Below are 57671 nucleotides of genomic sequence, written 5' to 3'. Positions count from 1 at the left end.
AAGCGAGAAACTTTCTGCGCAACTTTCGTCTTTAAAATCTCAGATCAATCCTCACTTCCTATTCAATACGTTAAATAGCATTTGCGTGACTGCCATAGACGAATCACCGGCAACGGCGGAAATGGTCCAAAAGTTATCTGAAATGATGCGTTATACCATGAAGGATACCCAAAACGATTTTGTTCCGCTGGAAGAAGAACTGCGCTATATCAATAACTATATTGACCTTCAAAAAGTACGGCTTGACAGCTCCATAAAATTAGATTTTTCCATTACAGGTGCCGTTACTGAGTATCAAATAGCACCAATGCTCCTAATTTCCTTTATCGAGAACGCGTTCAAACATGGCGTGAATGCGGAAGAAGACAGTAATATCAGGATCAGCATTGAGATCAAAGACGAAAATATCAACCTGTCCGTGAAGAATAACAAAGTAAAAGTCCAATCTGAAACTATGGAAAGTAATGGCCTTGGCATAGAAAATACAAGGCACAGATTGCAATTAATGTATCCTCAACGGCATGAGCTCAAAATCACTGATCATTTAAATGAATTTTGCGTCTCACTTCATATACAGTTAACATGATAAAAGCAATTGCAATAGATGACGAACCATTAGCGCTGAAGCTTATCAGTACCTATTGCGGCAAGTCGGATTTTATCCACCTGGAGAAAACATTTACCCGTCCCACGGAGGCACTTCAGTATTTGCGTGATCGTAAAATAGATCTCGTGTTTGTAGATATACAAATGCCTGCCATGACCGGAATTAACCTGGTAAAAGCCTTACCGAAGCAAATAATGGTCATATTTACAACGGCATTTACCAATTACGCGATAGAAAGCTACGAGTTGAACGCAGTCGATTACCTGCTGAAACCTATTAGTTTTTCCCGATTTGAAAAAGCGGTTCTCAAAGCAAAAGAGTTTTATCAGTACATGCTTAAGTCGAATCATGCCGAGGACAACTATATTTTTATCAGGGCCGACTATAGCCTCATCAAAATTTACCTTACGGATATTCTTTATATAGAAGGCCTTGCTGATTATATCAAAATATTTATTACAAACAGGAAGACGATTGTAGCGCGCATGACCATGAAAGATATGTGTGAGAAATTACCGGAAAAAGGTTTTAAAAGAGTGCACCGGAGTTTCATCATCCCATTACATCGTATCTTATCCGTTCGGAACAATACGGTTTATCTGCCCGAAAGAGAAGTGCCGATAGGGAAAACCTACACAGAGGACTTCAACCTGCATTATAAACCTTGATCAGCAAAGCACGCTTTTTGCCCCTATTTTTCTTGCTTTGATAATTTTCCATTCAGTCAAATGGGGTGATTTACAGTGAATATGCGCTTGCAGAATCGAGCCATAAGACGTACTTCGACGTTCTGATGTCATTCATCTCATTATTTTCTATGTTCAGCAATGTAATCTGATTTTTGTCCGGCGAAAACCAACAAAAACAGTTTATAGTATGATACTTAAAAAATATATCTTCTTCTGTGTAATCTGCCTGCTAACGATGTCCCAGGCAAGGGTACAAGCTCAAAAACTGTATACACTGACCGAATGCAAGGAAATAGCGCTCAAACAAAATCTTCAATTGAAGGCCGATACCTTAGACCTTGAAAAAACGAATGCCTCAATCAGGCAGGCATATAGTTCTTTGCTCCCCAATGTCAATATTAACGGTGCGTACCAGTATTCTCCACAGGTACAGGCTAATATTATCCCCGCAGAAACTTTTGGCGGTGCAGCGGGCACCTATACTGCGGCGCGTTTGGGTGTAGCTCAGACAAAGTATGCAACAGCTGAACTAACTCAATCATTATTTAATCCGTCCGCAGTTATTGCCTTAAAAGCCGCGAAAATTCTTGTTATAGGTAATCAATTGCAAATTCAAAGCAGCAAGGAAGACCTTATTTACAATGTGGCTGCTACCTACTACAATATTCAGTCCTTACTGGAGAAAGAAAAACTGACAAAATCAAGCTTGCAGAACACAGAAACATTGCTTCAAAATACCACAGAGCAATTTAAGGCGGGTTTAGTTACGCAGACAGACGTTGAACGCCTTACCGTAAATCGTGACAATACCAAAGCAAACCTTCAGGGAGTTCAAAACAATAAGGAAAAGTATTACAACCTCCTTAAAGTTCTCATGAACATGCCCTTGGAGCCAGCTATATCCATCGACACGTTGAATGACAAAGAAACGGTTACCATCCCTGTGACCGATTATGATCCAAGGTTGAAGATAAACTACTTACAGGTAATGCAGAATAAAAAAATTGCCGAGCTTGAGTACAAAAACATAAAATCGGGTTATCTGCCTACGATATCGCTATTCGCCAATTATTCTGAGTACGGCTACAACAGCGATGCTAATCCCTTCAAGAATATCAACGGTCAATTCTATCCAACATCCACTTTAGGGATCAGGTTCAAAATACCGATTTTCGATGGCTTCAACATCAAATATAAGGCGATACAAAAAAAGATAGATATCAGCAAACTGGATATACAAGCCAGGCAAACCCTGCAACAAAATGAAAGGGATGCAGCCGACGCCTCAGCTGATATAAGGAGCAACCGGATTACTTACGACAATCAAAGAAGGAGCCTCGCTTTGGCCCAAAAAGTCCTGACTGACATCAATCAGCAATATCAAAGCGGGCTGGTTAAAATGAGCGATGTAATCAATGCTACAAGTGATCTTCAAACCGCGCAAAATAACTATGTAACCGCCTTTATCAATCTCAAACAAGCTGAGATTAATCTCAAAAAGGCGCAGGGCACATTATTACCTTGACTGGCTTGTGATTAGAGGCAAAAACTAAGGTGTTTAAAATAAGAAAAAATGAAGAAATCAAACAAAATCATTGTTGCAGTTGTGATCGTAGCAGTACTTGTCGCGGCAATAGCTTTTAGGCTCATCAATAATAAAAAGGAAATAAAGGCAAAAGTTTACCAGCCCGACGTGAGCACGGCTGTCGCCGTCCAGGTTGATACGGTAAAGTCCGGTGAATTTGATTCGAATATCTCTTATACCGGATCTTTTAGTCCAAACCGGGAGGTGATCATTGGATCTGAAACATCCGGAAAGGTAATAGCCGCGGATATCAAAGAGGGAGCATCGTTAAAGTCAGGCCAGTTGATAGCGCAACTTGACGCGGGTCTTATTTCGGCACAGCTACAATCTGCACAAGCCAGTTATGACAGGGCAGTAAATACATTGAATCGTTATCAGCAAGCCCTTTCCGGTGTTACTCAATTACAGCTTGATAACGCAAAAACAGATGTCCTGACATCTAAAGCACAGATTGATCAACTGAAGAAACAAATCCGCCAATTTACAATTGTTGCACCCTTTAATGGCATAGTCACCAGTAAGGATTTTGATTTGGGAACGATCGTTTCGCCCGGTATGAAAATGGTGACACTGACGGATATCAGTTCTCTAAAACTGGAAATTAATGTCCCTGAAAAAAACATCTCACAATTCAAGTTGGGACAGACTGCAGATATAAATACTGATATCCGGCCAGGATCTTACTTAAAAGGAAAGGTGGAGGTAATTGGATCTAAAGCTGATGCATCGCACAACTTCGCGATAAAGATGCTCGTTCCCAATAGCGATTTGTCTTTAAAATCCGGAATGTATGGAACGGTCGTTATTCACAATAATGTTATATCTCAGGCGCTCACGATCCCTCGCTCAGCATTAATAGGCTCTTCATTAAAACCACAGGTTTACGTATTGGAAAACGGAATGGCGAAACTTCGTAATATACAAACGGGCGATGGCAACGAAACGCGGATCAAAGTCGTTAGCGGCCTAAAATCGGGTGAATTGGTTGCGGCAGGCGGCCTTGTTAACCTAACGAATGGAACAAAAGTGTCCATTGTAAAATAAACCCGCAAGCTGACTTGCATCCGCAACTGTACACAATAGCTAAAATGAAAAAAAGATGACATTAACCGAGATTTCAATAAAAAGACCATCACTGATCATTGTGATTTTTATGGTACTTATTTTAGGTGGCATATTCTGTTACACTAAGCTTAGCTATGAATTGCTCCCTGATATGAGCCAACCTACGCTCGTTGTAACGACGCAATACCCTGGAGCGGCGCCGGTCAACGTAGAGCAAAGCGTTTCAAAGAAAATGGAAGATGTCCTCAGCGGTGTGGATGGTATTAAATCAATATCATCACAGTCTATGGAAGGTAATTCCATTATCACTGCTGAGTTTAGTGTCGGAACCGATATTAATAGCAAAGAGCAGGAGGTACAAAGGAAAATCAACAACATTTTAAGTGGTCTTCCAACCGATGTAAAATCGCCCGGTATTTCGAAAGTTACGCCGAGTGATGCGCCAATTATGCAATTGGCCGCAACTTCAAAACTCAGCAACAGTGACTTTTATGATGTCATCAAAAACGAGATCAACCCGCAGTTGCAGCAAATTGCCGGTGTCGGCGAAATTAATCTGGTGGGGGGACAGGAAAGAGAAATACAGGTAAATGTCGTTAAGGATAAATTGGATTATTACGGAATTTCTATTCTCAATGTTACACAGGCTATCAATAACGCGAACGTAGAATTTCCTGCAGGTAAAGTAAAATCAGAAAGCACCGGACAAATGACAGTACGCCTTGCCGGCAAATTTACCTCAATTTCGCAATTGAATGATCTTACCGTTGCTTTGCCCGCATCCGGAAGCCCCGTAAAATTAAGCGATGTCGCCACAGTTGCCGATGTAACAAAAGAGCCGTCCTCGGTTTTCAGATACAATGGACAAACGGCAATCGGCCTGATGATTAAAAAGCAGGGCGACGCCAATGCTGTGGAGATCAGTAAACAGGTCAAAGCAAAGATCAGCGACATAGAGAAAAAATTCACGAACAGCGATATCAAGTTTATTATTGCAGACGATTCTGCCGATTACACACTTGACTCAGCGAACGGAGTAATGCACGACCTGATAATAGCCATTATCCTGGTTGCCGTTATTATGCTGTTGTTCCTGCATAGTTTGCGGGACTCGCTGATCGTATTGATCGCGATTCCCACTTCATTGATCTCTACTTTTATCGCAATGTATTTATTTGGTTTTTCCCTAAACCTGATGAGCTTGCTTGCACTGTCACTGGTAATCGGAATTTTAGTGGATGACAGTATTGTAATCCTGGAGAACATTCACCGGCATTTGCTCATGGGCAAAGACAAGCGGACAGCAGCACTTGACGGACGAAACGAGATTGGTTTTTCTGCCTTGGCGATAACTACGGTAGATGTGGTCGTATTTGGCCCGCTGTGTCTCATACAAAATACAATTGGGGATTTGCTCCGCCAGTATTCACTAACGATTGTGGTAGCAACGTTGATGAGTTTGTTTGTATGCTATACCCTTACCCCCTGGTTAGCCTCCCGTTTTGGAAAAATTACAGTACTGAATAACCAGAATCTTTTTCACAAACCGCTGGTATGGTTCGAGCAAATGCTGGGTGCATTGACAAAATGGTATGAGGGCGCACTTAAATGGTCTTTGAAACATAAACTGATAATGGCGGGTATCATCGTCGCACTTTTTGGTGTGGTAGCCGTGGTGATGAGCATGGGGGTAATTGGAAGCGAATTTGTTGCCGAGACCGACAAGGGACAATTCCGGCTTGCATTGGAATATGATAAGAGCCTGACCGTAAAACAAAACAACCTGCGTAGCATAGAAATTGAAAACTATTTACGGAAGCAACTGGACGTCGTGACGGTCTTCAGCAACGTTGCGGGAAGTAGCACTTCATCCCTGGTAGCTGGCGTAGGTTCTGACTATAAAACAGAACTAACAATTACCTTAATTGACAAAAAACAAAGATCTCCGTCTACGGAGCAACTGATGTTAGTGAAAAGTAAGGAAATATCCCGCCAGTTTCCCGGTGTAAAAGTAAAACCAAGTATGGTGAGCATGGTCAATGGCGGTGAACCGATCCAAATTGTTTTGAACGGAGAAAATAATGAACAATTGATGGCAGCGGCCACTGAGCTTAAGGAGCGCATTGCTGCGATGCCGGGCGCGATAAATACCAGTTTGAGCGTAGAAATCGGAAACCCGGAAGTCGAAGTCAATATCGATCGTGAAAAAATGGGTCAGTTGGGCCTAAATATATATAGCGTCGGTGTTACGCTGCAGAATGCATACGCCGGGAACAATGATGCTAAATACCGTGTTGGGAACAATGAATATGATATCAGGGTGAAATTTGATGATTTCGACAAACACGATGTAGAGGATGTGAAAAATATTTCGTTCATGAATAACTCAGGGCAGCCTATTAAGCTATCCCAATTTGCTGCAGTCGATCAAAGCAGCGGTCCGAGCGTACTGGAACGTAAGGACAGGCGTGCTTCGGTAACCGTAAAAAGTAATATTCTAGGCATAACATCAGGAGAATTTGTCGATAGGGTCAATCAATCACTTAAACAGAAACCATTGCCTGCTGGCATTGACCTGCGGTGGACCGGAGATGCTGAACGCCAGTCAGACTCTTTCGGTTCATTAGCAGGTGCTATTGTGGCAGCATTAATATTAATGTACCTGGTCATGGTTGCGCTGTACAATAACTTTATTTATCCTTTTGTGGTTTTATTTGCTATTCCGGTGGCTTTTGTTGGGGTATTCCTCGCACTGGCACTCACAAAATCATCGCTGAGCATTTTTGCGATACTGGGTATGATTATGCTTTTGGGACTGGTATCTAAAAATGCTATCCTGATTGTTGATTTTGCCAATCACCGTAAAGAACAAGGCGATAGTACCTGGACAGCATTGATCAGCGCAGGAACAACAAGGCTACGTCCTATATTGATGACTACACTCACCATGATTATAGGTATGATTCCTATCGCTACCAGCACTGCCGCTGGCAGTGAATGGAAAAATGGACTTGCATGGGTATTGATTGGCGGCCTGACGACGAGCTTATGTCTCACGGTTTTTATCGTGCCGATCGTTTACTACTGCGTGGATAGGATACGTGACAAATGGAGGGCAAAAAAACCTTCAAACGAAATCACAGCCAAAGTGTTCCCCAACTCCGGTAAATCTATAACACCACGACAATCGGCATTATAGATCGGAATGGTGCGCCACACTCCGTTGGAACTCACACTCGATGTTGTGTAATGTTTTGAAGTTAACAGGCCAATGATGACGAGAAAAAATAAGCACACAACACCTGATAGTTTATCCCATTTTTTGATGGGGCCTGGCAAAATATGGGATAATCTTGCATTCTGCTTTAAAGCAATGCTCAATTTTTTGAAAGCGCTCAGGGCATTACATTTTTGTGGGCCCTGTGTGTGTGTGGTTGGTTCCGCAGGTTATCAGCAAGATGCAAATCACAATGATAAATACGCAGAGGGAATCGGAGCAATTATTGCCAATATGGGGTTGACGACAATCACGAGCAACGGTTCAGGATTAATGGCCGCAGTTAACAAAGGCGCATACAATGCCGGCGGCTATAGTATAAGTTGTAACATACAGGACACTCATCAACAGCCCCACAATCCGTACCTGCACTTGGAAGTGAATATTCCTTATTTTTTTGTACGCAAAACCCTGTTGATAAAGTACTCATACGCTTGTATTGTTATGCCGGGTAGTTTAGATACATTGGATGAACTTTTTGAAGTGCTCAGCCTTATCAAAGCCGCAAAATTACAGCCCTTTCCGGTTATTGTATTTGGCAAAGAGTTTTATACACCCATTAGAAAGCAAATTGAGGCTATGCATACTGCCGGCACACTGGAAATAAGTGAACCGTCCCATCTTTTTTTTACGGACTCCCCCGATGAAGTTGAGTACATACTACAGGAATACGTAGTTAAGTCTATAAAGCTAAAAAAGATCTAACCGCATCTGCAGTTATTGAAAGACAAAAAAATCACACCAAATGTGTTAAAATGACTGTTAAACTAATAACTGCATATTTTAAGTTACAGTCAAATAGTGTATCAATTATACCAGGCATAAACATTTTCCAATAGGTATGGGGTCATTCTTCGCTGAATAATACCCCTTCTTCTCAATAAGTTTTGACTTGCCCGCTAACACATCATATTTGTCAAACTCAACACGATAAGCAATTATGAATAAAGTTATAAAAAGCCTGGTGATACTATTAATGTTTCCCAGCCTCGTATTCGCACAGGTCAAGTACACCGTAAGTGGAACAATCAAAGACAAGAAAAACGGTGAATTGCTTATAGGGGTTACCGTCAAAATAGCTGAAAAACCAGGCATTGGGACTTCAGCGAATGAATACGGTTTCTATTCCATAGCATTACCCAAAGGCAACTATACGATAATAGTAAGCTATGTCGGATATGAGGAACAGCGACAAGCTGTTCAGCTGGACAAAAACGTGAAACTTGATTTGTCACTCGAGCAGACTTCGGACAAAGGCACTAACTTAAAGGAAGTGGTGGTTTCTTCTGGTAAAAAGGACAAAAATCTTTCTACCGCTCAAATGGGTACTGAAACCCTAAACATCAAGAGTATAGAAAAGTTGCCGGTATTATTTGGTGAAAAGGATGTATTGAAAACGATTCAACTGTTGCCAGGGGTAAAAAGTAGTGGTGAAGGAAGCAGTGGATTCAGTGTGCGCGGCGGGGCAACGGATCAGAATTTGATTTTATTGGATGAAGCGCCTGTATACAACGCTTCGCATCTGCTTGGCTTTTTCAGCACGTTCAATAGCGATGCCTTAAAAGATGCCAGTCTCATCAAAGGCAACAGCCCTTCTCAGTATGGTGGGCGCCTTTCGTCTGTTATGGATATTAAGATGAAGGATGGAAACAATCAGGACTACAATGTCACAGGGGGCATCGGGCTTATCAGCAGCAGGTTGAGTGTTGAAGGTCCGATTCAGAAAGACAAGTCATCATTCATTATATCGGGAAGAAGAACCTATGCCGATTTATTCTTAAAGGCGAGTGACTCTTTCAAGGATAGTAAGCTATACTTTTACGACCTCAACGCAAAAGCAAATTACCAGATCAATGAAAACAATCGAATTTATCTGTCGGGTTACTTCGGACGTGATGTATTGGGATTCGGCAATACTTTCGGCACAGATTGGGGAAATACAACGGCCACGTTAAGGTGGAACAGCATTATCAATAGTCAATTATTTTCCAATACTTCGTTTATATACAGCAATTATGATTATAAACTGAATTTCAAAAGTGGTGGCAGTGATTTCGGCCTCAACTCCAAAATTCAGGACTGGAATCTAAAACAGGATTTTTCCTGGTTTGCAGGCAATAAACACGCTGTTCGGTTTGGTTTACAATCTATCTATCACACCATTACACCAAGCAGGGCCTCCGGTACCGCCACGAGCAGCTTCCCGAAAGACTCAAAGTACTCCTGGGAAAATGCGGTTTATATCAATGATGATTACAAAGCTACAGATAGATTGACTGTCAATTACGGGCTAAGGCTTTCCGGCTTTACCATATTGGGAGGCAATACCTATAATATTTATAACAATGGTGTGCTTACAGATAGCGTAGCTCTTGGCAAAGGTGCTTTTGGTAAAACATATTTAAACCTTGAACCGCGAATAACGGCTAATTATCGCATTAACGAATACAGCAGCCTAAAAGCAGGTTATTCCCGCAACACGCAAAACCTCCATTTATTAAGTAACAGTAGTAGCGGTAGTCCAACAGACCAATGGATAGGCAGCAGCTATACCGTAAAGCCGGAAATAGCTGATCAAATAAGCATTGGTTACAGCAGGAACTTCGCCGACAATAATTATGAGGTAAATGTAGAAGGCTATTACAAGAATATGCTCAATCAAATCGATTATAAAAACGGCGCAGAAATCACATTTGACGCTGGGAAAGATATCGAAAGTGAATTGCTTTTTGGTAAAGGAAGAGCTTACGGCCTGGAATTGATAGCGAAGAAAAAAAGCGGTAGACTAACGGGCTGGATTTCTTACACCTTGTCAAAAACAGAACGAAAGATTGATGGCATCAATAACAATCAATGGTATAATGCCAGGCTTGACAAAACGCATGATATTAGTGTTGTTGCTACCTATCAGTTTAATCCCAAATGGTCTTTATCCGGGCTATTCCTCTATAGCACCGGTAATGCGGTCACGTTCCCTACAGGCAAGTATGAACTAAACGGGCAAACCATATTCCAATACAGTAACCGCAATGCTGACCGTATGCCTGCATACCATCGCATGGATTTGAGTGCCACGTATGAACCAAATAAGTTAAAACGCCTCCATGGATCCTGGACATTTGGTGTCTACAATGTTTATGGGCGTCAAAATGCTTATACGATTACGTTTGAAGACAATACAGACAAGCCGGGTACCACCCGTGCCATACAAACATCGCTTTTCCGTTGGGTACCTAACATAACTTACAATTTCAAATTTTAATAATGAAACAATTCCTTTTTATAATCGCCTCACTTCTTCTTTTTGCCAGCTGCACAAAAGAGATACACCTAGATCTGGATAACAAGAGCGGTAACATTGTCATCGAAGGAAATGTTACAAACCAGCCAGGTCCGTACTATGTACGGATTACGAAATCGGTGGCCTTTACGGAGACAAACCAGTACCCACCAATTACTAACGCAATCGTAATAATTAGTGACAACACAGGGCAGATTGACACCTTGCGATATGTAGCGGATGGAAATTATAAAACAACCCGTCTCGTTTCCATGCCTGGTAGAACTTACAATTTACGCATACTGGCTCAAGGCCTGATTTACACCGCCAAAAGCACCATGCCACAAACGGTTGCATTGGATAGCTTGGTACAGCGCTCATTTTCAATCGGAGGCAAGGTTAACTATAATATCCTACCCATATTTACTGATCCGGCACCGCTGGGCAACCGCTATCTATTCATTCTGTCTGTAAATGCACGCAAAGACAAAACCCTCCAAGCGTTTTCGGATAATATAAACAATGGAGTAGTCAATCAAAGGGAGTTAATGACCCCTTCGGACGATGATAAGAAAGTGAACATTAATGATATGGTTCATATTGAAATGCAATGTATAGACCAGGATATCTATAGTTATTACACCGGTTTGATCCAGATTTCAGGCAGTAGCGGACCCGGCGGCAGCGTCACCCCGGCAAACCCGCCGAGCAATATCAGCAATGGTGCCTTAGGCTATTTTTCTGCGCATACATCCGTTATAAGAAACATCGTTATTAAATAATCAACAAAGGAAGCATTGTTTGGATTAAAGGTTTGAAAACGCTAAAGAAAGAGTAGTCAAATCAGCATATTGTGGGATACGCTTATTGATTTCGTAAATCACAATGATAGTCCAGAATTTTTTTTCGCTAAGTTAAATGATAAAATGGGCGGAACTTTTTACAAGTCGGTGTTTTTTGTAATTCTCCTGCTCAATTGTTTTACATTCGCCTTGAATGCACAGACTAATGATTCAATAAATAAGTCTACCGCTACCAAGATATTTTTAAGCCAGCCTAATTTCAGCACGTATAAGGACAATTTACTTGATAACCGGAACAACGCTTGGAGAGTCGCCATCTAAGAATAATTCAGATGCTAAATTTCAAATAAGCATGAAATATCGGTTGTCAAATAAACCAGTATTTGACAATATATATTGTTTTATCACTTATACTCAAAAGTCCTTTTGGGATATATATCGGGATTCGAGCCCATTTGACGACATCAACTTTAATCCGGGGCTTGGGTTGATAAAACCTTACATGAATAAAAAAGGAAGACTGGGTTATTATTCCTTAATAATAGAACACGAATCAAACGGGAAAGACAGTCTTGCTTCCAGGAGCTGGAATTTTGTGTCTTTTAATTGGTCTGCAGAGCTCAATCGTAAGCTGCTCATAGAAGCAAAATCTGTAATACCTTTCGGTTCAACATTAGACAATCCGGATCTTTTCAAATACATCGGTTATGGTGATTTAGGGTTTACGTATATATTCAAACCAAGGAGGCTTTACGCCAAGATCATCTTGAAAAAGGGCGCTTCCCGGGATTGGAAAGGCTCGGTGGAAACACAATTATTTTTTCGACCCTCAGAAACATCCAACCTATATCTGATGCTGCAGGGTTTTCATGGATATGGCGAAAATCTTTTGGAGTATAACAAGCAAGTCAGCAAAATGAGAATAGGTGTTGTAATTAAACCAAATTTTATGAATTTCTTTTGAATAAGACTTATTATCTAAGGCATTATTAAACATAAATAAAGTAGTATGAAGCCGGTAAACACTCCGACTCTGATTCGAATGCTCTGAACAAATGGTAATTCAAAGGCTCGACGTTGTGTTGAACATCGGGTAAAATGTGCACATTTAGCGCGCTCTGATGAAACCACTAAGCTGATTAGTTATGATGGACGATCTAAGGCCTCGGCTGCCTTTCATAAGGGGCGAAATTTTCATTGAGTTTCATTGCAATATATGTTTATTTAGAAACGCTTAAAATTATCATGTGTAAGGTTGTTAATCAATACGGTCATTAGGTTACTACGATCTATTACGTTAAATTTGGTTAAACCTTACACCCACACCTTTCATGCAAATACACTTCATTTGGATTAGTAACTTCAAATATTTTGAAGATAAAAGTATTAATCTGTCTGCCGAATATAAATTCCACATTGAAATTAACCACACCATTTTCGGGATAGAAGCGAACTTGCATATTGAAAAGAATGAAGATTTTATAGCTGATTTCTTTGAAAAGCCTAATGTAACGAATGTCACAGGCATTATTGGTAAAAATGGGGCAGGCAAATCTACAATATTGGAATACATCAAAGCGAAACTTCCTGAAGGACTGGAAGCCGGTTTCGCCGGTGATCTGGTGATCTATTCGATCGAAGAGCAACCCGGTCACCTCAAAAATTACATCACCTACCCTGAGAACTGGCAGTTGGAGATCACTGGCTTAAAGGATCATTTCATCGTTCAACCTTATTCGGATTCGGTTTTGGAAAGCCGTTCGATGAGAAGTGAAACAAAGCTCGGTGATGCGGACTATATCTATTACTCTTACATCCTGGACCTCAAGCAAGAAGCGACTGACTGGAAAGGACTATATAATTTATCTACTACCGCGCTGATCGAGGAAACGAGAAGAGCTGCGCTGGCGGAGATCAATGAAAACGAAAAGACCAATCAGTCGGCAACAGATCTGGAGTACTTAATCGGTAATGAACTTAGCAAGGCGGTGCAATTCCTGATCTCAGAATACAGGCACCTGCTTCCCTTTAACCGGCCCGATTCGTTATCGATGTTCATTGACCCCACGGACCTGGAGTATTTTAGTTACTCAACGGACCCAAAGTACCAGGATATCAAGGAACTCCTTAAAAAATTCGACAGTAAAATGCTGGTTGATAAAATGGAAGAAAACGATGAGCGGAGGGGTGTTGATCTATTTTGCCAAGCGGTGCTACTTAATTTTTTCCTGACCGAGCGAAAATATAGCAGCAATATTCAAAGCACACATCTGCTTAATATTGGGGATGATGAAACCGTTAGGGACTTTGTATTGCGTTTTTTCAATCGATTAAGGACCGAAGAAGTTCGGGCTTTCAACGAACCTGAATCCTACACGTATAAGCGGTATATGGAATTGTCGGACTTGGCGCCCCGGATAATCAATTTATTTGAGGGGCTGGTCGATCAGCATTTTATAACTGTTCACAGTGGGCAGAATCCTTTAGGTATGCGGTATGATTTTGCGCTTACTGTTGATGCCGATGAGATCGTTGACCGGTTTTTTAATCTGTATTTAAAAGTTAAGGGATTTAGCCCTTTTCTCCAGTTTCGGTGGCGGGGATTGAGTACAGGAGAGCAATCGTTTTTGTCGTTTATGTCGAGGTTCGTTCACTTGAAACGACATCAGATCGGAAGCGACCAGCTCCGGAAAAGCCTGGTTATTCTGATTGACGAAGGGGATGCGGGTTTTCATCCTGAGTGGCAAAAGCAATTTTTTAAACACAGTCTGGATTTTCTATCTTCTTTATTTAAAGATCACCAAATTCACTTGATCTATACCGCTAATGCACCATTCTTAACGTCCGACCTCACAAAACCACATGTTATATTTTTAAATAAGACCAGCCGAACGGAAACTAACATTCTTGAAAAAGAAAATAACCGGCTGCCGACCTTTGGCGCCAATATTCATCAATTATTTTTGGATTCATTTTATGTCGAAGGTGCGATCATCGGCGATTTTGCCAAACTTAAGATCGATTCGATCATTCGTTACCTCAATGACAAACGGATCAAAATACCTGATGAGAAAATAAGAAAGACCATCGCACAAATCGGCGAGCCTATTATCCGTATCAAACTACAGGTGATGTGGAAAGAGAAATTCCAGGAAACAGAAGAGATCGCTGTGTTGCTTGCGCGTGTGGCCGAGTTGAAAGCGGCGCAGAAGACTCACAGAAAATCCAAAAAGAAATAATTATGATCAAGGTTCCTTTCAGTTTAGCCGAACTCGATCTAATGGCAGATGCCTTTTTTAAAAAGAATAATGCACAGTTTGCAATCGCAGCAACTATTCAAAACAGGCCCAAAGATATTTTTAGTGATGTATTCGACTATATTGGTGCAAACCTACCGGAGATCATGAAAGGCCGCCCTGACCGGCTGGAATTTCATGGCAATCAGCTCGCGCCTTATGTTACGACCTCAATACAAAACTTTACCCGTTTAAATGGCGATTTGAGCGCGAGAACGATCAAAAAGAATTATAATAATGAAATATTAAAGATCTTTAATTACGATCATGACCATAATTCGTTTACTTCCCGTTATGATGGCCGGATGGCTTACGACCATGCTGAACTCCTGAATTTGAATTGCTGCGCTTACTGCAATGCCCAATTCACTTATACGATTAGAAAGCCGGCAAAAACACGGCCTCATTTTGACCACTTTTATGCTAAATCGGATCACCCGTATTTTGCTTTATCATTTTACAATCTTATTCCGGCCTGTTATGTATGTAATTCCACGCTGAAAGGATCAATTATCTTTAAAGATTCGACGCACCTCCACCCTTTTTTGGGCGGCTTCGAAAATATATACCAGTTCCGTACAGGCATTAAGGATACCGATTTCGTGGTGAATAAGCAGGATTTCACCTTATCGTTGAACCCATGTAAGTCAGCAGATACCGTTTTGGAACCTAAGGCAAAAAACAATATCAAAGATTTTGCTTTGGTGGCCAGGTATGAAAAACATAAGGATATCGCAGGAGAGATCATCAAAAAAGCATATTTCTACAACAATACGACTATTAAAGAATTGCTGGAAGGTTATCAGCCCGGAGGGCATCGCCTTTTTAATTCTGAAGCTGAGATCATAGAACTGTTGATGGGTAACAAAATGACCGTTGACCGCTTGCACGAACGTATATTTTCTAAATTGACCCGCGATGTGTGTGATGAATTTGGTATATCCGTAGCTCCCGCAAAAAATTGATCTGTTTTTGCTTTTATGATTTAAGGGTAATTACGCTTTTTTGCAGGTTAAGCAGGTTTACCGTCCGCTGTGCGCAAAGCGCACGGGCCGGCTCACCAGCTTAACCTGCAGCAGCAACAACCCGCCCCTTGGGCGGGACGTTGCCTGTTTATTTGCTGGTTCCGTCATCATGATTATCCTTACCTTCTTTTATTTAACAGCGTATCTCGTTGAACCGGGGACAAATTCTATGTTATCCAGGTCATCGAACCTGTATCTCCATTTCATAGCAAAAACGATAGCTTGTACTTACTTCCGTTTCATCTTTTTCCCCTAAAAATTAAGTTTTGATCACAAAGGTCGTGCGCTTCACAGGCGCTTGTCAAGGGTATATAAACCCCGCATACGCGGGGCCCTTGACAAGCGCCTGCTGCGCACGGAAGAGCAATAAAAACTTAATTTTTTAGCTTATGGAAAAGTTTGCATTAACCCTTCAATCAGCACAAGCCGTTCAGGATTATGGCGCCAAAAACTGGCTGATGAAATACGAAAAAGAACTGGTTGCAGAAATGCTTGCCCTGATCAAAAATGGTGATGCTCAACAACTGGCCTGGTTCGCAGGTTTTGGTGAAGATATGCGGCACATCCTGATGAATGTGCATGAATACCGGGAAGGCCTAACATTCGGTTTTACTGAAATTGCCTTTAACCCTTCCGGTTGGTTTATCTCACCGAAGTTTTTGGAGTTTGAAGAAATTAAACTGGAAGCCAGCAGTATCCGTATCGGGCACGGGCCTAATGGGCTTTGGGCTTACGCTCTCAGTTGCAGTTATGGATGTGCAGGGCATAGTAGCCCTTTGAGCGTATTCTGTAAAAAATTCAGTAATCGAGATGCTACTTTAACTGCGGCGCTTGATGAATTGAAAAAAGACATGTTATCTAAAGTTGGCGATACCGACCGCACTAATTATCACCAGGATGTGATATCTAAAACGTTGAAAGTGATTACTAAATTGGAAATCGGGTTAGTGCAGCTGTCTTTATTTTAAATTATTATTAATATCTTTAGTTACCTATCGTTCAACGATGGCACCTGAATTTTATCCTAATGGTACCTACACAATCTTCATCGAATATCAAAAATAGAAGGTGGTCAGATCTCACGTTTGTGGAGTTTGAACCGATCTACCCTGTAATTGAACTGAATGCGAAACGACATTTCAATTGCGCGAACATTCTTGCCGAAGCGGGTGAGTACCAAAATGGCATCGCGCATCTGATACTTGGAACTGAGGAATTGATTAAGGCTTTTGGCTGCTTACTCAACACCAAGAACTTCGGTATAAAAAATCAACCTTGGTTCGGGAAGCTTTTTTCAAGCCATAAAATACGCCACGATCTCATCAAGGATTTTTTTTCGATTTATCTACTGTTTAATTTTTCTTCGCGCAAAGCCAAGGAACGATCCGGTTTTTGGGCAATCATCGGTAATGCGGTTTTAAATGTAGGAATGGCCACAGGGAATTATCTATGGTGGAAAAAAGCGGACGATCTCAAGCAACGTGCTTTTTATGTTGATTACTGCGATGGTATTGTTGATCCCGCCGATATTAAATTTGCCGACTATGAAAGGGCATCCACTTATGTACGCGTATTTGAACAGGATGTAACAAAACTAATGCGTGAAATTGAGTCGGCTTCGCCTAACAAATTAAAGCAATTGGAGAAGGATCTTGATCTGAAGAAGATGGGCGAGTTGCGGAAACGGGCATACGACCTCGAGAAACAGTTAGACGAATTTAACAGAGTAAAAAATGACAGCTTCTGAAGTTTTTGTAAGCCAGCTTTCACGAAAATCATTTCTGCCTTTTTGGAGTTTTCCGAGTCCGCTGCGCAAAAAGAATAAGGAACTGTGCGATGTTTTAATTGTTTGCGAAAACAATATTATCATTATTTCTATCAAGGATATCAGAATATCCGAACATAGCGACGAAGTGGTTCGCCGTGAACGCTGGCAAAAAAAAGCGATATCGCAGTCTGTCGACCAAATCTATGGCGCGGAGCGATATCTCAACAGCGTTGACGAACTTACACTAAACGATCGGCAAACAAAGATCGAATTGCCCTTAACAGAAAACCGTATAATCTTTCGAATCGCTATCGCTTTCGGCGGCGAGAATCGCTATCCACTTGAGAACGGCGATTTTGGCGAAGGGTTCGTCCATGTTTTTGACGAAGAGTCCACGTTAACAGTTTTCGAGGAACTTGATACGATCACAGACTTTATCCGGTATCTTAAGGCTAAAGAAAAGTTCCTTTGGGGCAAACATTTGTTAATCCCGAAAGAGGTCGATTTTTTAGCATTATACATTAATACGGAACTGATTTTCAATTTTGAGGTAGATCCAGATGCCATCGTTTTGGAAAATAATTTATGGGAGACTTACAAAGGTTCTGCGGAATATGCACAATGGCGGAAGGAAATCAAAATGAGTTACGTTTGGGACGAGTTCGTTGCTCAATTATTTACTATGCATGTCGAGCGTGATCAGAAACTCCATTTGAGGTCTGAACTGGAAAAGGCTACCCGGGCGATTGCATTGGAGCCGCGAATGAACCGGATCGAATTGGGTATGGTATTGGAAGATGCGATTAAAACTGGAGTTAAAGCGAGAATGCTTAAGGCCTTTAACGGAGCTGACCATTCTTATGTCTTTATGCCCTTAAGTGCAAAGAATTGGTTTCAGAAAGAAAAGGAACTCCAATTGCGGTGTATGATAGCAAGATACGAAAATCCAGGTGCGTCTAAAGTTATTGGGATCGCTATTGGCAGAGAGCTAAATGAGCCACCAATTTTTGATCTAGTCTATTTCGATATCCCCATATTAAGTGATGAAATAATTGAGCAGATTAAGGCCGCGCAGAAACAATTAGGTTACTTCAAAAATCCTGTCATCACGCACAGCAAAGACATGCGAAAAAAAGTTTAAGTATCGAGCCAGTTGAATAAACTGAGTTTGTAATTTTCGATCAAGCCACTTTTATTGGAATAAAATGCCTGCCTAAATTCAAAATCTGTTCTCCCGGACAGTTTGCATTTTTCCTGTATGATATGAATAATCTTTAGTTTATCTTCATTAGTAGTTTTAATTCCAAATATGAGCCCTGTCAAATCTTCGAAATTATACTTTACCTTCCTTTTTTCAGGGGCAGAGTAATCAATGAAGCCGCCCTCCAAAACGATACGATATTCTTTTTCGTAATCCCATTCTTTTAGTTTTACAGTTAATCCCTCATAAAAGCTCCGCCAGTAATTTAAACGCCATTGATCGGTATTTACTGAAAGGTAATCGGCGCAAATACTCAAGTCGCCCGATTCGTCCCGATACCAGTTGTGTTCAAGAAAAGCGGCGGGCGATCTCCCTATTGAACGGAAAAAGTCAATTGCCACGTGACAGTTATTATATTTAATCTCGCGGAATTGCTGAGATTTGTAATTTGAAGTGTGGTCACCCGCTCCGAAACTATGCCCAAGATTAAGCGCTAATTGTAACTTTCCATCGCTTTCTTGAGCTCTGAATATCAGACAAACGCCGCTATGGTTGTTTCCATAATGTCCCCAAACCGCCGAATTAGTGCATTCGCTTAAAAATGAAGCCGAATACCAATCGGGGTAACATAAGCTTTCTAACTTATCGATAAATTTTTCCGGAAAATCTCTGACTAGAAAAATTGCATTGGAAGCCGATTGTTTTTCCGTCAACCCCAGAGCCGTCAACAGCGCTAATCCCTTGCGCGTGCCATGCATAGCGGAAAAGAAAAATTCTGCAAAACGATCGATTTCAGGATTCGTTTCTTCCATATTGTTTACCAGCTCTGCCATATCACCGTTTTTTTTCAAAATCATGTCCATCTCCGAGATATCTTGATAAAATACAGGCTCAGGTATGATCCCTTCTTCGTGATAAACTTGGCTAACGGCATTGATAGCGTACGCGTGTACGTATGATAAATATGATAGCAATTCTTCACGCCTCGTTTGTTGATTCCTGTTGGCAAGTGACGCCGATAGAGAATTAATGAACTCGTTGTCGAAGAATTTTGCTTTCACCTTTTTTCGCAGCGCGATCGCTGCTTCCGGAATATCTTTTTGAGGGTAATTGTAAAGTGGAATATCCTGAATGCCTAATTTAAAATGGTCACCGGCAATCAGGGTCATCGTGTAAATCTGTTCCACGCATCGAACATAATTAACCAGCAAATTTTCCCATACGATCGCATCGCCCTTCCAATATATATCCCGAAATCCTTCCATGGGATCATTGAGTTCTTTCGGCGATGCAAAATAAATTTCCTGATTCTCCAACTCATGGTAACCATCTAATAACGCGAAAACAGGCCTAAATCTATACATCAGTTTGATTTTTAACGATTTGACAATATACCATAATCATTCAAATGATTGCGGAATTAACAACTCATCCGAATTAGTTGGACAAGAATATTTATCAACATAAATTAAACTATGATATTGGTTTGTTACCTTTAAATTATGGCAAGATTGGTAAAGTTTACAGAAGAAGAGCAGCAAAGGATGATAGCTTTGCTGGTTAATCGGCAAAACCAATATGACCTTTTTGAAGGAGTTCCCAAATGGGCAACCGGCAAAATTAATAATATCTTGGTCAAAGTAAGGGGGGCTGTATCATTTTCACTAACTCCATCCGAAACGGCTCTGTGTATTGGTTGCATTAACGAATTGATGACAGCTGTTTACAAAGAGAAAAAGGTGACCAGCGCCTATGACCTTTTACACATTAATGCTGAACAAAGATCTTTGATTGAGCAAATAGATACAGGTAAGGATATGTTGTTTAAGCTTGGGTATCAAAGCCGTAACCGTTGTCGTGAATATAATTTCGATGTACGATATCGTGACGCTTTAGCAGCAATTGAAAATATGAGGCGCTGCCAGCAAATATGTTTTTCTCAGTCGGGTGAGGAAGTTTACAAGATCGGGTTCATTACCGAACAGCAAGAAGTGTTTTCCTGGAGATTAAACCAGGAACCAGCAATTTATGATATCCGGACAGTAAGCGCTAGTTTGGGCGGTATTTCGGATTTTAAAAAGCGTTTTACTACCGTGTCGAATCGTGAGGAAGCGTCAGCGATTTTTAAGCGTTATCACAATGCAGATTATATATCGGCACGTTTTTTTGAAGAGATATTAAGCTCGTCGAAAGATATCGTTTCATAGCCAAGCTGGCCGAAAATACCGGCCAGCTTGATTCTTCTACTTAGTGGCAAGGGTCCTCATTTTTTCACTTAGCTCTGTTAATCCTGCTTTCTTTAAACACTCTTCACCGAACAGTTTTAGTTCGTTTAAGTCATCCTGGGGTATCATTTCCATTAGCTCGGAAAATTGCCCTGCATTTTTGTTTAAGCCGTTTTCGATCACGCTGCTTAAAAGCAAGATTACTTTTCGGTTAACCTTGACATCGATCTTCACCGCTTCATTCATTCCCGGGCTACATAACAAAGTTTCATAGACCTTACTCAATACGTTCGTCGCCATATCCATTTCTTTAAAAGATTAATAATGCCGTAAAGGTACCTGGTACAATTGAAACGATCCTGTTCGAAGTTTATCCAGGATAGGTGAATGTGAGTTGAGTGCTTTACTTTCGGGTTTTGAATGCTATGGGGATAATGGTGACAGGATCGGAAAATAGTGCATTTTCTCTGGCAAGGATCAGGGAAATCGATATGGTAGCTTACCTGGCCACGCTGGGATTTGAGCCCGCTGAGGTGAAAAAAGATGGTACCGGCTATTGGTATTTATCCCCGTTACGAACGGAAGGTGAAGCCAGTTTTCATATCAACCAACTGACCAACGAGTGGTACGATTTCCCGCTGGCTACCGGGGGGAACCTCGTTGACTTTTGCCTGCGCTATTATCAGTGTGGTATCCGGGATCTACTGGAGAAATTCAATGCGGACAGGCCAACTTTAAGCTTGCCTGTCTACGATCCGTCATTACACGAAGGGCGCGTTGGTAAAGCGGCAAAGCTACTGGTCACCGATGTTCGGAAACTTTACTCCTATCCGCTCAAAAATTATCTGCACGATCGCTCCATCCCTTTGTCCATGGCCGATGCTTATTGTTCGGAAATAACCTATCAGATCGGTGACGGGACTTATTACGGGATCGGGTTTAAGAATGATGCGGGCGGTTATGAGATCCGGAACAAAAACTACAAGCAAAGCAGCTCACCGAAGGATATCACAACCATGAGGTTCGGTGTGCCAACGGTACAGGTATTCGAGGGCTTTATTGACTTTCTTTCTTACCGGGCAATCAACGCTAATGCCCATTGGGGCGCAACGGATTTCGTCGTCTTGAACGGTGCGGGACTTTTTGACCGGGCCCTACCATTTTTGGAGCAACATGAGCAAGTCGGCCTTTGGCTTGACCGGGATATTACCGGGCAGGCTTATACACAGTACGCCTTGGCGATGGGTTCGCGTTACTCAGACGAAAGCGGAAGATATCACCAGTTCAAAGATCTGAACGATTGGCTCATGCACAAGGGGGAGGTTCCAAAAGTTAACTTAAAACCGGGTAACCGGCTGAGAGCGGACAATTCATGAAATATTGATTTTATGTTTTTTCCCCTCACCTGCCTGTGGTTGAGATCGCCGGGTCGCGATCGGCAAGATGTATAGTTGTCTGACAACAACTAAAATCTTGCTTTCCCCTCCGAAGTCGGGGAAAGGGAAGAATGAGCTGGTTTAGGTGTGATTGGGCTGTTTTCAGATTGAGATGGGATAAGCGATGGAAGCGAAAGAAACAGGCAGGATATGCCGGATTACTTTAAGATTCACCAATGATGAATACGGCACATTGGTCACCCGGTGGAAGAAAACCACCATTAAAAAGCTGAGTGAATATGTGCGCAGGGTTTTGTTCGGAAAGGAACTGACCGTCAAAACACGCAATTCTTCGCTGGATGAATTTATGGCTGAATTGCTTTTATTAAAAAAGGAATTGAATGCCATCGGCGTGAATTTCAACCAGGCCACGCACCGCCTGCACACCCTGGATCATCTGCCGCAAATGCAGCATTGGCTTATCGGCTGGGAGCGGGATAAGGAGCGTTTATTCGGACAAATCGAAGCGATCAAAATGCAGCTTGGAAAGGTGGAAGAAGAGTGGTTGCAGTAGTTCACCAGAGCAGTTCCATCCGCAACATCCTGAACTATAATGAGCATAAGTTAAAGGAAGGAAAAGCGGTTTGTCTGGAGGCTTCAGGCTTTATTAAAGAGCCTGGCGATCTGAACTTTTTTGAGAAACTGCGGCGCTTTGAAAAGCTGACGGAATTGAACCAGCGGACCAAAATTAACAGCTTGCATATCTCTTTAAATTTTGATCCTTCCGAAACACTAAGTGACAAACGTTTGCGGGAGATCGCAGCCGCCTATATGGATAAGATCGGATTCGGTGAGCAGCCCTGGTTATTATATAAACATTCGGATGCAGGGCACCCGCATGTGCATCTGATCACGACCAATATCAAGCCGGATGGTAAGGCCATTACACTGCATAATTTGGCTAAAGTTAGATCGAAACAGGCGCGTTTAGAGATTGAAAAAATGTTCGGGCTGGTAGTGGCCGAGGGCAGCAAACAGAACGAAGCTTTCCGGCTGAAGCCGGTCAATGCGGCAAAGGTGGACTATGGCAAGACCGAAACGAAACGGGCGATTGGCAATGTGCTGAATAAAGCAATAGCGGAGTACCAGTTTTCATCCTTGCCGGAATTGAATGCGGTGCTTGGCCTATACAATATTGTTGCCGATACAGGTGGTGACGGTAGCCGTATAGCCGCGCACGAGGGTTTGGTATTTAGGGTTTTGGATGAGCATGGCGAAAAGATCGGTAAGCCGGTAAAGGCCTGTTTGTTTCACAGCAAGCCGACGCTAAAAAATCTGAAAGTAAAGTTTGCTGAGAAAAAGGTTAAGAAAGAGTTTTTGAAACCACGCTTAAAGAATGCGATCGACATGGCGCTTTTGAGGGATAAGATGGATCTGGCATCCCTTGCCGCTGATCTGAAGAAAGAAGGTATTGATATGGTGATCCGGCAGAATAAAGATGGGGTCATCTACGGGATTACTTATGTAGATCACCGGCATAATCAGAAAGCAGTTTTTAACGGAAGCGAGTTAGGTAAAACCTATAGTGGGAAAGCCATCCTGGAACGCTGCGCTTACGTCGAAGCCGGTGAGGGGAAAAATAACATTGGCGAGGCGAAAAAAACGACGCAAAGCAAGGCGGAAAAAGAGGGGTGGCAACGCGTAAACCAAGGCCAAATAATTCCTGGTGAGGGGAAAAATATAACGGGGCCAGGGTTGATCGAAACCTTGCTCGAACCGGAGTACCAGGCCGAAACGATGGACTGGAATTTCAAACGGAAAAAGAAGAAAAAGAAACGGCAGCGGATATCGCCGGAATAAGCCGGCGGTTCTGCCTGGCTGGATTTGAGAGAGTGTGAGTTGATTTTGAGAGGATGATTAAAATACTCCCCTGAGCCTGTGCTGAGCGCAGCCGAAGCGGGGAGATTTAGAGGGGGCTGATATGTCAACAACTGGAGAGAACGATCAGGCAATGCGCAAGATCCTGGACATGACCAGGCTGATCAGTATAGCTGTGCTGGCTATACATTTTTACAAAGAATGTTATGGTGCTTTTGCCGATTGGCATTTGGTAGCGCCTTTATCGGACAGGCTGCTCGGCAATATCGTGCGAACGGGCATGTTCAGCAACTTTTATAAGTCAAAGCTGATCGCTTTGGGCTTCCTGGTGATTGCATTGATCGGTGTTAAAGGCCGTAAGGATGAGAAGCAGAATTTCAAAACGGCCTTGCTGTATATGGTGGTGGGTTTATTTTTTTTCCTCACCAGCTACTTTTTATTATTGATTCCGGGCAAATTGACCATCATTGCCTCACTCTACATGGGCGTAACCGGTTTAGGCTTCCTGCTGATTCTGAGTGGTGGCACCATGATCTCCAAGATTATCCGGGACAGGCTGGCTGATGATATATTCAATAGCGAGAATGAAACGTTCCCGCAGGAGGAACGCCTGATCGAAAACGAATTTTCGGTAAACCTGCCGGCTCGCTACAAGCTTAAATCAAAAGTCCGGGATAGTTGGATCAATATCATCAATCCATTTAGAGGGGTGCTGGTTTTAGGTTCTCCCGGTGCTGGAAAATCTTACTTCGTTATAAGGCATGTGATTACCCAGCATATCCGCAAGGGTTTTGCCATGTTCGTTTACGATTTTAAGATGCCGGATCTGGCGGTCATCGCTTACAATACCTTCCTAAAATACCAGGAGAACTATACGGTCAAACCCAAATTCTACAGCATCAATTTTGATGACCTGTCCCGGAGTAACCGCTGTAATCCACTCGACCCTTCGGGCATGTCGGATATCACCGACGCGGTGGAATCGGCACGTACGATCTTGCTTGGCCTGAACCGGGAGTGGGTGAAAAAACAAGGTGACTTCTTTGTGGAGAGCCCGATCAACTTTTTGACGGCCATCATCTGGTACCTGCGGAAGTACAAAGGCGGGGAGTTCTGCACCTTGCCGCATGTGATCGAATTGATGCAAGTCGATTACGATAAGCTGTTTACCGTGCTGCGTACCGAGCCGGAAATTGATGTGCTCATCAACCCTTTTGTGAGCGCCTACCTACGCGACGCCGTGGAGCAACTGGAAGGACAGATCGCATCGGCGAAGATAACAATGGCGCGGATCGCCTCACCGCAATTGTACTATGTGCTTTCGGGTAACGACTTTACGCTGGATATCAATGACCCCGCAAATCCAAAGATCGTGTGCGTGGGCAACAACCCGCAGAAGATACAGATATACGGTGCTGTGCTATCGTTGTTCACCAATCGTCTTTTTAAGATCATCAATCAAAAGGACAGGCTAAAATGTAGCCTGATCCTGGACGAGTTCCCTACACTGATGACCGATATCATTCCGACCATTGCCACCGCGAGGGGCAACAAGGTAAGCACTTGTTTGGGGATTCAGGACGCCAGCCAACTGCGAAAAGATCACGGGCGGGAGCAGGCGGATGTGATCATGAATATCATCGGAAATGTGGTGGTGGGCCAGGTTTCAGGAGACACGGCTAAAAATGTGTCGGAGAAGATCGGACGTATTATGCAGGATCGGGAAAGTCTATCCATTAACAGGCAGGATACATCGATCAGCCGCTCGAAACAACTGGAAGCCGCAGTGCCGCCCTCAAAAATCGCAGCTTTAAGTTCTGGTGAATTTGTTGGTTTGGTAGCTGATAATCCCGAAGAGAAAATCGAATTAAAAGCTTTTCATTGCGAGATCATTAACGATCATGAGGCGCTGAAGAAAGAGATCGCTGGCTATGTAGAACTGCCTAAGGTACGTGAGATCAATAGCGGGATCGTGCAGCGGAATTATTTGGATGTGAAGCAGGATGTTCAGGATATTATTCAATTGGAAATGGAGCGGTTATTAAGCGATCCGGGGTTGTCTCACCTCGTTATAAAGAAAACAGGTTAAAATATGATGCGCCTTTTATTTGAATTTATATTTTGAGCATCTTGACTTTGATGTCGTAATAGTCGGCAATGGGTGATATGCCAATAACGGTAAGTTCGTAGGTGGAAGCATTGAGGTCAATCTCGACCGATAATACTTTGGCATATTCCCTGGGAACGTAGCCGAGTTTGCTGTTATCTAAAGAAATCTCAATGGCATATGGATCGAACTGGTTGGTTAACTCCCTTGCAATATTAAGTTTATCGCCTATCACGAGCACGGAAGAAATGAATTTTGAGTCTTCATCAAAATTGATGCCTTTAACGTCAAACTCCAGTTCATCGGGAATATTCTCAAATTTCTGCGGGGTTAGTTTGAGGGCTACGCTTAGGATATTTTGTTTATCGTAAACAGAAATATCCAATTGATCAATATCGTTTTCGTTCAGGTTAGCAACCCAGCGGATAAGCGCTCTGCCACTAAGGCCCAACGAATGATCGGACAGCAACATCGCAACGTCTCGGTTCTTTATACCCATCGACTTTAACAGGCAGGCATCGATATCTTCAAGTCCGTATTTAATATAGCTGATTACGTTGGCAATGTCTTCGGGGAGATCATCCTGCTCCAAATTTAACTTAAAACGCACTAACGTTAAAAATGCGCTGATTATCCATGGGAAAAGGTAATAAAAACCCTGTGCAATTAAAATATTAAGATGGTCACTGTTGTCGCTGATATTGGCCCACTCATTTTGTAATATATCAATATCGGCTCCCTCGACCCATAGCCTCGTAACGGGTATAAACGCCACAAAGTCCAACTTGAGTTTATCGAATTTTTCGGAGTCCAACTCATCAAGCGATGCTTCATCAAATAACTGATAGCATAATTCAATAAAGGCGAGATAATTGTCGCCCTCAATTACGGCCTTAAGCAATTCTGAATTTTCCGTAATGAACTTGTCAATCGCCTTGTTACTTTTAAGGCAGAGGCCCGTTTCGGCATATGTTCTGATTTCCTCAATAGTATTATCTTCTTTGATACTTGCGAAAATATTGCGAAAGGTGTTTTTAATTGGTTCAACCTCGATCTGGTTAGCTTGGCATTGTACCATAAAAAGGCTGTTTTGGAGAATTGAATTGATAGTATCTTCATCATCAGTACCGATACTTTCTTCTGTGATCAGGTTCAGAATATACGGCTCTGCTAATATTTTGATGTTGTTCTCAAAGGTGCGCTGGGTAATCCTTCCGTCTACTAAGGCATTCAAAACGTTAAAGAAAAGACTGTATGCAGCATCAATATTGGCTTTGTTGGTGTATCTGGCAAATTCTTGCTCATCTGTCCATGATTTTACATTAAAGATTATCTGGCCTTCCGTTTCCATGCCGGCCCGGCCAGCTCTTCCGATAATGTTCCAAAAGTCCCTTACTTCGACTTTGATCTGTATTTTATTTTTTACGGTAATTAATGTAGAATGTATAACTAAATTTTTAATAGGAAAATTTAACCCCTGTCCTATGGTATTTGTTGAAATTAGTACTTTAAGGTAGCCTTTTACAAAATCTTCTTCAACGGACCTCCTTACTGCTTCGGGTAGATCGCCGAAATGAACACCAATGCCGTGAGAAAGACATTGCGATATATAAGAATCTGGCCCATACCATTTTCGTGCATAGAAATAAGATTCACGATCTGTATTTAAAGTAAACCAAGTCGGAATAGCTTCAGCCGTTTCACGCATCTTTGCCAATAAGTTTAATAATGCTGTTCCAACCTGGTCTGTATTTTTCACCTGCGCGCAAAACACTAAAGTATTACCATCCTGCGAAAGCCGGAACGCCAGTGCGGCCGAGGTTTGGGCTTTGGCAATGCCATCTGGCAATGTTCCGCCGTACTGCCTTTTCCTTATAATTGCAGAGATAAAAGATGGTGTAACCGCATTGGTGGCTTCGTCTTGCGTACTCATATCTTTATAGGATATCCGGCCATTGTTGCCATTCCAGTCAAATCTACCGATTAACTTACGGGTCGGTTCCCATTCTTCGGCCGGCGGGCTGTCCGGATGTAAGGATGAACGGATCACGTTTCCGGCTGAATTACTTAACCATACCGAATATTCATCCGCATTGGCGGGCGGCATCACCGCCGAAATAAACAGTATTTTAAGACCTGGCCTGGTCATTTTGAGCCGGATGATCAAAAATTCCAACAGACTCGACCGAGAGCTGATATCGCCTAAAATATGACCCTCATCTACTACAGCGAGTGCTATTTGTTGAAAATAGCTTGGATTTAATCGAAGCAAGAGGTCGATCTTTTCGGGTGTGGCGATCAACACATCGGTATCGGATAGTATAATATCCTGAAATTCGTCGATCTCATAGTTGCCTGAGAGTGCTGAAACTGAAAATCCCAATTTGGAGAGATTATCGGATAATTCACCTTCTTTTTCATTAGTCAGGGCACGAAAAGGGCTAATATACAAGCATTTCGCGCCGGGGTGTTTGATCAGGGCGTTTAAAATAGTAAGCTCGGCTATAAACGTCTTACCAGCGCTGGTCGGCATTTGGATCACAAACGATTCGTCAGAATCCAGCACACCTTTTTGAACGGCCCGTAATTGGGAGGTCCAGAACTCAAACTTGGATAGGCGGCGTTCCAGATTTTTGATACGTCTGCCATCGTAAATATTATTGGTTAACAGCTTGATATATTTGGTCCAGGTAGGATGCTGGTTGATATGCGCTATATTATTCAGATTATACCATATCGATCGTTCAACATACAATTTGAGCCGGGTTTTGAGCAAAAAGATCAATTGGGAAATCGGGATATTAAATGCGTTCAGGTAATAATGATAAACTTTATCCATCTGGCCGAGAAAGTCGGTGTCGATGCCGGTGAGCACTTGTTGGTACCATTGTAACGCGGCATCGTTAAATAACCGGATGCCCGGATCATTGTCTAAATTGCGGTTGATCAGGTTATTGGCAAGCGGAATATTTTTCAGTAATATCTGACGGAAATGTTGCAAGATGTAGTTATCCGAGCTTGTTTCGACCTGTTGATCATCGGTTATAAATTGATACGTTTCTACCTTTTTGATCAAGCACACGGCATTTGCTTGATAACCAGCAAGGTCGTAACACAAAGCCGATAACATCAGCGCAAACTCCTTATCATATACTTCACTAATGTGAAATAAATTCTCATAGATCAGCGCGCTTTCCCGGAGGCTTCTTGTGGCTAAGCGTACGTTATCTCCGTGTAGCATTAGCTGGCAGCCATTGGTAGAAAGAAACAAAGCTCGGTTCCACAAATAGCGCTCATCATAGCTTCGGCTGAATGCTGCGCTAAGCTTCCAGGCAGAAAGCTGGTTACGATGGTTATTGAATTTGGGGTCCTGAAGTATTTGCTCTAAGCCGCCTTCCAGGCTCTGGATATATTCTGCTGTGGTCATGGCTGCGGATAGACAAAATCAACGGCTCGCTGGATCGCTTTCTTTTGCACTTCAATAACCAAATCGCCTAAATTTTTGATCAGAACTATCGTGACGAACAAGGGTTTTAACGATGGAGGCAGATTTTCAAGCGCGTCCAATATGGCTGTATCAAACTCGGATGTCTCGATAATAAAAAAAAGCTCGAAGGTTTTATTGTAATTAGTTGGATTAAGTACTATATCCCGAAATTTTGTTGATTCTGCAAGATCGCCAGCCGCAAAATGAAAACGACTTAGAAAATCCGCAATACCTTCGTTAGGGCTTTGTTCATCTTTTAACAAGCTATTGTGTGCATGAACCGTAACGTAATCAGAAACGTCTTTAACCGTTTCTTTCTTAATGCCCAACCGGGATTTGATCTCATAATAAAAAATATCAGAAATCGTATCGCCTTCGTTGTGAGCCATCATATCGGTACAAAATACCGAACGATCTTTGTTAAACTTCCAACGCATCTTTTTAAGCGGTACGACACGTTTTTGAAAGAAACTGACGATCATACTGGAGAGCACTTCGGCAAAATCGCCTTGTCTTACGTTCTTATTGATCTGGTTTTTATCTGACGGCAACACATAATCATTAATATACTTCCTTAGTTCAGCTTCTGGTTGTTGCTCAAAATTGAATTTGAGGTAGTCCCAATCGCGATAAGATTCCATAATCTCAGTGCCGATATAGCTTTTAATCGCGTCTGAAGGAGATGTGATCTCAATGATGTCAACCGAACCAAAAAGGCGATGGAGCGGAGAATTTGGCTGAGGCAGTAACCATTGATCGAGCATGAATATAACGGTGAAGATTTATCAGCTTCTAAGTTATCATAATATGATCAAATAATAAATATATAATACGCTTAGTTAAAAACGGAAGTAACGGTATTCGTTGGTGCCGAAATAATCAGGCGTCCAAGCGCGATAGGGTACGATCTCCGGCTTACATTTCCAATCGCTAATTTTTGAACGAAGATAATTTACGGCTTTATTTAAATCAGTACCATTATCTTTCGAACAGGATAGGATAATCTTATCTGGCTGTATTGTCAAAGCAAGTTCGAGCAGATTATCCAGGCTTTTTTTTCGTTCTACATGAAATTTACTACTCGTGTGTTTGCACTCGCCTATGAAGAGTTTACCGCCGACCATTGCTATGATATCAAGGTCTGTTTTCGGCTTGCTCTGGTCATCACAGCCATAGATGTCAATTTGAGGAAGGTATTGAAAGCTACCCGGTGAACTATTTCTCAAATGCACCAGAGTACGAATAGCGGTCATGTTTCCGTCGGGCATAAATTTACCCTCATCGTTTTTCATGCCAATATTATTCTTAACGAGGTGATTGAGTTTATAAGCAATCGGATTTTCTGCAGCGAAATGGTTGATATTAGAACACCCCTTACAGGTTATTGCATGCTGGATCTCGGATAGAGAATACCAAATCTTAGAAGCACAATGGCGGCATTTGATAATAAAACCTGGCAGAAATATTTTATGATCGGTAAGCTCCTGTATCGTGTCGGTCAACCCTTTCCGCAGATTTTCAAGATTGAAGCGACTCTCTCCTTTGGCCTTTATTTCTTTACCCGTTTCGATCATGATCTTTTGGCATTCCTCAAATATATTTTCGAATAAGATGGTATCGCCTTCAGTTCTGCTATTGTCCGTTAGTTTTAAAAAGATATCGTTCCAGAATTTATCCCCGATAAATTCTTCGACAAAACTGAAATTATTATTGAATAATTTGAGAAACTGCGCCATCCTGTTACTGCCGTCTGAATAACGCACATCGTAGTAAATATTCTTGAAGTCATCACTTCCGGTAATTCTGGGGTTGATAACAACGGAACGTACGACATCGAAAAACTTGGGTATAGTGAGTTGAAGTTTACCCTCCAGGTGGTCTGACTGATTGATTGTTATGGCAATCTCTCTATTGCGCCGGACGCGACTGGATTTCTCCACATAAAACTGCGTATTCAGATTTCTTGGGAAACGGAGAATTTGATTAAAGGGGCTTAACACTTCGGCGATCCTGAGATCGACAGCATAAGCCTGTGTAAAAGGTGTAAATTCTAACCGAAAGCTCAATTGCGGAAGGAAAATAAACGGGTGACTATGTTGGATAACTTGTACCTCGCTTTTTTCGTTGCTCGTTTTTTGATGAAGGCCTTCCCGGTCCATAATCGCAAATGGGAAATTTGACCTGTCTTTCACCTCGAATTGATTGTAAACGGCAAATCCTTGAAGTGACTTTGCCGCCTGTTCAAGTTCTTCGCCGGTCAGTGAAAAGCTGACGATATTTATTTTGATCTGATCGCCCGAAAGTGTCTTTAGAGCTTTTTTGAAATAATCATCCTGTAATAATAAGTCGAGCTCTCTATACGTCAAAAATACGGTTTGCAGTTCCCGGTGATGGGTTGCATAGGACTCCTTGTTCCAGTGATAGATAAGTTCTTCGAAAGGATTATCATCTCGGCCGATAACCAGTTCAAAGGCATGATGATCCGGTTGCGCCAACCGCAATTGCCAATTTTGGGTGTTGTACCCGGAAATTAGCGTGTTTCTAAAAAAACGGTGCTCACCAACGTGATGGTGTATTGAAGCGAAATTATCTTTACCGACAGGGATGACCATATGGTTTTGCAAGCGATTATGATTCGCCGGAAAACTATCCTCCACCAAAAAATTAAGCTTAAAATAATCTTTCAACGGGTTTTCGACCTCCCATAGATTTTTGGGTTCAAGGATACCTGTCTGAGAAAGGTAGGGCATCAGGTTAGCGATGTGTACGCCTTTAATCTCCTGCCTTTCATCCAACTCGATCAGTTCAGTTGGATAAAGGCCGATTTCATCGCACAATCCGACCATAGAGCCACGGTCGATGCCTTTTGTGTAATAAATATAATCCGGGTCTTGGTAAGTTAAAAACGATTTCCAGCCATCGTTAACTTCGCCATTATAAACCGGCACTATAGGATTGTACCGACCTCCCCAGATGCGAAGATTATTGAGCAATAATTTGACCAAACTATCCTTTGAAAAATCATGCCTTACAAAAAACAAGAGCTTAAGATTTCTCGGTTTTGTAGTGATGGTAAAAGGATGATCGGCAGCCACTGATTTTCAACAATTAAGGTTGGTTTGAAATACTTAGCGTGAAATTAGTTTTATTTGTGGATATAACCCTAATAAATATGGAAGTCATTATAACGCCCGAATTTAAGGACCTTTTTCCGGGTGAGGTGGCTTCAGTTGAGGAACTGTTGACTGGTGTACCATCAAAATTGATCATCCAGTTGCTAGCCTTGATCAACGCAGAACTGTATTCCAATGATGCGGGTCAGGAAACACAAGTTAAGATTATGAAGTTGTTGATGGCGCGGCAGACGTTAAAAACCAAGCAGCAAATCATCGGGCGTGCCCTTGAAAAAATGAGCAGGCAAAAAGGAGAATCAACGTATTTTTTCTCCCCCTCCTACAATATGAACTTTATGCACTACGAACTCACAAATTACCGTGAGCTTCCGGATAGTGACTCGACCGCCGAGCAGGAATTAAATGTATTCAAAGCTTACTTTCTGATCGCGGAACAAGCAGCCAATCAAAACAAAAAGGAACAAGCCGAACACAACGTGGATGATCCGCAATATTTTGAAAAAATGATGTGGCCATCACTAATTGACCAATTCGAGGTGAGCCAGCCAGTCAACCCTTATTTGGTGATGTTGAGGGGGATCGTATTCCTAAATTATTTGCAAGTGCATTCCGAATACGGGGAGTATGTTAAAAACTACTTAAAATTGCATGGTAAAGCAACCGCAATGAACTATGTGCTAGATATTTGCCAGCTCCTGATGACAAATTTCAAGTCTATCGGGCCGGGAGGTACCGGTACTTCTTCTTTTTTTATTCGGCGGGCCGAAGGTTTCGAAACACTGTTTGAACAGTTTACGATCAACGTCAACGATTATCGGTTAAAATTCAGCAACGGCAAAAGCAATTACTCAGGGATAAAAGCCAAACCGTTATTTCGCTTAAACGAGGATACCTGGATCGTGTTGAATTGGAGTTTTCTGGGAAATAAAATGTACGAGGGTTTGATTTTTGATTTTTATGAGAATTCAGGTATTAAGAACCATCCTCATTTCAAAAAATTTATAGATTTTAAAAATTTCACCGGTCATAAAATTACAGAAGGTTATCTGGCCCGGAAATTACTCGAAGCGACTTATAAGGCAAAACGACGGGTGTTATTATTCGATGATCAAAGTAAACCAGGTTTCCCGGATGCTTATTATCGAACAGGTAACAAAGTTACCCTCTTTGAGATCAAAGATGCTTACTTCCCGGCCGGGGCGGTTAACTCATTTTCGTACGAAAAGATCATGGAAGTGATTGATCTAAAAATGAATAATTCGGGTAAAGGAACTGGGCAACTTCTTAAACAAATTCAACATTTGTCTGAAAGTTCTTTCGAAGATCCACAGGGTTATAAGTATGCACGTAACCTGGAGGTATTCCCCATTATCGTATATGGAGATATATTTTTCAATATGCCGGGTATGAACCTGTACCTGGAACGATCGTTTAGAAAACAAGTTAACGAAAAGGGCCTTGATAAAAAGTTCAAAAAAGTTCACCCGCTCACCTTTATCAATATCAGCTTCTTTCTGCAATATTTCGACCTGATGCAAACGCCAGCTACCGAACTTAGTGCGCTGATTGCTGCATATCAGTTGTATCTGATACGCAGCAAAAAGAAATTCAACCGCACGCATCAAATGGTCGATCACTTTTCACTAAGCGCACCTTTCGAACAGGTAGCCAGTAAAATTATGCGGGAACCGTTCGCTGTACGGGACTATGTGAGGGCGAGCCTGGATGCTTTGAATATCACGGAGGGATTGCCTGCCGCCGTCAATTAAATAATACGATAAGTTAGCTAACTTTAAGTTTGGGGAATTATGAGCAAGCGATACAGCGGCAAATTCAATCCCATCCGAAAATCAATGAAACAGCATTACCTGGCACAATGCTATTTAACGCGATTCTGCTATTCGGATGGTAAATAACCTGATTTTACGAACCTTTGCTGACTACTACGAATTTCGATTGTCGACTGTTCAAGCCAATTAAACAAATTTAATTTCTAGTGTATTGGACTGCGCCTGGCTAAGATTACTACCGTGCACCGTTGCTGTTACCATAACCGAAATTCCGGAAAGGCTTTCGCCGGGAGTCATCCGGATTGCCGTGAAAAATGCCGGCGAAGGTACGTTATGACGTACGTTTCCAATGCTTTCTGTGATAACGAAATAGTTGTTCTCCTCCTTAACGGAAGGATATTTAGCTTTCGGCAAGTGGGCATCGAGTCCACTGTATTGCATGCCTCGCGACCAGATGTGGTCGGAAATGAAAAGACTCTCAGTTACCGGGATCCGAATTTCTATCAATGCATCTTCCAGGTATTGATCGCCCCTATTGATGACCTGGAGGTTAAGCATGACTGCGCGTGTTTCATATAGGTAATGCCTGTCTTCCTCCCGGAAGTGCATTTCCGCATCTGCAAAAAGTTGCCTCAACTTCGGTATCGCCATGCTTCCATAACTGTTTGGTTCCGCCTTGTCGATATATTCGAGAAACCTTGGTCCGCTCAAGGATTCCTTGAAACGGATTTGTTCAGCTATCTTTATTCTCTCAACATCAGACGGAAACATTACTTCCCTGACGCAAGGGAATTCGCAGTATTGGGAACCGTTTTCAAATTGTACGCTTATCTTTCCTTCCAATCGCGATTTTCCATATTTCTCTGCGTAGATCTTATCGAGGTCATACCGGGTCAAGATCATTTTATGGCTCCCTTTTCGGATCCACATTTCGCCGGTGCGTAATGATCCTGATTTCCCATCCGACGTATTTTTGCTCGCCATGTAAGGTTTATCCACCGTATTCTTGATGCGAAGTACAGCGATCAATTTGTCATCGAATAACATGGTTTCATAAGCTACCGGAATATCGGGGGTTAGGTTAGCCATGATCAATTGTTGGAGCGCAGCCTCATCAGTTTCAGTGTCAATTGGAAATATTTCGAATGAGTTCGTATGTTTCTTCACTCCGAAGATGATGTATTTTTCACCGGGCATTTCTGCATTGGCAAATGACATGATATCTTTCAGCAACTCGGCATTTTTTTCCTTACGGTGACATTCCTTTTTGAAATCAAGGCCTTCATTTTCGGGATGATAACGTATCAGGTCGGCTATTTTTTGTTGTAAAGCTTTATCCATGGTTAAAGATAGGATTTGGACGGTTCATTTTCACTTTAAACCAACCTTCTCTAAAAGACGTTCACGGGACTGTATTAATGCTGCTGCGTTCTCCTCGTTCCCATCGGCTTTAGCTAACAAGATCATGATATCGATCAACCCGATCGTGATTTTCGTGTTTTGACTCTCTAACTTATCCATCACGTTAATTGCACGCATGACCGCTTTATGTGCCATATCATTGTCGTTATTAAGCAAATGTGCATTCGCCAGGTTGGTGTAATACATGACCAGGTTAATATCATTTCTTTTAGCCGGGGGTAGTTCCAGATGCAAAGCGACCGCCATTTCATACATTTCTATGGCCGCGCGGAAGTTTTTTATGCTGAGATTTGCATTACCCATCACATTACTTTGCATAGGTAGGGAAACGTCATCCGAAGCATCCTGCCGCTTCCTGATCGCCTGCGCCTCGTCAAAATGAACTTTGAATTTGGCGAGGTCATTCTTGACCACAAAAAGCTGCGCCAGGTTGCATAGTGCGGTGATCAGTTGGGTATTGAGTTTGGCTTCATGATGCTTCATCACTGCTATCGCCTTTTCAAAAAAGAATATCGCCTCATCCGTGTTTTCCTGACCGGCGAGGGCCAATGCGTAATTATTGAAGATAACCCCAAGCAAAGGTTCATCAGCATTAAAGTATGCCTCAGCTCTTTGAGCGAGGTTCTTCCAGCGGTTGACCATATGGTCTGGTGTGATCAACCAGTTGAACACGTTGAGGGTTTCGTTTTCCAACGCCAGCAGGGGCTGATAGATCGATCTGCGGAAAGGTTCCTTGATATTATTCAGGATCGATTCGCCGTACAACAAAAACCTGATGGCTTCTTTTGGATTGTTCCGGGCACCTTCACGGATCCTGGCCGTTAGATAAACAAGATGGAAAAGTTGACCCGCAAACGGATTTTTTGCCTGCCTCGACTGGTAGAGGATGGCTTGCTGGAAGATCTTGTGCATACGAATAGTATCGCCGTCCCGGTTGATCAAACCCCGTTCATGCATTTTATTGATCGCGTTCGTCAGGTCGACCTTGTTTTTTTCGACATACTGCGGGCCGTACCAGTCGACCAGATCGGATAATTTGATCTCATCGCCGGGCAAGAGTGCGAACAGCTCAATAAAATATTGACTTTCATCATTTTCCAGTTTACTTAGATCAAAGGTTCTGAGAAGGATCGGAAACAGCCGGTCAGTGTCAGTCTTGCCGTTTACCGGTAATTCAACCTGCATGTCGGCATGGTTCAGTTGCTGGTGCTCAAAATATTGCAGAAACTTTTTGAGCGTCAGGTCAAAGCTGTAACGAATCGTCTTGGCGACCAGTTCGATCATAAGCGTATTATAGTCTACCAATTCAAAAAACGCACGTTGTAAAGTTTCTGTCGCTTGTTCGCTTGATTCATATTTCGCAAATAATGAACTTGCCTGCTCGAACGACAATGATTGCAGTGGGTATGGTTTTAAATTTTTTGGCCTTGACCTTGTGGTTACCAGTATTTCCCAGTTATCGATTTCGAGTAAGGCGATCAAATGTTGATCTTCAGTCCCAATACCATTTAATATCAATAAATTCCTACCTTCAATACTGATCAGCCGCTGTACGATCTGCTGTAATTTCCAGATGTCTTCTTCCGCGTTTCTCAGTTCAAGCTGCAGTAAGCTCGTCAAATGCTCATTGAGTGTCATGCTGTGGACCAAACCGCTTTCTGCATTTAGCCAAATGATATGGTCGTAGTTCTCCTTTTGCCTATGGACAAACATCGCAGCCAAAGTAGTTTTTCCCATGCCACCTTCCCCGATGATGGCAACCTGCCGATCTTCGTTCAGTAATGACTCGATTTCGTTTAATTGTGAATCGCGCGCAATGAGGTTGCTCCGGTTAAGAAATGGCATGGGTGTGAGTAATTTTGGAAGCGACTGCGGCTTAAAAACTTTAACCAGGTTTGCGATAACAGCACCCTGTGTTGCCTGCACTTCGGCCTGGGTCCGTGCAATTTCCTGTAACTCATGAACTGCTGCCGTGATCTCCTTAAAACGATCATCAAAGAGGTCAAGCAGGTGGCGGTTGACGTATTTTTTAAGGTCCTCATCGGTATAGTCTAAGATCCGATCCAGTAGACCGCTATTGACCACCCGGTTGCCAGGATCTGCCATTTGCGAGCAACGATAGATCTCAGAAAGCAAAACATTCATGAGGATAGATACTGGCCTGCCGCGGAATTTAGCATGATCGAGTAATCCACTGATATTTTTCGTCAATTTTGCAATACTTTGTTCAGGCGACTTGTTTCCAAAATCCCACCTGATACATTTTACAAACTCCCCGATAAATTCATAGGTAAGTAACTTTCGAACACCGTCGGCTCCCGACTTGATTTCTTCTTTCTGTAGCTGCGTTATTTTTTTTGCAGCCAGTCGCTGAGCTTTGAGTTTGTTGACCTCGCCACGAAGTATTTCAATTATTTTGGCGGTACACTGTTTGGTCAGATTCTTGTCTTCGAGAGGCCAAGCAGCGATCCAATTTTTCAACAAATGCTCATTGTGCGCTATAGCCGTGTTAGTCAGGAACACAAACTGTAACTCCGGTTGATCACAGTGCTCCGCCAAATAAAGTGAAAAGAAATTTAAAAGTGCTTTATGCACTTCCTTAGATTTCAAATTGAAGGTCGATGAATAACATTTTACCTGGGTAAACACGATCCGTCCATTAACTTCTTTAATATCATCGCCAACCTCTGTTGAAATGTTACTGGTATTGTCGCTGATAAAATTATCTACCCATTTTTTTAAAACATTTAAATATTGATAATAAAACCCGCGGTTTACTGCAGCTGCGTCTCTATTGTTTTCCAGTAATCGGATGGCGGTTTGAGGTATGGTCATTTGTGCTTTATGATCATTCAAATATCGACCTTTGATATTATAATTTACCAAATGTGGATAATATGGCAATTTGCATTCCTGGTTATTTACAGCATTTTTCAAAGGATAATTTCCATACAACATCAAAACAAATATTAAAGTCCCCTTTGAGTTGTGTAGAATATATTACTTTCATGAAATAATATCCAGGCAATGCAGAAAGTCCACCGGAACGATCCATGTCCTTGCGGAAGCGGGAAAAAATTCAAGAAATGCTGTATCAACGAGGCCGCCGCCGAAGAGCCATTTTCTTTCGGTGACTTCAAAGCGTCAATGCCTGAGATCCCGGAGGTTGATCTTACTTTTTTAAAGGCATTTGATCCGCTTGAAGTCTTGAAACTGCTCGGACTATTACAGGTACTTCCACAAAATCATGGCAAGAATATCCGGCTGGAAAGATTGATCAGCCGCGTTATCAATGACATAGGTGCTACAAAAGTTAACTATGATCGATCGACCGATTATAGAAGTTTATTGAAAGCGCTGAGGGCGAAATGTACCAAACACCCGTTTGAGGATCCCGCAGAAGAATTTCTTACGGACAACATCGTGTTTTTGAACGGGAATAACATCGTTTACCCCGGTATATTCTCAGATGCCGCCGCAATTGCCCAACGTAATCTCTATACCTTAACGCTGCGAAGGAGACTGCCGATCAGATTCATAAAGGAAACGTCGGAAGCGGTAATATTCCTTTTGCATATCCACGACCATATCGCCCGCCAACTCGGTCAATCCTATCGGATCTTCGAAGATATCAAAGAGGATGAATTGTATGTGCCATCGGCGGTACTGGCCGTAGAACAAAAAGAGTATTTTGAGTTCAGCGATAGTGAATTGGTTGCGATGTGCGGATCGAATATGCTGGATCCCGGGGTTATCGACCAATTTATTTTCAGTGTTCAGGGGCAAAAGATCGACCTTAGTAATCCCGATGAAAATCCGCTATTCCGAAAACCTTTTATTAAAATTGGTGATCGTTTTATTGTGCCGTTACCGACTGCGGAACTGGCCTGCATCAACGAATTCGTTTTAGAACAGGCAGAGAGACATGGGGTTCTGAACCAATACATCAGCTATTTCGCAGAAGATTGTCAGGAAGATGTCGATGAAATATTTAAACGGATGGGCTGGACATCATTGCAGTTTGAAAGTCCGGAATCAGAGCAGAGGTCGCCATATGTGATCGTAAAAGAATCGATGTTCCAGTTCGATACTGATAAGCTTGCTTTGGTCATCATGATCAACGAGGTGCCGACGCTCAAAGGTAAGCAGGTGCAGGATTTTGAGGCCATGACGAAAATATATACTGAAAGAATTGAAAGGGTTGTAGCGAGGATCAAAGAGAAAGACCCCGCCCGAAAGTTGCTGCTCGTCGAGATCATCAACAAAAGCAATATTCTGGACAACTTTTACATGGCGCTCCCCCCTCAAAAAGACATCGATCTTGAGATCGCTTTTTCTTTAACGGCGCTCGAGCTCCTGACCAGTAAATGGGATTTTGATCCCCTTACGATCTGGCAGTATGCTACTCATTTAAAAGAGACGGCGGATATAATTACCTTCATGCACCATAATACCCATCTTTCAAAATTCAAATGGTTCAAAGATAACAACGACAGCTTTTTTCAAAACGATGAGCGGCCCATGGAGATGGTGTTTTTCGATTTCGAAATAGAAGGCGGCGTTAAAAGGGATGCCAAATCCAAAAGTGACCGTATTGGAATACCATTTTTCAATGATGGGCAGACAGGTTATGTGCAATGTCATCGAAAGGAAAAATATTATCCGGTATATATTTCTAACGAGACCAAATTCGGCTTTTTTAGAAGTTGCCTGCTCAAATATTCGTGCCCGATATGGGTACAGAGCAATACGCTTAGTGACTACAATGCTGAAATGTATATGTCCGCATTATTATTTTGGCTACACGAGTGCTACGATGATCTTGCCTCCTTTATCGGTCAGTTCGGCGAGGTCCCGATCATGATCACCCTTCTTTTCCACAAAGAGTTCCGTGAACCGGAGAAATGGGACATTGGGGAAAGTGCCGAACCGTTTTCGCTGAAATATGAGATCAAAGACGTTATGCGGGCTGCCGAGATCAACATTCCAATTGAGGTCGTAAGCAGATTTGTGGGTTCAGGAAACCAGGGCGAAAGGTATTTCGTTACAGAGGTGATCGATATATTGGGAGCGCTCATAGAAAAACTTGGCACCGGATCCCGAATGACTGAAGATGCGAAAGGAACTGCCTTGGAACGGCACATGGCGCGGTCCATGAAAAAAATGATCATCATTACCGACTCGGATAATACGCCGATTTTATCGGATGTCGATCTACCCCGAGCGCGGAAAGTGCCGGATTTCGATGTTTCCTACCTATTGCAAAGCCAGGTTAAATGGTTGGCCTATAAAACCCCGATATCGAATAACATCACTGAAAAACCGGCAAAAGTAAAATTGCTGAATGACCTGGTAGCGGTGCATTTTCAAAAACTGATCGAAATGATCGCCGCTTATCCGGCAATACCACTACTTCATTTTTTGATGAAACAACACGAAAGCATCGTACAGAATCGGGAGCATAGAAAGATTTCTTATCCGGTTCAGGAGGCTTGCTATTCAAAGTTTTATAACGTTTTTGAGAAATTCAACGAAACAGAATCAGCCTTGGTTACCGTTGGCCTGGCGCTAAGAAGCCTCATTGAATTCGTCGCTTGCGAGATGCCCAGCGGTACCGCCATGGTCAACCACTCCGATACGGACAGGATGCTGGCTCACATGTCCGAATTACTTAATTGCGGGTCCATTTCAGACAGTGTAAACTATGATATTGCTGATCCCGAGATCGGTATCCTGAAATCCGGCCGCATCAAAATAGGTGCTTATATCAATAGTGATTTTGCACGTGATATTTACCAGGAGGACTTTGATCATTTTATCGCTGAGTTCCAACATAACTTCACCCGAGCAAAGAGAAAAGCTATTGCGGTAAAAGTGGCGGAACCTTATTTTGACCGCGTTGACGATATCTTTACTAAAGAATGGGGCATTACTGTTTGGAATATCGCCGGTGCCTGCAAACATATCTGTACGCAGTTACTTGTAGCCGGGAGCTCAGTCGAATTAGTTCCCGAGAGCGACATTTATAAAATGCTCGGATCGGGGCTGAGCGACGGTGAAATCAGCAGCCTGCTTTCTTTACTGACATTTGTTCAAAGAAATGGGGTAATGAATGTTCCCCAAAAGCAGCGCCACGAGATTTACCCGTGGAGGTATAACCGGCGAAATTCTTATTTATCGAGACCATTGATAAAATTGGTCATCAACGGGCAAAATTTCTATCTGCTTAGTGCCCGCCATATTTATATGGCCGGCCATAATATGGTGTCCAGATTTTTAGATGGAACGCTGAAAGTGGATGAAAAAAACTTTGGTATAAACAATTTACTCGCCGGACGGAATCATATCAAAGGGACTAATTTCAGGAATTCCGTTTGTAGCTGGCTAAAAGCAAATACCGGTTTGCAGGTCATATCCCATGAAGTAAAGATCAAACCGAAGGGTTTTTTTGTGGCAGATTCAGACAAAGGTGATATAGATGTTCTTTGTATCGATCATGATAAAAAGATCATTTACGCTATAGAATGTAAAAACACCACACAGGCAAAGATCGCATACGATATTTATAGTGAGATGAATAATTATATCGGTAAGGATGGCAAAGAAGGGATGATCATCAAACATATTAAGCGGGACCAATGGCTAAAAAGCAATATCGAACAGGTTCGGCAGAAGCTTAATATCGGAGATCCCTATCAGATCAGGTCATTCGTTTTGACCAATCATATCATGCCTACTAAATATGTTAAAGACTTGAAGATCCCTGCATTTTCATTTTCTGATTTAGAAAGGGGTAAAGTTTTTTCTGTTGCCCAAAAGCCCAAAAATTAGGCATAGTGTTGCATTTTGGTAATTAGAATATAAGTTCTTTTCAATGTAAAAGTATTCTCGAATCGAGCTACAGATTATGAGAGGGGTAATTGTTTTCTGAAATTTGTGTGCACATTTTGTGTACATAAAAAAACCCAACTCGTCCGAGTTGGGTTAAATCATTGATTTTCAGGCTCCTGAGGCTGGGCTCGAACCAGCGACCCTCTGATTAACAGTCATGAAACTAACTATATCCCGCAATAAAATATTCCCCTTTTAATCACTATAATACCTTTGTTAATGTCGGGATCTTGGTATGTTAGGTTCATTATAAATCACAGGCATCCCGAAAAATTCAGGTTTTTTTTTCAATATTTAATTCTGAAATCAGAAATTTGAATAACACGAATTTGTGCTTAAAATCAGTTCAAAAGCGTTTCAAAATGACTGGTGCCCATTTTGATTAGAAAGATTGAATAAAGCGTTTCTATCACTTTTTGACATATAAACATGATCCCATCGGGATCAAATAGAAATTTTAAATTTCTCTCCGTTAAAGATGATATCTCAAAACAATATTCTTAGCAATAGCCCGCAACAGTTCATGCTGATCCCTGACGCAAGTCTCAGCAATTGTCCATTCTTTACGAATGTTTGCCACTAACGTATATTCCTCATTATTGAAGCTAATTTTAATTTCTTGGGTATCCTTACTAATGTTTCTGGTCAGTATCTTATAGGTATAGTCCTGACCATTATAATGGATTCTTATCGGTAAACTCATTGCATTTCAAAGATAAGTATATGCGATTTAATTTGGGCCATGTAGCCTATTGATTTCAAAAATCAATAGGCTACATGGCCCAATCGGCCGCTAATTAACCTCTATGGTAAATATGTTTAATTACCTAGAATCTATTATAGTTAGTTAGCCTCAATCTCTCCTCGTATCCTGTATTATTGCACCAACCGAAGTGTTCGATTAACTACCGTAGGTATTTCAACCTTTATACTTTTAGCAGCTTCCTTTTTCTTCCTGTCTACGACCTTTGCATAACGCTGGGTGGTCTTGACGTGACGATGCCCCAGCATCTTTGACACAGTATAAATGTCTACTCCTGAATCTATCTGTAACGTTGCGCAAGTATGACGCAAACAATTATAACTAAACTTTTTATTGATACCCGCCGAATTGATCCACTTTGATAAAAACAGACTGACTTTGTAATAGCTTAATCCTGGAAAAACAAAATCATCATTCTCACGCCTGTCGCCGAACAAGGCAAACACCTGATCTGAAATTGGCATCACCTCTACCCCATCCGTCTTTACTTGAGTAAATTGTAGAAAATGATTACCCTCCACTCCTCTGACCTCTCCCCAGGTCAGCACCTCAACATCACAAAACCTCAAACCTGTCAACGCTGACGTCAAACATACATTCTTATGAAATTGATCATCGACAGGGGTATTAATGAGTTTTTGAAGCTCATCTATTTCCAAAAACTCGATATGAACTTCCTTTTCCTTGATCGGCTCAACTATAGCATTCAAATCTTCGGTCAAAAGCTTATCCTTATAACACTTTTTAAGAATAGCTTTCAATTTCGCAAAATAGCTTACAGCTGTATTGCGAGACAATGGACCTTCCTTCTTGCCTATACCATGGGCACTTAACAAATACTTTTTGTACTCTTCGCACAAAGTCAGATTCAGGTCTACAAAACGTAGGTCCGGGCCTGCAAAATGTTTGAAATATCGCAATCCCATATCCCAATTGAAATAATTCGAACCCTTACGCTTATCTACTTCGATCTGAAAATAATCAAACACACTACCCTGGCGTTTGGCTGACGAAATAAAGCCAAAGTTTTCATTTTGAATATCCAGCTGCCTCCGGGCACAAACTGCCTGTGCCAGTATTAGCGTTTCCTTATTATGATTGGTTTCTATTTCGTTTCTGCTTTTCTTATGGATATAAAGCCCAAGAAACTCCCTCCTGGTAAAAGCACCGGTATCCGGATGCAATATGGGCGGATAAAAATCCAGATACAATGACACCATCCCCTTCGATATCCCTTTCTTTCTCAATGTAACTTTCATAATATTTATTTTAAGCGATCAATTGATCGATGATAGCCTTTGGTACATATACAAACTTTCCTTGTGATATTTTTTTGACCTGGTTTCGTTTCAAGAAATCAAACAAGGCTTTATTAGACATCCCGCTTATTTTCTCCGCCTGGCCTATGGTATAGCAATCAGCAATATTTACTTTAATTTCCTTTTTTTCAACTTTGGCAGGATTAGCCGGAGCCACCACATCAAACAGTTTATCGACATCAGCTTTCAAAATCCTGGTTTTTCTTTTAGATAAATTCTTGGCCTTTAGCCTTCCGCTATTGATCATATCATAAACAGCAACTTTTGAGCTGGTCAACAGTAACGCAACATCTGCCACCGTCAGATATTCTTTCTCCCTAACAGCAACCAGCGGTAAAGACTTAACGGCGATCGTTTCTTCATTACTGGCTTTTATTTTATCGTGTTTAAGTCTGGCTTTATATGCCCGCTTCGAACAATCGTCACCGCAATATTTGGTCACGGTAGTCCTTGCGATAAACTCCTTCGAGCAATGCTGGCAAATCCTTTTGATGTGAATATTTGAGCTCATAACAAGTTGATATAAAACAAATTTAACGTAATTAGATATAAATAAGTTTAAATAAGTAAGGTTATTTCACGTTCAAAATTTGATCAGGTAAAAAATCAAATCCGAGGTACAAATAAGGTACAAATCTACACAAAAGAAAGCAAAACAGACAACAAAGCGAGAAGGAATATTTTTACAAAAATCACTGATTAACAGTGACTTATATCGATATATTTTGTGATGATTTGCGGCACTATTTGCCGATACAAAACTTCGAAAATATATTATCCAAAAGATCATCAGTTGTAACCACACCTGTAATCTCGCCGAGGTAATGCAGGGCTTGTTTGATGTCGAGGGCCAAAAAATCGGAGGCGATGGGGTTGTCTATCCCGCCAAGGACACGGATAAGGGCGTCTTCTGTTTTTTGGAGGGCTTCGAGGTGGCGGATGTTGGTGACCAGGGTTTCGTCGCCGCTGAGTTGGCCGTGAATGGCGCTGTTGTATATGGCTTGTTTAAGTTCGGTTATGTGCTGTTTTTGTTTTGCGGATATGGTAATCAGCTTTACCTCATCAGGTAATTTAAATCCTTCGGCCAAGGCGCTGTTGTTGAGGAGATCGATCTTGTTGGCTATGGCCAGTACGGGCAGGCCGGGGTGCAGTAGTTCTTCAATATCTTTTTGTACTTCGTCGCCGGTCATATTTTCGGCATCGAAAACGTATAACAGCAGGGCGCTCTGGCTTATTTTTTCGAGGGTTTTTTGTACGCCGATGGCTTCGATGGTGTCGGTGGCTTCGCGCAGGCCGGCGGTATCTATCAGGCGGAAGTTGATACCGTTGATATTGAGCACTTCTTCGATGGTATCGCGGGTGGTGCCGGCAATATGGCTAACTATGGCGCGTTCTTCGTTTAACAGGGCATTCAACAGGGTAGATTTACCGGCATTTGGCCTTCCGGCGATGACGGTGTTTACGCCCATTTTTATGGCGTTGCCCAATTCGAACGATTGAATGAGTTTGCTGATCATCTTACTGATATCAACTACGAGTTGCTTTAACTGATCGCGGTTGGCAAACTCTACGTCTTCTTCCGAGAAATCGAGTTCCAGTTCTATCAGTGATGCAAAGGTGACCAGTTGTTCGCGCAGTTGTTTGAGTTCGCTGCTGTAACCGCCGCGCAGTTGCTGCATGGCTACCTGTTGTGATGCTTTGGAATTAGCGGCTATCAGGTCGGCCACGGCTTCGGCCTGGCTTAGGTCGAGCTGGCCGTTGATGAAGGCGCGCAAGGTGAACTCGCCTGGCTTCGCGCCACGGGCGCCTTGTTTGATGAACAGTTTTATTATCGATTCGATGATGTATGCAGAGCCGTGGCATGAAACTTCTACTACGTTTTCGCGTGTGTAGGAGCTTGGCGCGATGAATATGGATGCCAGTACTTCATCAAGCACTATATCGCCATCAACAATATTTCCAAAATGAATGGTGTGCGACTTTTGTTTGGTGAGATCTTTCCCGCGAAAAACACTGTTGGCAATCATAATAGCATCGGGCCCCGAAAGGCGGATCACAGCGATGGCCCCTACCCCGTTGGCGGTAGCTAGGGCTACAATAGTTTCTTCTTTTGACGGATTACGGGTTACGGGTTGTGCGTTATGGGCCATTTAGGCAAAGGTCGGGAATTGGGGGGAGTTTTCATAGTCCATAGTCCATAGTCCATAGTCCATAGTCCATAGTCCATAGTCCATAGTCCATAGTCCATAGTCCATAGTCCATAGTGGGAACTTCTGTACGAAATATTGTATTGTGTTTGTTTGATAATTTATTTTATTTAAAATAAACTATCGCTTTTGTTTATCGGGCACGGCTTTGTGATATAGCCGTTTACCCGATGTCCCTTAATTTATTTTCTTCGGCAGGATGTGCGGCCAGTTCATCGTAGTTGATGAGCGGGCGCAGTTTTGTTTCTGTAGCTGCAGCCGTATTTTCTTCTACGCGGTATTGCGATACCTCGCCGGGTTTGGCATAGCTGTAGCCTAAGCGCTTGTTCTCTTCTTCGATAAAGGCAAAAAGGTCGCCTAGGCTGGTGTATACATTCTGCAAAAATTTATAATTTGTTGATGTAAGGCATGAGCCGGTATCGTGATTGCCCTTGCCGGGTTCGCAAAAGTTGAGTTTAGTGATTACCCCGTTAATCAGTTCAACCTCAAATTTGCCCTCGTTATGCCACACGAGGTTGTTTTTTATTTCTCTGTAATTATCCATGGCGTTTAGTATTTATTTATCATAAGCAATGTTCTGTAAACCTCACATAGTTAGCTTGCTATGGTTATGGTTGCTTAAATAGCAATACAATGTATATGCCAAGATACATTTTGCCGATAAAAGGCATAATTGAATAATACCTAAGCCCTTTTAGTTATATAAGCGTACTTAAACGGACCATGAGTGTATGTTTTAACATACTTGCAAACAAAGGGTTACTATGCGGGAAACTCGCGACGGAAGGGGAATGATTCAGGAATTATAAGCCAATTTCATGTAATGCAAAACCTCGTCATTCACATCTTCGGGCAGGAAGATGCGTAAGTGGTGGTTGCATTGCACATCGCCGGGTACCTGGGCTATTTTTTGGAAACAGAGGTTATCATCATACCGTTGTTTGAAAGGAAATATAACGTGCACAAAGTTTTTGCCCAGTTGCGTAACGTACGCAATACGTTTATTGGGATTGGCAATACCGATCATGGTTTTGGCGGGCTGCACGGTTACGTGGCCCAGTTTTTTATACTCGTTAACGAAGTGATGGAAGAGCATCAATGTATGTTCTGACTTCCCGGCAAGGAAAGCCTGCAGGTCTTCGGCTGAGCCATCGGTGAGGAGGTCGGGATTCATTAATGCAAGGTAGGGAATATTGAATTAAATAGATAATTCAGTTTTAACCACAGAGTTCGCAAAGAGAAGAAACACAGAGTGCACTGAGTTTTAAAAAAGCGATTTCCTTAATCAGCAAAATCATAAAAATCAATGAAAATCAGCGGTCAAAATTTCTCCTCTATCCCCAACCCAAATAAAGCAAAATCGTACTTCACAGGATCTACCGGGTCAAATTCTTTTAGCCTTTCGGTGAGCTCGACGGCGGTTTGCCAGTCGGTTTGTTTGCGGGTGATGAGGTTGAGCTTGCGGGCCACACGGTCGACGTGCAGGTCGCAGGGCATGATGAGGTCGGCGGGTTTGATGTGGTTCCAGATGCCGAAATCGACGCCATTATCATCTTTTCGTACCATCCAGCGGAGGAACATGTTGAGCCTTTTGCAGGTTGATTTTTGTGACGGTGATGATACGTGCTTGCGGGTGCGGTGCGGGTAATCGGGTAGTGAGAAAAAGTATTCTCTAAAATGGTTGAGGGAACTTTCGGTAGTAGTTACTTCTTGGTTTTTGATTAGCATGTGCAGAGGTTGCTTCGTTCCTCGCAATGACGCACTATTATTAAATGGTGCTTCATTATTATTTGACGATAAAAACGCTGCTTCCAGCGACTCATGGCTTTCGTAATGATACCTGAAAAAGCTGATGAAGTACAGGGTATCGATATCGTTAAAGGTGCGATGTTTGAAGTGGAGGAGTTTTTTGAGGTCGGGCTCCTGGTGGTTAATAATGAAATCGTAAGGTGCGCCGTCCATCAGGGCAATGAGTTCTTTACATTTATTGATGATGGTAACCCGCTGCCCCCAGGCCAGTGTAGCCGCCCAGAAACCCATGATCTCGATATCCTGCTTTTTGGTGAACAGGTGTGGGATGCAAATGGGGTCGTTCTTAATAAAATCAGGGCGATTATATTGAATGACTTTAGAATCAAGAAAAGCTTTAAGATTTTCCAGGTTTTCAAACATCATCTAAAAGGAGTTGTGAATCACTGTTGATTAATTCTATTATTTGTCGGAATGATTCTGCGATGAAATCCACAGGACCTTGTTGATGATGCGTCCAGGCTCTGAATAGTCCCGTTTTGTTCTTATTGAAGCCATATTGACATAGTGAAATAGAATGGTCGCTAAACATGATGAGTTCTTTCGTTTTGTCGTAGTCAGCTAAAATTCGTTCCAAAGACCATAGAGAAAGCATAAAAAAACCACGAAATTCGAAATCAACAAAACCGTTTACTGTTAAGTATAATTGTTTGAAATCGTCCGGAAATGAAAATCCAATTTGCTCCTCCGCATTAGCAATATCAGCGACAGTTACTGCCGGATTCAACTTAAGCCCTTCTATTGTCCACTGAGAAATAGCTTTTTGGACCCAGCTTTCCATCTTAAGCTAACGCTTGTTCCAAATCTTCCAGCAAATCATCAATATCCTCTACCCCTACGCTCAGGCGCAGCAGGCTGTCAACTACGCCTACCCTGTCGCGGTCGGCTTTGGGGATGGAGCCGTGGGTCATGCTTACGGGGTGGTTCAACAGCGATTCTACACCGCCGAGCGATTCGGCAAGGGTGAATACTTTGAATTTGGATGCGAGGGCGTAAGTGCTCTCTAATGTTGCTCCTTTTACGGTGAAGGATATCATCCCACCAAAATCGCGCATTTGCTTTTTGGCTATGGCGTGGTTAGGGTGATCTTCGAAACCTGGCCAGTAAAGCTTGTCGATCTTTGGGTGTTTTTTGAGGTACTCGGCAACTTTGCGGCCGTTCTCGCAATGGGCTTTCATGCGCAGGTGCAGGGTTTTGATACCGCGCAAAACCAGGAAGCTATCCATAGGGCCGGGGGTCGCGCCGGTAGCGTTGTAAATAAACCAAAGCTTTTTGTACAGCTCATCGTCGTTCATCATCAATGCGCCCATTACCACATCCGAGTGGCCGCCGAGGTATTTGGTGGCGGAGTGCATGGCGATATCGGCACCAAGGTCGATAGGGTTTTGCAGGTATGGCGACGCGAAGGTGTTATCTACGCAAAGTAAAATATTTTTTGGCTTGGTGATGTTGGCGATAGCCTCGATATCCACAATTTTCATGGTGGGATTGGTAGGCGTTTCTATCCAAACCAGCTTGGTTTTATCGGTAATGTACGGCAGGATGTTCGCCGCATCTGACATATCGATAAAATGGAATTTGATACCAAAGTTGGCGAAAATCTTGGTAAACATGCGGTATGATCCGCCGTAGAGGTCGTCGCCGGTGATCACCTCATCCCCTGGCATCAGCAGCTTCATCACAGCATCGGTTGCACCCAGGCCGCTCGAAAAAGCAAGGCCGTATTTGGCGTCCTCCAAAGCTGCCAGGCATTGCTCCAACGCATTGCGGGTTGGATTGGTACCGCGCGAATACTCGTAACCTTTATGATCGCCGGGCGTTTTTTGCGCGTAGGTTGAGGTTTGGTATATGGGCGTCATCACCGCGCCTGTGGTTGGATCGGGCTCTTGCCCTGCATGTATGGCTTTGGTTGCGAATTTCATTTTTTTTGTTGTAAGGTTGAAATGTTACAATGTTTGAAAGTTGTCAAGTTCAAATGTTGAACATCAAAAGTATAGCATTTAGCCCTGCAATTAACATTGCAACATTAAAACCTTACAACTTTACAACAAATCAATACGCCCTTGCAAACAGCACCCTTTGTGTTGATGGTTTGCCGGATAGTATACATGTGCCGTCTTCCAGTTTGTTATCTAAAGGGATACAGCGTATGGTTGCTTTTGTTTCTTGTTTGATGCGTTCCTCGGTTTCGGGTGTGCCGTCCCAATGGGCGGAGATAAAGCCGGGGGTTTCATCGAGCATTTTTTTGAACTCGTCGTAAGTATTTGCCTCGCGGGTGTTCTCGGTGCGGAAGTTGAGCGCTTTTTGGTAAATATTGGCTTGTATCTCTACCAATAATCCATCTATCATTTCAGCCAAACCTGCTTGTTGAACGGTCTCTTTAGTTTTTGTATCGCGACGAGCCAATTCTACGGTGCCATTTGCCAGGTCGCGGCCGCCAATGGCAACACGCAACGGGATACCTTTCAATTCGTACTCGGCAAATTTAAAGCCGGGGCGCTGGGTATCGCGGTTATCATATTTTACACGGATATTTTTCGCTTTCAGTTCTTTGGTCAGGGTAGCTACAAATTCAGAGATCTGCGCCAGCTCTTCTTCGCTGCGGAAGATGGGAACGATAACTACCTGCGTAGGCGCCAGTTTTGGTGGCAGTACCAGGCCTGCATCATCAGAGTGTGCCATTACCAGCGCACCCATTAAACGGGTAGACACCCCCCATGAGGTTGCCCAAACGTAATCGAGCTTTCCCTCTTTATTGGCAAATTTCACATCAAAAGCCTTGGCGAAATTTTGACCTAAAAAGTGCGAGGTACCTGCCTGAAGGGCTTTACCATCCTGCATTAAAGCTTCGATACAATAGGTATCCAGGGCACCGGCGAAACGCTCGTTAGCTGTTTTGCGGCCTTTTACAACAGGCAGCGCTAACCAGTTTTCGGCAAAATCGGCATACACGTTCAGCATTTGCTCGGTTTCGGCTATGGCTTCTTCGGCGGTAGCGTGAGCGGTGTGGCCCTCCTGCCATAAAAATTCGGTGGTACGGAGGAACAAACGGGTGCGCATTTCCCAGCGTACAACGTTGGCCCATTGGTTTATTAAAAGGGGCAGATCGCGGTAAGATTGGATCCATCCCCGGTAGGTATTCCAAATGATGGTTTCGGATGTTGGGCGAACTATTAATTCTTCTTCCAGTTTCGCATCTTCATCCACAATAATATTACCGTTACCATCGTTCTTTAGCCTGTAGTGTGTAACTACCGCACATTCTTTAGCAAAGCCATCCACGTGGCTGGCCTCTTTTGAAAAGAAAGATTTTGGGATGAACAGCGGGAAATACGCGTTACTATGCCCTGTATCTTTAAACATTTGATCGAGTGCGGCCTGCATTTTTTCCCAGATGGAGTATCCGTATGGTTTTATTACCATGCAGCCCTTAACTGCGGAATGTTCTGCCAGGTCGGCTTTAACAACCAAGCCGTTAAACCATTGTGAATAATCTTCGTCTTTACTGATGACCCCTTTGCTCATGATTAGAATGAAATATGACTTAAACGTTATTTTATTATTGACGCCAAATTTATAAATTTATACTTTATTTAACCTTTTACTTTACAACCAATATAAATTATGAAACGGAACCTTACATTAGGAATACTATTTATCAGCGTGGTTGCGCTGAGTTCCTGTTCTACACAAAATAAATTAGTTTCGGCAGTCAATTCCGATGATGTATATTTCACCAAAGCCAAAGCCGGCGATGAACCCGTTTATGCAGCAGTAAATACGGATACCTATCGCCATGATAATTACTCTAACAATGAAAGAAGTGCCGATTACTATTATTATGATAGTTATGAATCGCGCCTGAACCGTTTTTATGGTTACTCACCATACGGATCATCATATTATAGCAACGCATATTATGGTTACAGCCCTTTTAACCCATACAGTACGGGCATTAGCATAGGTTTAGGCCTGGGTTATGGCGCGTATAACTATTACGGCTATTCGCCTTATGGCTATAGCTATAATCCATTCTATTCATACAGTCCTTATGGTTATAACGCATATGGCTACGGTTACGGTGGTGGCTCATACTGGGGGCCATATTCTTATTACAATACAATACCGGGTTATGGTTACAGCGGGGGTAATACCGTAGTAAGCGGAAGGCCATATCGCGGTTCTGGCTTACCGGGAGCAGGTGTTGGCGGCACTTATACAGGTTATGGCAACGCATCAAGCTATCCGCCAAGCAACAGGCCTACAAGGGCATCAGTAAGCAGCCCTAATAATGGTGGCCAAACTGTTAGCCAGCGTCCAACACGTACTACTACCGTTCAACCACAATATCAGCCACAGGTACAACAATATACCCCACCGGCTAGCAATAATAACTCAGGGTCGTCATCATCATCTTCTTCAAGCTCTTCATCCTCTGGTTCATCATCTTCGGGTGGCGGCAGGCCGGTAAGACCTTAATACCATATTTAAAAAACCGTGCGGGTTTATTTTACACCACGTGCAACCTGCACGGTTTTTTATACATCTCTAATATAAATAACCAAATGAAAAAAAAATATTTACTGGCTGTAGTGGTTATAGTAGCCACTACCAAAGATAGTTTTGCCCAATTCTCGCAGGATGCGATAAGGTTTTCAACCTCGCAAACCGGGTCTACAGCAAGGCTAAAGGCTATAGGTAATGCTACAACAGCCATAGGTGGCGATCTGAGTTCAATAAGCAGCAATGCCGCGGGCTTAGGCTTTTATACCAGTTCGGACGCGAGCTTTACCCCCGAATTTAATTTAACCGGTGTTAAGGCTACCTATTTAGGGCAAACCAATAACGCCAACAGCAATAATGTTAATTTTAACAATGCCGCAGTAGTATTTTATAATAAGTTAAATAGCCCGGCAGGTGCCAATAAAGGTGAAGGCTGGTTAAGTGTAAACTTTGGGGCATCATTTAACCGTACGGCAGATTATTATGAAAACATTAGCTACCGTGGTACTAATACCAAAAACTCGATCACAAATTACTATGCCGACCTTGCCAACTCACAAGGTGTTGATTATAACGGCAGCGCCTTGCAGGATGATGCAGCCAACCATATTATAATTGACAAGCATTTAAACGACCCGTTGGACCCAAGCAAAGGCTTCAGGTTTCAAAGTAATGTATTTGGCACATCGCCCGGGGTGCCAAACCAGCCGGTTAACCAGGCAGACAATATTATAAGGGATGGCGGGCGCACAGAGTTTGATTTTTCGGTTGGGGCCAATTACAGTAACCAATTTTATATTGGCGGAGGAATTGGTATAACAAGCATCAGGTATAATATGACAAGGACCTTTACTGAAAGCGGGATAGCTAACATTCAGCCAACTACAACGGCTTTTAATAATCCGTACACCAATACATACTCGCAAGTGCAGGCAACTACCGGTACAGGCTTTAACGCACGTATTGGTTTTATTTATAAGTTGATTGATGCCATACGCATTGGCGGCACCGTTACCACGCCTACCTGGTACACCATGCAGGATGATTTTTCTGAAAACCTGCAAACCGTTTATGGTAGCCCTTACAATCAAAGCTATGGCTATGGCCCGGTTGATTATCAAACCACCTATAGCTTTAGCTCGCCATGGAGATTAAGTGCCGGTATTGCCGCTTTTATTGGCAAATCGGGTTTCATCACAGGTGATTTTGAGTATCTTGATTATTCATCCGTTAGCCTTTCATCAGGCGATGGTTATTCAAATTCTTCGGATGACAATCACAGCATCAAAACCGCATACAAATCAACCGTTAACGCGCATGTGGGTGGTGAGTTAAAGTTAGATATGCTTTATTTACGTGCCGGCTATGGCATACAGGGCAGCCCGCCTAAAGGTTCAACCAATACCATTAATACGGTTAGCGGTGGCTTAGGCTACCACATTATGAATTATTATATTGATGCTACCTACACCAATAGCACCGGCACACAGTTAACTGCCCCGTATAATTTAAGTACCGGTACCGAGCCAACCGCAAGTTTAAATAAAACATCAAATAATGTATTCCTGACTTTCGGGATGAGGTTTTAATAACCTTATTAAATAAACAAATTGACCTGGTTCCGGTTGGAGCCGGGTTTTTTTCTGACTTTTGTTGATTGACAGGATATGATGTTACAAGCTTACATTAACGAAAACTTTGCCGGGCAGATATGGAAGCTGGTGATAGATGAAGCGGCCGGTCTGGTATTTGCCGAGATCCGCGACAGCGAAAACAGGCAGTTAAGCTTTGCAGGCCTGAACCTGGCTACCGGGAACACCCAATTTAAAGACCTTGTATTAGCTGAAAAATGGTTGTCAGGTTTAGCGGGCAGCTTTAACGGCACACTATTTTTGCATGGTTACCAATCGGCGCAAAGCCCCAATCAAAAAGGAATAACGGCTATTGACGGGAGTAACGGGAACGAACTTTGGGTCAATTATATCGACGCGATCGAACACATCAGTATAAATGGGCCGGTTACTTATAATACGCAGGTACAACCACCTAAATTATTTTTAACCGACGCGGCTACTGGTAAAACGGTAAGGCAATTTGATAAAAGTGCTGATATCGCACAGCAGCAAAATATCCTTGTTCCGGATATATTGAACCATATTCCTACAGGGTTTGAAGATAGCTTAACTGGCGAACCGGCAGGCAATGTTCATTACATGGAGCACAATAGTTTTAGAATTGTATCTTTGCACCTGCTTAATAACGGAATACTGAAGCAAATTTTACTGATCAGTAAAGACGGTGTGATTGTTTATAACGATTTATTAAATGAGTTTATACAAAAACTGCAACCCGAATCGTTTATAGTGTACCTGAACAAACTGATCTATATTAAAAACAAAACCGGATTGAAGGTTTTAAATTTATAACATCCTGTTAAAGAAGAACATGAATTTTAGATTTTTCCCACTCATAGCCCTCCTGTTAGCCTTATCGCCTTCGCTTTTTGCCCGCCACATTTTATTTGATTCTGTTGGTGTTGAAAACCAGGGCGGCAAAAAAGTAATACTCCATAAACTTGATCCTAAAGATAATTTTTACTCGATAGGCCGCAGGTATAACATTAGCCCTAAACTCATCATCGATTTTAACAAGGACGCTAAAATGGGTATCGGCGAAATTATAAAGGTGCCTACAAACATCCCTTTTACCGGTAACGCCACAACTGCTGTTGCTCAAAATAAACCACAAACACAGCCTGCTTACACACCGCCGGTGCAAAAGCCTGTAACGCAAACAACACCGGTATATAATCCGCCATTGCAAAAACCCGTTACAAATGCCGCGGCACAAAACAACCCCGCAACTACACAATATAAGGTATCGGCAGGCGAAACTTTATACGCCATATCAAGGCGCTTTAATACTACTGTTGATGATATTACCACATTAAATAACTTAAAATCTACCACGCTTTCGCCGGGGCAAATTATTTTGGTTAGGGCCGCCGTGCCGTCAGCAGAAAAACCCGCGGAGAAACCGGTTGATAAGCCCATAGAAAAGCCGGTTGAAAGACATATTACAACAACCCCGGTATATCAGCAACCACCCGTTGTTGCCAAACGCGACTCGACCATAGTTACAGCATCTGACAGTGTGGACAGCATGGGCCATCGTATTTTACGCAGCGGCAGCTTTGGCATGTATGAAAAGAATGAAAAAGGTGTAGGTATCTGGATAGAAGATCCGGATCTGAATGCCAACAAACAGATCATACTCCACCGCACCGCGCCTATAGGTACCGTAATAAAGATAACCAACCCTATGACCAACCGCACCACTTTTGCCCGGGTTGTTGGTCGTATTAATGATAATGAGAACACCAAAGACGCCATAGTTGTAATGACCAAAGGTGTTGCCGATGCGCTTGGTGCTTTAGATAAACGTTTCCATGTTAACATAAGCTACGGATCGCCGAATGAGTAAACCTTATATTATTGGAATTGCCGGCGGCAGTGGGTCGGGCAAAACCTTTTTTCTGAATTGTTTTTTAAAACATTTTACCAACGGAGAGGTATGCCTGGTATCGCAGGATGATTATTACATCCCGGTAGCGGATAACATGACGCCCGAGGAGAACAAACTCTACAACTTTGACCTGCCACATACCATAGACAGCGAACATTTCATCAGCGATCTGCACAAACTGATGGCCGGCGAAAGCTTTGTAAAAAAGGAATATACATTTGGCAACCCTAACGCGGTGCCTAAAATGCTTACCATACAGCCCGCCCCTATTATTATTGTGGAAGGCTTGTTTATTATGCACTTTAAAGAAATTGCCGAAGCAATTGACCTGAAGATATTTATTGATGCCGACGAGAACGTAGCCCTGCAGCGCCGCCTGCACCGCGACCTTGTGGAGCGCGGCTACTCGCACGATGATGTGATGTATAAGTGGATACACCACGTTGTGCCTGCATACAAAGATTTTTTACTACCATTTAAAGCCAAATGCGATAAGATCATTTTAAACAACAGCCACGTTGCCGATGATATTGTTGCCATAACCGAAGAGATAAGTAAGGAACTAAGGCAAAAAATGAATGATGGTAGGGTTGGTTAATCATTTTTGAATGATTGATTTATTGAATGATTGATGCCACG

At 42.4% G+C, this 57671-nt stretch carries 42 protein-coding genes (1 of these 42 running past the window's edge); 26 read left to right on the top strand and 16 right to left on the bottom strand.

The annotated features are described in order from the left end of the window. The 14 genes from KXQ82_RS04360 to KXQ82_RS04295 all read left to right on the top strand — a co-directional run. Positions 1-586, top strand: partial view of a sensor histidine kinase gene (locus tag KXQ82_RS04360; RefSeq protein ID WP_219486943.1) — the 3' portion only. It extends 440 nt beyond the left edge of the window; the window shows 586 of its 1026 coding nt (coding positions 441-1026); the start codon falls outside the window, past its left edge; its stop codon occupies positions 584-586. Further along, positions 583-1275, top strand: a complete 693-nt coding sequence (locus KXQ82_RS04355) for a LytR/AlgR family response regulator transcription factor (protein WP_219486942.1) — start codon at positions 583-585, stop codon at positions 1273-1275. The genes KXQ82_RS04360 and KXQ82_RS04355 overlap by 4 nt, the downstream gene beginning before the upstream one ends. Before the next feature lie 208 nt (positions 1276-1483). Then, entirely contained in the window at positions 1484-2821 is a 1338-nt protein-coding gene (locus KXQ82_RS04350) for a TolC family protein (protein ID WP_219486941.1), read from the top strand. 48 nt (positions 2822-2869) lie between these two features. Beyond that, positions 2870-3925, top strand: a complete 1056-nt coding sequence (locus tag KXQ82_RS04345) for an efflux RND transporter periplasmic adaptor subunit (protein WP_219486940.1) — start codon at positions 2870-2872, stop codon at positions 3923-3925. A gap of 55 nt (positions 3926-3980) precedes the next feature. Beyond that, positions 3981-7145, top strand: a complete 3165-nt coding sequence (locus tag KXQ82_RS04340) for an efflux RND transporter permease subunit (RefSeq protein ID WP_219486939.1) — start codon at positions 3981-3983, stop codon at positions 7143-7145. Positions 7146-7217: 72 nt separating this feature from the next. Beyond that, on the top strand, positions 7218-7928 hold the full coding sequence (locus KXQ82_RS04335) for an LOG family protein (protein ID WP_219486938.1): 711 nt from the start codon (positions 7218-7220) through the stop codon (positions 7926-7928). Positions 7929-8163: 235 nt separating this feature from the next. Next, entirely contained in the window at positions 8164-10485 is a 2322-nt protein-coding gene (locus tag KXQ82_RS04330) for a TonB-dependent receptor (protein ID WP_219486937.1), read from the top strand. A gap of 2 nt (positions 10486-10487) precedes the next feature. Continuing rightward, on the top strand, positions 10488-11285 hold the full coding sequence (locus KXQ82_RS04325) for a DUF4249 domain-containing protein (protein WP_219486936.1): 798 nt from the start codon (positions 10488-10490) through the stop codon (positions 11283-11285). A 304-nt stretch (positions 11286-11589) separates the two neighbouring features. Then, positions 11590-12270 (top strand): phospholipase A, encoded by a 681-nt coding sequence (locus KXQ82_RS04320; protein ID WP_219486935.1) that lies wholly within the window; start codon positions 11590-11592, stop codon positions 12268-12270. A 367-nt stretch (positions 12271-12637) separates the two neighbouring features. Further along, on the top strand, positions 12638-14545 hold the full coding sequence (locus KXQ82_RS04315) for a hypothetical protein (RefSeq protein WP_219486934.1): 1908 nt from the start codon (positions 12638-12640) through the stop codon (positions 14543-14545). Next, positions 14440-15567 (top strand): HNH endonuclease, encoded by a 1128-nt coding sequence (locus tag KXQ82_RS04310; protein WP_219486933.1) that lies wholly within the window; start codon positions 14440-14442, stop codon positions 15565-15567. Before KXQ82_RS04315 ends, KXQ82_RS04310 begins: the two co-directional genes overlap by 106 nt. A 449-nt stretch (positions 15568-16016) precedes the next feature. Beyond that, positions 16017-16595, top strand: coding sequence for a hypothetical protein (locus KXQ82_RS04305; protein WP_219486932.1), 579 nt, complete (start codon positions 16017-16019; stop codon positions 16593-16595). Positions 16596-16654: 59 nt separating this feature from the next. Continuing rightward, complete coding sequence (locus KXQ82_RS04300) at positions 16655-17374, top strand: AbiV family abortive infection protein (RefSeq protein ID WP_219486931.1); 720 nt, start codon at positions 16655-16657, stop codon at positions 17372-17374. Further along, positions 17361-18536, top strand: coding sequence for a hypothetical protein (locus KXQ82_RS04295; protein ID WP_219486930.1), 1176 nt, complete (start codon positions 17361-17363; stop codon positions 18534-18536). Before KXQ82_RS04300 ends, KXQ82_RS04295 begins: the two co-directional genes overlap by 14 nt. Here the strand turns inward: KXQ82_RS04295 and KXQ82_RS04290 are convergent. Next, positions 18533-19960: a DUF2971 domain-containing protein gene (locus tag KXQ82_RS04290; protein ID WP_219486929.1), complete on the bottom strand. Its 1428-nt coding sequence runs from the start codon at positions 19958-19960 to the stop codon at positions 18533-18535. The two genes, KXQ82_RS04295 and KXQ82_RS04290, sit on opposite strands and share 4 nt — an antisense overlap. 138 nt (positions 19961-20098) lie before the next feature. Between KXQ82_RS04290 and KXQ82_RS04285 the strand changes: the two genes are divergently transcribed. Further along, the gene (locus KXQ82_RS04285) at positions 20099-20803 is read left to right on the top strand and encodes a hypothetical protein (RefSeq protein ID WP_219486928.1); all 705 of its coding nucleotides are present in this window, start codon (positions 20099-20101) and stop codon (positions 20801-20803) included. Positions 20804-20839: 36 nt separating this feature from the next. Here KXQ82_RS04285 and KXQ82_RS04280 read toward each other — a convergent pair whose 3' ends face one another. Next, positions 20840-21127, bottom strand: a complete 288-nt coding sequence (locus KXQ82_RS04280) for a hypothetical protein (RefSeq protein ID WP_255563425.1) — start codon at positions 21125-21127, stop codon at positions 20840-20842. A gap of 185 nt (positions 21128-21312) precedes the next feature. Between KXQ82_RS04280 and KXQ82_RS04275 the strand changes: the two genes are divergently transcribed. From KXQ82_RS04275 to mobC, 4 genes are all read left to right on the top strand, one after another. Then, on the top strand, positions 21313-22197 hold the full coding sequence (locus tag KXQ82_RS04275; RefSeq protein WP_219486927.1) for a DUF8464 domain-containing protein: 885 nt from the start codon (positions 21313-21315) through the stop codon (positions 22195-22197). A 184-nt stretch (positions 22198-22381) separates the two neighbouring features. Beyond that, on the top strand, positions 22382-22771 hold the full coding sequence (locus tag KXQ82_RS04270; RefSeq protein ID WP_219486926.1) for a plasmid mobilization protein: 390 nt from the start codon (positions 22382-22384) through the stop codon (positions 22769-22771). Next, positions 22759-24057, top strand: a complete 1299-nt coding sequence (locus KXQ82_RS04265) for a relaxase/mobilization nuclease domain-containing protein (protein WP_219486925.1) — start codon at positions 22759-22761, stop codon at positions 24055-24057. The genes KXQ82_RS04270 and KXQ82_RS04265 overlap by 13 nt, the downstream gene beginning before the upstream one ends. A 121-nt stretch (positions 24058-24178) precedes the next feature. After that, positions 24179-26164: a conjugal transfer protein MobC gene (gene mobC / locus KXQ82_RS04260; protein WP_219486924.1), complete on the top strand. Its 1986-nt coding sequence runs from the start codon at positions 24179-24181 to the stop codon at positions 26162-26164. 25 nt (positions 26165-26189) lie between these two features. On the opposite strand, the gene KXQ82_RS04255 is transcribed toward mobC, so the two are convergent. The 3 genes from KXQ82_RS04255 to KXQ82_RS04245 form a co-directional block, all read right to left on the bottom strand. Continuing rightward, the gene (locus tag KXQ82_RS04255; protein WP_219486923.1) at positions 26190-29609 is read right to left on the bottom strand and encodes a DEAD/DEAH box helicase; all 3420 of its coding nucleotides are present in this window, start codon (positions 29607-29609) and stop codon (positions 26190-26192) included. Further along, a complete protein-coding gene (locus KXQ82_RS04250) occupies positions 29606-30433 on the bottom strand; it encodes a Hachiman antiphage defense system protein HamA (protein WP_219486922.1) in 828 nt (275 codons plus the stop codon). The genes KXQ82_RS04255 and KXQ82_RS04250 overlap by 4 nt, the downstream gene beginning before the upstream one ends. Positions 30434-30508: 75 nt before the next feature. Beyond that, a complete protein-coding gene (locus KXQ82_RS04245) occupies positions 30509-32764 on the bottom strand; it encodes a hypothetical protein (RefSeq protein WP_219486921.1) in 2256 nt (751 codons plus the stop codon). A 77-nt stretch (positions 32765-32841) separates the two neighbouring features. Between KXQ82_RS04245 and KXQ82_RS04240 the strand changes: the two genes are divergently transcribed. Then, positions 32842-34572: a hypothetical protein gene (locus KXQ82_RS04240; RefSeq protein ID WP_219486920.1), complete on the top strand. Its 1731-nt coding sequence runs from the start codon at positions 32842-32844 to the stop codon at positions 34570-34572. Between the two features lie 207 nt (positions 34573-34779). On the opposite strand, the gene KXQ82_RS04235 is transcribed toward KXQ82_RS04240, so the two are convergent. Both KXQ82_RS04235 and KXQ82_RS04230 read right to left on the bottom strand, forming a co-directional pair. After that, positions 34780-35934, bottom strand: a complete 1155-nt coding sequence (locus KXQ82_RS04235) for an AlbA family DNA-binding domain-containing protein (RefSeq protein WP_219486919.1) — start codon at positions 35932-35934, stop codon at positions 34780-34782. A 30-nt stretch (positions 35935-35964) separates the two neighbouring features. Further along, positions 35965-38850, bottom strand: a complete 2886-nt coding sequence (locus KXQ82_RS04230; RefSeq protein ID WP_219486918.1) for an NB-ARC domain-containing protein — start codon at positions 38848-38850, stop codon at positions 35965-35967. Between the two features lie 192 nt (positions 38851-39042). Here KXQ82_RS04230 and KXQ82_RS04225 point away from each other — a divergent pair, with 192 nt between their 5' ends. Then, on the top strand, positions 39043-42846 hold the full coding sequence (locus tag KXQ82_RS04225; protein WP_219486917.1) for a YecA family protein: 3804 nt from the start codon (positions 39043-39045) through the stop codon (positions 42844-42846). 936 nt (positions 42847-43782) lie between these two features. Here the strand turns inward: KXQ82_RS04225 and KXQ82_RS04220 are convergent. From KXQ82_RS04220 to proS, 9 genes are all read right to left on the bottom strand, one after another. After that, positions 43783-44928 carry a tyrosine-type recombinase/integrase gene (locus KXQ82_RS04220; protein ID WP_255563424.1) on the bottom strand — a complete coding sequence of 382 codons (1146 nt, stop codon included), beginning with the start codon at positions 44926-44928 and terminating at the stop codon, positions 43783-43785. Between the two features lie 10 nt (positions 44929-44938). Next, positions 44939-45499, bottom strand: coding sequence for a helix-turn-helix domain-containing protein (locus KXQ82_RS04215; protein WP_219486916.1), 561 nt, complete (start codon positions 45497-45499; stop codon positions 44939-44941). A 232-nt stretch (positions 45500-45731) separates the two neighbouring features. After that, positions 45732-47138: a tRNA uridine-5-carboxymethylaminomethyl(34) synthesis GTPase MnmE gene (gene mnmE / locus KXQ82_RS04210; RefSeq protein ID WP_219486915.1), complete on the bottom strand. Its 1407-nt coding sequence runs from the start codon at positions 47136-47138 to the stop codon at positions 45732-45734. 220 nt (positions 47139-47358) lie between these two features. Continuing rightward, complete coding sequence (locus KXQ82_RS04205; RefSeq protein WP_219486914.1) at positions 47359-47739, bottom strand: hypothetical protein; 381 nt, start codon at positions 47737-47739, stop codon at positions 47359-47361. Positions 47740-47991: 252 nt separating this feature from the next. Then, on the bottom strand, positions 47992-48369 hold the full coding sequence (locus KXQ82_RS04200; RefSeq protein WP_219486913.1) for a DUF5655 domain-containing protein: 378 nt from the start codon (positions 48367-48369) through the stop codon (positions 47992-47994). A gap of 146 nt (positions 48370-48515) precedes the next feature. Continuing rightward, entirely contained in the window at positions 48516-49370 is an 855-nt protein-coding gene (locus KXQ82_RS04195; protein WP_255563423.1) for a TIGR02757 family protein, read from the bottom strand. Next, positions 49360-49785 (bottom strand): SMI1/KNR4 family protein, encoded by a 426-nt coding sequence (locus KXQ82_RS04190; protein WP_219486912.1) that lies wholly within the window; start codon positions 49783-49785, stop codon positions 49360-49362. Before KXQ82_RS04190 ends, KXQ82_RS04195 begins: the two co-directional genes overlap by 11 nt. Before the next feature lies 1 nt (position 49786). Continuing rightward, a complete protein-coding gene (locus tag KXQ82_RS04185; RefSeq protein WP_219486911.1) occupies positions 49787-50926 on the bottom strand; it encodes a cystathionine gamma-synthase in 1140 nt (379 codons plus the stop codon). Between the two features lie 130 nt (positions 50927-51056). Next, positions 51057-52529 (bottom strand): proline--tRNA ligase, encoded by a 1473-nt coding sequence (gene proS / locus KXQ82_RS04180; protein ID WP_219486910.1) that lies wholly within the window; start codon positions 52527-52529, stop codon positions 51057-51059. Positions 52530-52628: 99 nt separating this feature from the next. On the opposite strand from proS, the gene KXQ82_RS04175 reads away from it, so the two are divergent. The 5 genes from KXQ82_RS04175 (at position 52629) to KXQ82_RS04155 (ending at position 57630) form a co-directional block, all read left to right on the top strand. Continuing rightward, entirely contained in the window at positions 52629-53483 is an 855-nt protein-coding gene (locus KXQ82_RS04175; RefSeq protein ID WP_219486909.1) for a hypothetical protein, read from the top strand. An 86-nt stretch (positions 53484-53569) separates the two neighbouring features. Next, the gene (locus tag KXQ82_RS04170; RefSeq protein WP_219486908.1) at positions 53570-55096 is read left to right on the top strand and encodes a hypothetical protein; all 1527 of its coding nucleotides are present in this window, start codon (positions 53570-53572) and stop codon (positions 55094-55096) included. A 78-nt stretch (positions 55097-55174) separates the two neighbouring features. Next, entirely contained in the window at positions 55175-55933 is a 759-nt protein-coding gene (locus tag KXQ82_RS04165) for a DUF4905 domain-containing protein (protein WP_219486907.1), read from the top strand. A gap of 19 nt (positions 55934-55952) precedes the next feature. Next, entirely contained in the window at positions 55953-56990 is a 1038-nt protein-coding gene (locus KXQ82_RS04160; protein WP_219486906.1) for a DPBB and LysM peptidoglycan-binding domain-containing protein, read from the top strand. Further along, positions 56983-57630 carry a uridine kinase family protein gene (locus KXQ82_RS04155; RefSeq protein ID WP_219486905.1) on the top strand — a complete coding sequence of 216 codons (648 nt, stop codon included), beginning with the start codon at positions 56983-56985 and terminating at the stop codon, positions 57628-57630. The genes KXQ82_RS04160 and KXQ82_RS04155 overlap by 8 nt, the downstream gene beginning before the upstream one ends. The last annotated feature ends 41 nt before the right edge of the window (positions 57631-57671 follow it).

This window comes from Mucilaginibacter rivuli, from assembly GCF_019391655.1.
Classification (GTDB): Bacteria; Bacteroidota; Bacteroidia; order Sphingobacteriales; family Sphingobacteriaceae; genus Mucilaginibacter; species Mucilaginibacter rivuli.
This window is presented reverse-complemented; position numbering and strand designations above follow the sequence as displayed.

Coding starts and splice junctions, on each gene's coding strand:
- KXQ82_RS04290 (WP_219486929.1), bottom strand. CDS start 19,960: ATGTATAGATTTAGGCCTGTTTTCGCGTTATTAGATGGTTACCATGAG.
- KXQ82_RS04215 (WP_219486916.1), bottom strand. CDS start 45,499: ATGAGCTCAAATATTCACATCAAAAGGATTTGCCAGCATTGCTCGAAG.
- proS (WP_219486910.1), bottom strand. CDS start 52,529: ATGAGCAAAGGGGTCATCAGTAAAGACGAAGATTATTCACAATGGTTT.
- KXQ82_RS04285 (WP_219486928.1), top strand. CDS start 20,099: ATGGCAAGATTGGTAAAGTTTACAGAAGAAGAGCAGCAAAGGATGATA.
- KXQ82_RS04195 (WP_255563423.1), bottom strand. CDS start 49,370: ATGATGTTTGAAAACCTGGAAAATCTTAAAGCTTTTCTTGATTCTAAA.
- mobC (WP_219486924.1), top strand. CDS start 24,179: ATGTCAACAACTGGAGAGAACGATCAGGCAATGCGCAAGATCCTGGAC.
- KXQ82_RS04155 (WP_219486905.1), top strand. CDS start 56,983: ATGAGTAAACCTTATATTATTGGAATTGCCGGCGGCAGTGGGTCGGGC.
- KXQ82_RS04300 (WP_219486931.1), top strand. CDS start 16,655: ATGGTACCTACACAATCTTCATCGAATATCAAAAATAGAAGGTGGTCA.
- KXQ82_RS04335 (WP_219486938.1), top strand. CDS start 7,218: ATGATGACGAGAAAAAATAAGCACACAACACCTGATAGTTTATCCCAT.
- KXQ82_RS04305 (WP_219486932.1), top strand. CDS start 16,017: ATGGAAAAGTTTGCATTAACCCTTCAATCAGCACAAGCCGTTCAGGAT.
- KXQ82_RS04315 (WP_219486934.1), top strand. CDS start 12,638: ATGCAAATACACTTCATTTGGATTAGTAACTTCAAATATTTTGAAGAT.
- KXQ82_RS04250 (WP_219486922.1), bottom strand. CDS start 30,433: ATGCTCGATCAATGGTTACTGCCTCAGCCAAATTCTCCGCTCCATCGC.
- KXQ82_RS04255 (WP_219486923.1), bottom strand. CDS start 29,609: ATGACCACAGCAGAATATATCCAGAGCCTGGAAGGCGGCTTAGAGCAA.
- KXQ82_RS04340 (WP_219486939.1), top strand. CDS start 3,981: ATGACATTAACCGAGATTTCAATAAAAAGACCATCACTGATCATTGTG.
- KXQ82_RS04275 (WP_219486927.1), top strand. CDS start 21,313: ATGGTAGCTTACCTGGCCACGCTGGGATTTGAGCCCGCTGAGGTGAAA.
- KXQ82_RS04205 (WP_219486914.1), bottom strand. CDS start 47,739: ATGGATAATTACAGAGAAATAAAAAACAACCTCGTGTGGCATAACGAG.
- KXQ82_RS04345 (WP_219486940.1), top strand. CDS start 2,870: ATGAAGAAATCAAACAAAATCATTGTTGCAGTTGTGATCGTAGCAGTA.
- KXQ82_RS04350 (WP_219486941.1), top strand. CDS start 1,484: ATGATACTTAAAAAATATATCTTCTTCTGTGTAATCTGCCTGCTAACG.
- KXQ82_RS04270 (WP_219486926.1), top strand. CDS start 22,382: ATGGAAGCGAAAGAAACAGGCAGGATATGCCGGATTACTTTAAGATTC.
- KXQ82_RS04185 (WP_219486911.1), bottom strand. CDS start 50,926: ATGAAATTCGCAACCAAAGCCATACATGCAGGGCAAGAGCCCGATCCA.
- KXQ82_RS04225 (WP_219486917.1), top strand. CDS start 39,043: ATGCAGAAAGTCCACCGGAACGATCCATGTCCTTGCGGAAGCGGGAAA.
- KXQ82_RS04220 (WP_255563424.1), bottom strand. CDS start 44,928: ATGAAAGTTACATTGAGAAAGAAAGGGATATCGAAGGGGATGGTGTCA.
- KXQ82_RS04175 (WP_219486909.1), top strand. CDS start 52,629: ATGAAACGGAACCTTACATTAGGAATACTATTTATCAGCGTGGTTGCG.
- KXQ82_RS04240 (WP_219486920.1), top strand. CDS start 32,842: ATGGAAGTCATTATAACGCCCGAATTTAAGGACCTTTTTCCGGGTGAG.
- KXQ82_RS04330 (WP_219486937.1), top strand. CDS start 8,164: ATGAATAAAGTTATAAAAAGCCTGGTGATACTATTAATGTTTCCCAGC.
- KXQ82_RS04295 (WP_219486930.1), top strand. CDS start 17,361: ATGACAGCTTCTGAAGTTTTTGTAAGCCAGCTTTCACGAAAATCATTT.
- KXQ82_RS04325 (WP_219486936.1), top strand. CDS start 10,488: ATGAAACAATTCCTTTTTATAATCGCCTCACTTCTTCTTTTTGCCAGC.
- KXQ82_RS04355 (WP_219486942.1), top strand. CDS start 583: ATGATAAAAGCAATTGCAATAGATGACGAACCATTAGCGCTGAAGCTT.
- KXQ82_RS04280 (WP_255563425.1), bottom strand. CDS start 21,127: ATGGATATGGCGACGAACGTATTGAGTAAGGTCTATGAAACTTTGTTA.
- KXQ82_RS04160 (WP_219486906.1), top strand. CDS start 55,953: ATGAATTTTAGATTTTTCCCACTCATAGCCCTCCTGTTAGCCTTATCG.
- KXQ82_RS04165 (WP_219486907.1), top strand. CDS start 55,175: ATGATGTTACAAGCTTACATTAACGAAAACTTTGCCGGGCAGATATGG.
- KXQ82_RS04190 (WP_219486912.1), bottom strand. CDS start 49,785: ATGGAAAGCTGGGTCCAAAAAGCTATTTCTCAGTGGACAATAGAAGGG.
- KXQ82_RS04170 (WP_219486908.1), top strand. CDS start 53,570: ATGAAAAAAAAATATTTACTGGCTGTAGTGGTTATAGTAGCCACTACC.
- KXQ82_RS04235 (WP_219486919.1), bottom strand. CDS start 35,934: ATGGATAAAGCTTTACAACAAAAAATAGCCGACCTGATACGTTATCAT.
- KXQ82_RS04230 (WP_219486918.1), bottom strand. CDS start 38,850: ATGACCATACCTCAAACCGCCATCCGATTACTGGAAAACAATAGAGAC.
- KXQ82_RS04200 (WP_219486913.1), bottom strand. CDS start 48,369: ATGAATCCCGACCTCCTCACCGATGGCTCAGCCGAAGACCTGCAGGCT.
- mnmE (WP_219486915.1), bottom strand. CDS start 47,138: ATGGCCCATAACGCACAACCCGTAACCCGTAATCCGTCAAAAGAAGAA.